The sequence below is a fragment of the Duganella sp. Dugasp56 genome, from assembly GCF_047304105.1.
Taxonomy (GTDB): Bacteria; Pseudomonadota; Gammaproteobacteria; order Burkholderiales; family Burkholderiaceae_D; genus Rugamonas; species Rugamonas hordei.
Genome location: NZ_JBGLYQ010000013.1, coordinates 56830 through 114500 on the forward strand (window position 1 = coordinate 56830; position 57671 = coordinate 114500).

39 protein-coding genes and 1 riboswitch (2 of these 40 only partly in view) are annotated in these 57671 nt (G+C 63.8%); of the genes, 28 read left to right on the forward strand and 11 right to left on the reverse strand.

The annotated features are described in order from the left end of the window. The 7 genes from rplJ to ACCD07_RS11280 form a co-directional block, all read left to right on the forward strand. Nucleotides 1-335, forward strand: partial view of a 50S ribosomal protein L10 gene (gene rplJ / locus ACCD07_RS11250; RefSeq protein WP_176655974.1) — the 3' portion only. It extends 199 nt beyond the left edge of the window; the window shows 335 of its 534 coding nt (coding positions 200-534); its start codon lies beyond the left edge, outside the window; the stop codon is at nt 333-335. A gap of 72 nt (nt 336-407) precedes the next feature. Then, nucleotides 408-779 (forward strand): 50S ribosomal protein L7/L12, encoded by a 372-nt coding sequence (gene rplL / locus ACCD07_RS11255; RefSeq protein ID WP_176655973.1) that lies wholly within the window; start codon nt 408-410, stop codon nt 777-779. A gap of 276 nt (nt 780-1055) precedes the next feature. Then, nucleotides 1056-5162 (forward strand): DNA-directed RNA polymerase subunit beta, encoded by a 4107-nt coding sequence (gene rpoB, locus ACCD07_RS11260; RefSeq protein ID WP_176655972.1) that lies wholly within the window; start codon nt 1056-1058, stop codon nt 5160-5162. A 72-nt stretch (nt 5163-5234) separates the two neighbouring features. Beyond that, entirely contained in the window at nt 5235-9467 is a 4233-nt protein-coding gene (gene rpoC, locus ACCD07_RS11265) for a DNA-directed RNA polymerase subunit beta' (RefSeq protein WP_353404757.1), read from the forward strand. Between the two features lie 174 nt (nt 9468-9641). Beyond that, nucleotides 9642-11255 carry an anti-phage dCTP deaminase gene (locus ACCD07_RS11270; protein ID WP_413447391.1) on the forward strand — a complete coding sequence of 538 codons (1614 nt, stop codon included), beginning with the start codon at nt 9642-9644 and terminating at the stop codon, nt 11253-11255. Next, nucleotides 11248-11775 carry a hypothetical protein gene (locus tag ACCD07_RS11275; RefSeq protein WP_413447392.1) on the forward strand — a complete coding sequence of 176 codons (528 nt, stop codon included), beginning with the start codon at nt 11248-11250 and terminating at the stop codon, nt 11773-11775. The genes ACCD07_RS11270 and ACCD07_RS11275 overlap by 8 nt, the downstream gene beginning before the upstream one ends. 254 nt (nt 11776-12029) lie before the next feature. Then, the gene (locus tag ACCD07_RS11280; protein WP_176655970.1) at nt 12030-12638 is read left to right on the forward strand and encodes an ArsR family transcriptional regulator; all 609 of its coding nucleotides are present in this window, start codon (nt 12030-12032) and stop codon (nt 12636-12638) included. On the opposite strand, the gene ACCD07_RS11285 is transcribed toward ACCD07_RS11280, so the two are convergent. Beyond that, nucleotides 12635-14050 (reverse strand): ATP-binding protein, encoded by a 1416-nt coding sequence (locus ACCD07_RS11285; protein ID WP_413447393.1) that lies wholly within the window; start codon nt 14048-14050, stop codon nt 12635-12637. The genes ACCD07_RS11280 and ACCD07_RS11285 overlap by 4 nt on opposite strands. Before the next feature lie 175 nt (nt 14051-14225). Between ACCD07_RS11285 and ACCD07_RS11290 the strand changes: the two genes are divergently transcribed. Further along, the gene (locus ACCD07_RS11290; protein ID WP_176655968.1) at nt 14226-14684 is read left to right on the forward strand and encodes an acyl-CoA thioesterase; all 459 of its coding nucleotides are present in this window, start codon (nt 14226-14228) and stop codon (nt 14682-14684) included. Between the two features lie 53 nt (nt 14685-14737). On the opposite strand, the gene ACCD07_RS11295 is transcribed toward ACCD07_RS11290, so the two are convergent. The 3 genes from ACCD07_RS11295 to ACCD07_RS11305 form a co-directional block, all read right to left on the reverse strand. Next, on the reverse strand, nt 14738-16543 hold the full coding sequence (locus ACCD07_RS11295; protein ID WP_413447394.1) for a DUF885 domain-containing protein: 1806 nt from the start codon (nt 16541-16543) through the stop codon (nt 14738-14740). Between the two features lie 78 nt (nt 16544-16621). Next, entirely contained in the window at nt 16622-17788 is a 1167-nt protein-coding gene (locus ACCD07_RS11300; protein WP_413447395.1) for an HPP family protein, read from the reverse strand. A gap of 51 nt (nt 17789-17839) precedes the next feature. Further along, on the reverse strand, nt 17840-18316 hold the full coding sequence (locus ACCD07_RS11305; RefSeq protein ID WP_176655965.1) for an Lrp/AsnC family transcriptional regulator: 477 nt from the start codon (nt 18314-18316) through the stop codon (nt 17840-17842). Nucleotides 18317-18456: 140 nt separating this feature from the next. Between ACCD07_RS11305 and ACCD07_RS11310 the strand changes: the two genes are divergently transcribed. The 3 genes from ACCD07_RS11310 (at nt 18457) to ACCD07_RS11320 (ending at nt 31964) form a co-directional block, all read left to right on the forward strand. Further along, a complete protein-coding gene (locus tag ACCD07_RS11310) occupies nt 18457-20547 on the forward strand; it encodes an aminotransferase class V-fold PLP-dependent enzyme (protein WP_413447396.1) in 2091 nt (696 codons plus the stop codon). Nucleotides 20548-20743: 196 nt separating this feature from the next. Next, a complete protein-coding gene (locus tag ACCD07_RS11315) occupies nt 20744-29506 on the forward strand; it encodes a GH36-type glycosyl hydrolase domain-containing protein (RefSeq protein WP_413447426.1) in 8763 nt (2920 codons plus the stop codon). Between the two features lie 208 nt (nt 29507-29714). Then, nucleotides 29715-31964 (forward strand): CehA/McbA family metallohydrolase, encoded by a 2250-nt coding sequence (locus tag ACCD07_RS11320; RefSeq protein WP_413447397.1) that lies wholly within the window; start codon nt 29715-29717, stop codon nt 31962-31964. Nucleotides 31965-31985: 21 nt separating this feature from the next. Here the strand turns inward: ACCD07_RS11320 and ACCD07_RS11325 are convergent, their stop codons facing one another. Then, nucleotides 31986-32300, reverse strand: a complete 315-nt coding sequence (locus ACCD07_RS11325) for a PEP-CTERM sorting domain-containing protein (RefSeq protein WP_413447398.1) — start codon at nt 32298-32300, stop codon at nt 31986-31988. Nucleotides 32301-32401: 101 nt separating this feature from the next. Beyond that, nucleotides 32402-32977 (reverse strand): TMEM165/GDT1 family protein, encoded by a 576-nt coding sequence (locus ACCD07_RS11330; protein WP_176655962.1) that lies wholly within the window; start codon nt 32975-32977, stop codon nt 32402-32404. A 10-nt stretch (nt 32978-32987) separates the two neighbouring features. Continuing rightward, a riboswitch (yybP-ykoY riboswitch) is annotated at nt 32988-33171 on the reverse strand. 91 nt (nt 33172-33262) lie between these two features. On the opposite strand from ACCD07_RS11330, the gene ACCD07_RS11335 reads away from it, so the two are divergent. Both ACCD07_RS11335 and ACCD07_RS11340 read left to right on the forward strand, forming a co-directional pair. After that, complete coding sequence (locus ACCD07_RS11335) at nt 33263-35113, forward strand: M1 family metallopeptidase (RefSeq protein ID WP_413447399.1); 1851 nt, start codon at nt 33263-33265, stop codon at nt 35111-35113. Next, on the forward strand, nt 35110-36729 hold the full coding sequence (locus ACCD07_RS11340; protein ID WP_353404767.1) for a serine hydrolase: 1620 nt from the start codon (nt 35110-35112) through the stop codon (nt 36727-36729). The genes ACCD07_RS11335 and ACCD07_RS11340 overlap by 4 nt, the downstream gene beginning before the upstream one ends. 6 nt (nt 36730-36735) lie before the next feature. Here ACCD07_RS11340 and ACCD07_RS11345 read toward each other — a convergent pair whose 3' ends face one another. Further along, entirely contained in the window at nt 36736-38457 is a 1722-nt protein-coding gene (locus ACCD07_RS11345) for a diguanylate cyclase (protein ID WP_413447400.1), read from the reverse strand. Between the two features lie 166 nt (nt 38458-38623). On the opposite strand from ACCD07_RS11345, the gene panD reads away from it, so the two are divergent. Continuing rightward, a complete protein-coding gene (gene panD / locus ACCD07_RS11350; protein ID WP_176655980.1) occupies nt 38624-38983 on the forward strand; it encodes an aspartate 1-decarboxylase in 360 nt (119 codons plus the stop codon). A gap of 39 nt (nt 38984-39022) precedes the next feature. On the opposite strand, the gene ACCD07_RS11355 is transcribed toward panD, so the two are convergent. Next, nucleotides 39023-39649, reverse strand: coding sequence for a Crp/Fnr family transcriptional regulator (locus ACCD07_RS11355; RefSeq protein WP_353404769.1), 627 nt, complete (start codon nt 39647-39649; stop codon nt 39023-39025). 236 nt (nt 39650-39885) lie between these two features. On the opposite strand from ACCD07_RS11355, the gene ACCD07_RS11360 reads away from it, so the two are divergent. After that, on the forward strand, nt 39886-41499 hold the full coding sequence (locus tag ACCD07_RS11360) for a methyl-accepting chemotaxis protein (RefSeq protein ID WP_176655958.1): 1614 nt from the start codon (nt 39886-39888) through the stop codon (nt 41497-41499). A gap of 44 nt (nt 41500-41543) precedes the next feature. On the opposite strand, the gene aqpZ is transcribed toward ACCD07_RS11360, so the two are convergent. The 3 genes from aqpZ to ACCD07_RS11375 all read right to left on the reverse strand — a co-directional run bounded on the left by aqpZ (nt 41544) and on the right by ACCD07_RS11375 (nt 43801). After that, a complete protein-coding gene (gene aqpZ, locus ACCD07_RS11365; RefSeq protein WP_413447401.1) occupies nt 41544-42236 on the reverse strand; it encodes an aquaporin Z in 693 nt (230 codons plus the stop codon). Nucleotides 42237-42329: 93 nt separating this feature from the next. After that, nucleotides 42330-43472: a response regulator gene (locus ACCD07_RS11370; protein WP_413447402.1), complete on the reverse strand. Its 1143-nt coding sequence runs from the start codon at nt 43470-43472 to the stop codon at nt 42330-42332. Continuing rightward, nucleotides 43424-43801 carry a response regulator gene (locus ACCD07_RS11375; protein WP_413447403.1) on the reverse strand — a complete coding sequence of 126 codons (378 nt, stop codon included), beginning with the start codon at nt 43799-43801 and terminating at the stop codon, nt 43424-43426. The genes ACCD07_RS11370 and ACCD07_RS11375 overlap by 49 nt, the downstream gene beginning before the upstream one ends. 303 nt (nt 43802-44104) lie before the next feature. Here ACCD07_RS11375 and ACCD07_RS11380 point away from each other — a divergent pair, with 303 nt between their 5' ends. The 13 genes from ACCD07_RS11380 to ACCD07_RS11440 form a co-directional block, all read left to right on the forward strand. Further along, nucleotides 44105-45250, forward strand: coding sequence for a methyl-accepting chemotaxis protein (locus ACCD07_RS11380; RefSeq protein ID WP_413447404.1), 1146 nt, complete (start codon nt 44105-44107; stop codon nt 45248-45250). A gap of 13 nt (nt 45251-45263) precedes the next feature. Then, nucleotides 45264-45632: a response regulator gene (locus ACCD07_RS11385; protein ID WP_176655955.1), complete on the forward strand. Its 369-nt coding sequence runs from the start codon at nt 45264-45266 to the stop codon at nt 45630-45632. Between the two features lie 33 nt (nt 45633-45665). Beyond that, complete coding sequence (locus tag ACCD07_RS11390) at nt 45666-45974, forward strand: lipid asymmetry maintenance protein MlaB (RefSeq protein WP_413447405.1); 309 nt, start codon at nt 45666-45668, stop codon at nt 45972-45974. Nucleotides 45975-45990: 16 nt separating this feature from the next. Further along, a complete protein-coding gene (locus ACCD07_RS11395; protein WP_413447406.1) occupies nt 45991-48177 on the forward strand; it encodes a chemotaxis protein CheA in 2187 nt (728 codons plus the stop codon). 16 nt (nt 48178-48193) lie between these two features. After that, nucleotides 48194-48751: a chemotaxis protein CheW gene (locus ACCD07_RS11400; protein ID WP_353404776.1), complete on the forward strand. Its 558-nt coding sequence runs from the start codon at nt 48194-48196 to the stop codon at nt 48749-48751. Nucleotides 48752-48771: 20 nt separating this feature from the next. After that, entirely contained in the window at nt 48772-49578 is an 807-nt protein-coding gene (locus ACCD07_RS11405; RefSeq protein ID WP_353404777.1) for a CheR family methyltransferase, read from the forward strand. Further along, the gene (locus ACCD07_RS11410) at nt 49575-50102 is read left to right on the forward strand and encodes a chemotaxis protein CheD (RefSeq protein WP_413447407.1); all 528 of its coding nucleotides are present in this window, start codon (nt 49575-49577) and stop codon (nt 50100-50102) included. Before ACCD07_RS11405 ends, ACCD07_RS11410 begins: the two co-directional genes overlap by 4 nt. Beyond that, nucleotides 50099-51169, forward strand: coding sequence for a protein-glutamate methylesterase/protein-glutamine glutaminase (locus tag ACCD07_RS11415; protein WP_176655949.1), 1071 nt, complete (start codon nt 50099-50101; stop codon nt 51167-51169). The genes ACCD07_RS11410 and ACCD07_RS11415 overlap by 4 nt, the downstream gene beginning before the upstream one ends. Nucleotides 51170-51198: 29 nt before the next feature. Beyond that, nucleotides 51199-52497 (forward strand): EAL domain-containing protein, encoded by a 1299-nt coding sequence (locus tag ACCD07_RS11420; RefSeq protein ID WP_353404781.1) that lies wholly within the window; start codon nt 51199-51201, stop codon nt 52495-52497. A gap of 36 nt (nt 52498-52533) precedes the next feature. Next, nucleotides 52534-54222, forward strand: a complete 1689-nt coding sequence (locus tag ACCD07_RS11425) for a methyl-accepting chemotaxis protein (RefSeq protein WP_413447408.1) — start codon at nt 52534-52536, stop codon at nt 54220-54222. An 11-nt stretch (nt 54223-54233) separates the two neighbouring features. After that, complete coding sequence (locus ACCD07_RS11430; protein ID WP_176655946.1) at nt 54234-54755, forward strand: chemotaxis protein CheW; 522 nt, start codon at nt 54234-54236, stop codon at nt 54753-54755. A gap of 22 nt (nt 54756-54777) precedes the next feature. Beyond that, complete coding sequence (locus ACCD07_RS11435) at nt 54778-56460, forward strand: methyl-accepting chemotaxis protein (RefSeq protein ID WP_413447409.1); 1683 nt, start codon at nt 54778-54780, stop codon at nt 56458-56460. 114 nt (nt 56461-56574) lie between these two features. Next, nucleotides 56575-57671 carry the 5' portion of a methyl-accepting chemotaxis protein gene (locus ACCD07_RS11440; RefSeq protein ID WP_176655944.1) on the forward strand. The gene runs 391 nt beyond the window's last position, so only the first 1097 of its 1488 coding nucleotides appear in the window; the start codon lies at nt 56575-56577; its stop codon lies beyond the right edge, outside the window.

Below are 57671 nucleotides of genomic sequence, written 5' to 3' on the forward strand. Positions count from 1 at the left end.
CGCAGTTCGCCAGCCTGGCAGACAGCATGACCGGTCCGTTGATCTACTCGATCTCGGACGATGCCGTTGCAGCAGCTAAAGTCATCGCTGACTTCGCTAAAACCAACGACAAACTGGTCATCACCGCAGGCAACTACGCAGGCAAGCAGCTGGATAAAGCAGCTGTTGCAGCGTTGGCGAGCATTCCTAGCCGTGAAGTCCTCATTTCGCAGTTGTTGGGCGTTATGCTGGCTCCGGTGTCGGGCTTTGCACGTGGTCTGGCTGCTCTGGCAGCGAAAAAATCCGAAGGCGCTCCTGCTGCAGCTGCAGCGGAAGAAGCCCCAGCCGCGGCTTAATTGCCGCAGCCGGTTTTTTTCTCAAGTACCAATCTGATGTATTAACGAATCAAAAAATTATTGGAGTTTCAAATGGCAATTAGCAAAGACGACATCCTGAACGCAGTTAGCGAAATGTCCGTAATGGACCTGAACGAACTGGTCAAAGCATTCGAAGAAAAATTCGGCGTTTCGGCCGCTGCAATGGCTGCTCCAGCAGCTGGCGGCGCTGCTGCAGCGGTTGCTGAAGAGCAAACCGAGTTCAACGTTGTTCTGACCGAAGTCGGCGCAAACAAAGTTGGCGTTATTAAAGCAGTTCGCGAAATCACCGGTCTGGGCCTGAAAGAAGCCAAAGACGTGGTTGATGGCGCTCCTAAGACCGTTAAAGAAGCCCTGTCGAAAGCTGACGCTGAAGCCGCTAAGAAAAAGCTGGAAGAAGCTGGCGCCAAGGCCGACCTGAAGTAATCAAGTTGTACGGCGGCTAGCTAGCGCCACGAGCCAAAGCTGCGGATTTCCTTTCGAAAGGGAGGAAATCCGGCTTTGGCTCCTTTGTCGTCCTCGTCGTATTTGTAGCGTTTGTCCAACGCCGCAGTTTGAAGCAGTTTTTATATCATCAGCTGGAAATGGTAGAAGTTTCAGGTTTCGTCTGTGTGACATGCAGCCGATCTTGTTGCTGAAGTGGCTAATAGTGCACTGGCAAAACCTGAATTTTTTATCCTTTCTGTCACTCACGGAGTGTCCATGCACTACTCATTTACTGAGAAGAAACGCATTCGCAAATCATTCGCGAAGCGCGCCAACGTTCACCACGTTCCGTTCCTGCTGGCTACCCAGCTCGAGTCCTACCATAGTTTCTTGCAAGAAGACGTAGCACCGTCGACACGCAAGAACGACGGCCTGCAGTCGGCCTTTACCTCGATTTTCCCTATCGTTTCGCACAATGGTTTTGCGCGTCTCGAATTCCTGTCGTACGTTCTGGGCGATCCCGCCTTCGACGTCAAGGAATGCCAACTGCGTGGCCTGACGTTCGCGTCGCCGCTGCGCGCCAAGGTGCGCCTGGTGATCCTGGACAAGGAATCGCCGACCAAGCCGGTCGTCAAGGAGATGAAGGAACAGGAAGTCTACATGGGCGAACTGCCCCTGATGACCACCACCGGTTCGTTCGTCATCAACGGTACCGAGCGCGTTATCGTTTCGCAGCTGCATCGCTCCCCTGGCGTGTTCTTTGAGCACGACCGCGGCAAGACCCACTCGTCGGGCAAACTGCTGTTCTCCGCGCGTATCATTCCTTACCGCGGTTCGTGGCTGGACTTCGAGTTCGACCCGAAAGACATCCTGTTCTTCCGCGTCGACCGCCGCCGCAAGATGCCGGTGACGATACTGCTGAAGGCGATCGGCATGTCGCACGAGCAGATCCTGGCGAACTTCTTCGTGTTCGACAATTTCAACCTGCGCTCCGAAGGCGCGGAAATGGAATTCGTCGCCGAGCGCCTGCGTGGCGAAGTCGCGCGTTTCGACATCGTCAACAAGGAAGGCAAGACGCTGGTCCTGAAGGACAAGCGCATCAACGCCAAGCACGTGCGCGACATCGAATCGAACGGCATCAAGCATATCTCCGTGCCGGAAGACTACCTGCTGGGCCGCGTGCTGGCCAAGAACATCGTCGATCCTGAGACCGGCGAAGTCGTCGCGTCCGCCAACGACGAGCTGACCGAAGACGTGTTGGGCCGCCTGCGCGAAGCCAACATCTCCGAAATCCAGACGCTGTACACCAACGACCTGGACCAGGGCGCCTATATTTCGCAAACCCTGCGCATCGACGACACCGCCGACCAGATGGCCGCCCGCGTCGCGATCTACCGCATGATGCGTCCTGGCGAACCGCCAACGGAAGACTCCGTCGAAGCGCTGTTCAACGGCCTGTTCTACAGCGCCGACCGCTACGACCTGTCCGCCGTCGGCCGCATGAAGTTCAACCGCCGCATCGGCCGCGACGAACTGACCGGCGCCATGACCCTGTCGAACGAAGACGTGCTGGCCGTGATCAAGATCCTGGTGGAACTGCGCAATGGCCGCGGCGAAGTCGACGATATCGATCACCTGGGTAACCGCCGTGTGCGTTGCGTCGGCGAACTGGCCGAGAACCAGTTCCGCGCCGGCCTGGTGCGCGTTGAGCGCGCCGTGAAAGAGCGTCTGGGTCAGGCCGAAGCCGACAACCTGATGCCGCACGACCTGATCAACTCGAAGCCGATCTCGGCCGCAATCCGCGAGTTCTTCGGTTCGTCGCAGCTGTCGCAGTTTATGGACCAGACCAACCCGCTGTCGGAAATCACGCACAAACGCCGTGTATCGGCCCTGGGACCTGGCGGTCTGACCCGCGAACGCGCCGGCTTCGAGGTGCGCGACGTGCACCCGACCCACTACGGCCGCGTGTGCCCGATCGAAACGCCTGAAGGCCCGAACATCGGCCTGATCAACTCGCTGGCGCTGTACGCCCGCCTGAACGAATACGGCTTCCTGGAAACCCCATACCGCAAGGTCGAGGGTTCCAAGATCACCGACCAGATCGACTACCTGTCCGCCATCGAAGAAGGCCGCTACATCATCGCCCAGGCGAATGCGACCATCAGCGATGAAGGCACGCTGAGCGATGAGCTGGTATCGGCCCGTGAAGCCGGCGAAACCATCCTGGTATCCCCGGAGCGCATCCAGTACATGGACGTGGCGCCTGGCCAGATCGTTTCCGTGGCGGCATCGCTGATTCCGTTCCTCGAACACGATGATGCGAACCGCGCATTGATGGGTGCCAACATGCAGCGCCAGGCGGTTCCTTGCCTGCGCCCTGAAAAAGCACTGGTCGGTACCGGCATCGAACGCACCGTGGCAGTCGACTCGGGCACCACCGTGCAGGCATTGCGCGGCGGTATCGTCGACTACATCGACGCGGGCCGTGTCGTGATCCGCGTCAACGATGACGAAGCCACCGCCGGCGAAGTCGGTGTCGACATCTACAACCTGATCAAGTACACCCGTTCGAACCAGAACACCAACATCAACCAGCGTCCTATCGTCAAGGTGGGCGACCGCGTGGCCAAGCGCGACGTGATCGCCGACGGCGCATCGACCGACCTGGGCGAGCTGGCTCTGGGCCAGAACATGACCGTGGCCTTCATGCCATGGAATGGTCTGAACTTCGAAGATTCGATCCTGATCTCGGAAAACGTCGTCAAGGACGACCGCTACACCTCGATTCACATCGAAGAGCTGAGCGTTGTTGCACGCGATACCAAGCTGGGCGCGGAAGAAATCACCCGCGACATCTCGAACCTGGCTGAGAACCAGCTGGCTCGTCTGGATGAGTCCGGTATCGTCTACATCGGCGCGGAAGTGCAAGCGGGCGACACCCTGGTCGGCAAGGTCACGCCTAAAGGCGAAACCCAGCTGACCCCGGAAGAGAAGCTGCTGCGCGCGATCTTCGGCGAGAAGGCATCGGACGTCAAGGACACCTCGCTGCGCGTGCCATCGGGCATGATCGGCACCGTCATCGACGTGCAGGTCTTCACCCGTGAAGGCATCGTTCGCGACAAGCGCGCGCAACAGATCATCGACGATGAACTGAAGCGTTTCCGCCTGGACCTGAACGACCAGATGCGTATTGTGGAGGGCGATGCCTTCCAGCGTCTGGAAAAAATGCTGATCGGCCAAGTGGTCAACGGCGGTCCGAAGAAGCTGGCCAAGGGCGCCAAGATCACCAAGGAATACCTGGCCGATCTGGACAAGTACCACTGGTTCGACATCCGCCCTGCGGACGACGCCGCTGCTACCGCGCTGGAAGCGATCAAGGAATCGATCAACGAGAAGCGCCACCAGTTCGACCTGGCCTTCGAAGAGAAGCGCAAGAAACTGACCCAGGGCGACGAGCTGCAACCTGGCGTGCAGAAGATGGTCAAAGTGTATCTGGCCGTCAAGCGCCGCCTGCAGTCGGGCGACAAGATGGCGGGTCGCCACGGTAACAAGGGTGTGGTTTCCCGTATCGTGCCGGTGGAAGACATGCCATACATGGCCGACGGTACGCCGGCCGACGTGGTGCTGAACCCGCTGGGTGTGCCTTCCCGTATGAACGTGGGTCAGATTCTCGAGACCCACCTGGGTTGGGCCGCCAAGGGCCTGGGTATCCGTATCGGCGAGATGCTGCAGCAGCAGATCAAGGTCGAAGAGATGCGCAAGTTCCTGACCACCGTCTACAACGAGAACGGCCGTCCGGAAGACCTGGACCAGTTCGACGACGAAGAGATCATGAAGCTGGCGAACAACCTGAAGAAGGGTGTTCCGTTCGCTACTCCGGTGTTCGACGGCGCGCACGAATCGGAAATCCGCCGCATGCTGGACCTGGCGTATCCGGACGACATCGCCGCCAAGCTGGGCATGACCCCGTCGAAGAATCAGGTCACGATGTATGACGGCCGCACCGGCGAAGCGTTCGAGCGCAAGGTTACCGTCGGCGTGATGCACATGCTGAAACTGCACCACTTGGTCGACGACAAGATGCACGCGCGTTCGACCGGTCCATACTCGCTGGTAACGCAGCAGCCACTGGGCGGTAAAGCCCAGTTCGGCGGCCAGCGCTTCGGTGAGATGGAGGTGTGGGCACTGGAAGCATACGGCGCATCGTATGTACTGCAAGAAATGTTGACCGTTAAGTCGGATGACGTGAACGGCCGTACCAAAGTGTATGAAAACCTGGTCAAAGGCGACCACGTGATCGACGCCGGTATGCCTGAATCGTTCAACGTGCTGGTGAAAGAGATCCGTTCCCTGGGTATCGATATCGACCTGGAACGCAACTAAAACATCGCACGGGCCCCGCCGGCCTTCGCCGGCGGGGCAGTTTAAAGAATTCATCACTACCTGGAGTGATACATGAAAGCACTGCTCGATCTATTCAAGCAAGTACAGACGAACGAGACTTTTGACGCGATCAAAATCGGTCTCGCTTCGCCTGAAAAAATCCGTTCGTGGTCCTACGGCGAAGTTAAAAAGCCGGAAACCATCAACTATCGTACCTTCAAGCCTGAGCGCGACGGTCTGTTCTGCGCCAAGATCTTTGGCCCGATCAAGGACTACGAATGCCTGTGCGGCAAGTACAAGCGCCTGAAGCACCGCGGCGTCATCTGCGAAAAGTGCGGCGTTGAAGTCACGCTGGCCAAGGTGCGCCGCGAGCGCATGGGCCACATCGAGCTGGCGTCGCCGACCGCGCACATCTGGTTCCTGAAGTCGCTGCCATCCCGTCTGGGCATGGTGCTGGACATGACGCTGCGGGACATCGAACGCGTGCTGTACTTCGAAGCATACGTCGTGACCGATCCAGGCATGACCCCGCTGAAGAAGTGCCAGATCATGTCGGAAGACGACTACGCCGCCAAGTACGAAGAGTACGGCGACGACTTCACCGCCTTCATGGGCGCTGAAGGTATCCGCGAACTGCTGCGCTCGATCGACATCCACCGCGATGCCGAGACCCTGCGCGTGGAACTGAAGGAATCGAAGTCCGAAGCCAAGATCAAGAAATACGCCAAGCGCCTGAAAGTGCTGGAAGCGTTCCAGCGCTCGGGCATCAAGCCTGAGTGGATGATCATGGAAGTGCTGCCGGTGCTGCCGCCGGAACTGCGTCCGCTGGTACCGCTGGACGGTGGCCGCTTCGCGACCTCGGATCTGAACGATCTGTATCGCCGCGTGATCAACCGTAACAACCGCCTGAAACGCCTGATGGAGCTGCGCGCTCCAGAGATCATCACGCGCAACGAAAAGCGCATGCTGCAAGAAGCGGTCGATTCGCTGCTGGACAACGGCCGTCGCGGCAAAGCGATGACCGGCGCCAACAAGCGTCCGCTGAAATCGCTGGCTGAGATGATCAAGGGTAAGGGCGGCCGCTTCCGTCAGAACTTGCTGGGCAAGCGCGTCGACTACTCGGGCCGTTCGGTCATCGTGGTGGGTCCGCAGCTGAAACTGCACCAGTGCGGCCTGCCGAAGCTGATGGCGCTGGAACTGTTCAAGCCGTTCATCTTCAACAAGCTGGAACTGATGGGCCTGGCTACCACGATCAAGGCCGCCAAGAAGCTGGTCGAGATCCAGGAACCGGTCGTCTGGGACATCCTGGAAGACGTGATCCGCGAACACCCGATCATGCTGAACCGTGCGCCTACGCTGCACCGTCTGGGTATCCAGGCTTTCGAGCCGGTCCTGATCGAAGGCAAGGCCATCCAGCTGCACCCACTCGTCTGCGCGGCATTCAACGCCGACTTCGACGGTGACCAGATGGCTGTCCACGTTCCGCTGTCGATCGAAGCACAGATGGAAGCCCGCACCTTGATGCTGGCTTCGAACAACATCCTGTTCCCGTCGAACGGCGAGCCGTCGATCGTTCCTTCGCAGGATATCGTGCTGGGTCTGTACTACGCGACCCGCGAAGCGATCAATGCGAAAAACGAAGGCATGCTGTTCCCTGACGTGTCGGAAGTCATTCGTGCCTACGACAACAAGGAAGTGGAACTGACCACCCGCATCACCGTGCGTATCGTCGAGAATCCCAAGGATCCAGTGACGGGCGAATTCGTCCGCACCGTGACCCGCTACGAGACCACGGTCGGCCGCGCCATCCTGTCGGAAATCCTGCCGAAAGGCCTGCCATTCTCCGTGCTGAACCGCGCGCTGAAGAAGAAAGAGATTTCCAAGCTGATCAACACGTCCTTCCGTAAGTGCGGCTTGCGCGCGACGGTGGTGTTTGCCGACCAGCTGATGCAGTCGGGCTTCCGCCTGGCGACCCGCGCCGGTATTTCGATCTGCGTGGACGACATGCTGGTACCGCCTCAAAAAGTCACCCTGATTTCGGCCGCGGAGTCCGAAGTCAAACAGATCGAGCAGCAGTACGCTTCGGGTCTGGTGACCGCCGGCGAGCGTTACAACAAAGTGGTCGACATCTGGGGCAAGACCTCCGATGAAGTCGGCAAGGCCATGATGGACCAGCTGAAAGTGGAAGACGTCATCAAGCGTGACGGCACCAAGTCCACCCAGGAATCCTTCAACGCGATTTACATGATGGCCGACTCGGGCGCCCGCGGTTCCGCGGCGCAGATTCGCCAGCTGGCAGGTATGCGTGGTCTGATGGCGAAACCGGACGGTTCGATTATCGAAACGCCGATTACCGCGAACTTCCGCGAAGGCCTGAACGTGTTGCAGTACTTCATCTCGACCCACGGCGCTCGTAAAGGTCTGGCCGATACGGCACTGAAAACCGCGAACTCGGGTTACCTGACCCGTCGTCTGGTCGACGTGACCCAGGATCTGGTCGTCATCGAAGATGATTGCGGCACGACCAACGGCACGCTGATGAAGGCGATGGTCGAGGGTGGTGAGGTTATCGAAGCGCTGCGCGACCGTATCCTCGGCCGCGTGGTGGTCAACGACGTCGTCAATCCGGAAACCCAGGCTACGCTGTACGAAGCCGGCACGCTGATGGACGAAGACATGGTCGAAGAGATCGAGCGTCTGTCGATCGACGAAGTCAAGGTTCGCACTCCGCTGACTTGCGACACGCGCTTCGGCCTGTGCGCCAAGTGCTACGGTCGCGATCTGGGCCGCGGCATGCTGGTCAACGCCGGCGAAGCCGTCGGTGTGGTCGCTGCGCAGTCGATCGGCGAACCTGGTACCCAGCTGACCATGCGTACCTTCCACATCGGTGGTGCGGCGTCGCGTGCGGCAGTGGCATCGTCGGTGGAGGCGAAGTCGAACGGTACCATCCGTTTCACCTCGACCATGCGTTACGTTACCAACGGCAAGGGCGCGCAAATCGTCATTTCCCGTTCGGGCGAAGTGCTGATCACCGACGACCACGGCCGTGAGCGTGAGCGTCACAAGGTGCCGTACGGCGCGACCCTGATCGTCAAGGACGGTCTGGTGATCAAGGCCGGTACCGCGCTGGCAACCTGGGATCCGCTGACCCGTCCGATCATTACCGAATACGCCGGTACCGTGCGTTTCGAGAATGTGGAAGAAGGCGTGACCGTTGCCCGTCAGGTCGACGAAGTCACCGGTCTGTCGACCCTGGTGGTCATCGATGCGAAACGCCGCGGTTCGCTGACCAAGACCATGCGTCCGCAGGTCAAGCTGCTGAACGAAGAAGGCCAAGAAGTGAAGATCGCCGGCACCGAACACGCCGTGGCGATCGGCTTCCAGGTCGGCGCGCTGATCATGGTGAAAGATGGCCAGTCGGTGTCGGTTGGTGAAGTGCTGGCACGTATCCCGACCGAATCGCAGAAAACCCGCGATATTACCGGTGGTCTGCCGCGCGTTGCCGAGCTGTTCGAAGCACGTTCGCCGAAAGACGCGGGCATGCTGGCGGAAGTTACCGGTACTGTTGCATTCGGTAAAGAAACCAAGGGCAAGCAGCGTCTGGAAATCACCGACATGGACGGCAACAAGCACGAGTTCCTGATTACCAAGGACAAGCAAGTGCTGGTGCACGACGGCCAGGTGGTGAACAAGGGCGAGATGATCGTGGACGGTCCTGCCGATCCACAAGACATCCTGCGCCTGCTGGGTATCGAAGCGCTGGCTCGCTACATCGTTGACGAAGTGCAGGACGTGTACCGTCTGCAGGGCGTGAAGATTAACGACAAGCACATCGAAGTGATTGTGCGTCAGATGCTGCGTCGTGTTCAGATCGTTAATGCCGGCGACACCAACTATATCGTTGGCGAGCAGATTGAGCGTTCGGAACTGCTGGACGAAAACGATCGCGTTACCGCGGAAGGCAAACTGCCTGCCACCTACGAAAACGTATTGCTGGGTATTACCAAGGCATCGCTGTCGACCGATTCGTTTATCTCGGCCGCATCGTTCCAGGAAACTACCCGCGTTCTGACCGAAGCCGCAATCATGGGCAAGCGCGATGGTCTGCGCGGTCTGAAAGAAAACGTCATCGTTGGTCGCCTGATTCCAGGCGGTACGGGTCTGGCATTCCACCGCGCACGCAAAGAAAAAGAAGCGTGGGAAGTGGAAGAGCGTCAAGCCCTGCTGCTGGCGGAAAAAGCCTCGATGTCCGGCGGCGATGTGGAAGCAACCGAAACGGTTACTCCGCACGACGGCGAAGCGTAATTCAGCTTTTAGTCCGCAAACAAAAACGGCACCTTCGGGTGCCGTTTTTTTGATGCTTTTTGGATACCCCAAAAATAAACTTTGCACAGCATGGCCACTTAGATCTATATTTAAGTATTGCGTGTAGTCAATGCATTTTTCCTAATAATTTGCGACCACTTATTGCCATTACCTATGCTGCCAGACACCACTCAAAAAACAGTTGCTGAAGTATTCGTCCCCGCAGATCAGAGACTTCGGCAACTGAATGCGAACGAGTTGGTTTTTGCTGTTGTTGGACCGATCGGCTCAGGAACCAGTCAAATTGCCTCAGCATTGAAGGGGCTGTTGAGTGACCCAACATATGAGATGGATGCTCATATCATCAAGGCGAGGGATGCAATTCAAAAATGGTGCGACGCTCGTGGACAGAACATTGTTATGCCCGATAATGATCTGGCTAATGTCACAGCGCTTCAAGATGCGGGCGATCAAATGAGGAAAATGGATCCAGCCGCTGTTGCAGTTGAACTCATCTCTGAGATCAAGGCAAAGCGAGACGAGCTATCTGTTGTTGTCGAAAATGTTGCAACTCTTAATGTAATCCCAAGCAGAAAAATTCGTGTTTATATACTCGACTCACTAAAAAACCCAGCCGAAGTAGAGGTGCTTCGCTCCGTTTATAAAGATGCATTTTGCTTGATAGGGGTGGTATGCGAGCAACGAGTGCGAGAGAAAAGACTTCAGGACGATAAGTATCAAAATTCAAGCAAGAACCAAATAAAAAAACTGATGGATAGGGATGCGGATGCCGACATTACCTATGGGCAGAAAGTTGTAGATACATTTCATTTGGCCGACTATTTTGTGGATAACTCTCCATCAAGATATGTTGATGAGGAGAAGCACGAATCAAATCCCGATTGGGCTATTCCAGATCAACTTGGTCGTTTGGTAGACTTGATAACATACGCTCGAATCATTCGTCCAGATCCGAGCGAAACAGGCATGTTCTACGCCTACGGGGCGAAAATGCGCAGTGCCTGTCTTTCTCGCCAAGTAGGAGCAGCCTTATTGGATGGGAGCGGGAACGTAATTTCCACTGGCGCCAATGAGGTCCCGAAAGCAGGTGGTGGGGTATATGGCGGTGGGTTCCATGATGATGACCCGGAGGAAGGGGACAATGATCATCGATGTGCAAAGGTGAATGGCTACTGCAGTAGTAATAGAGCACAGGATGACATAGTAAAGAAGATCATTGAACAAATTCCTGCCCTTCATGCAGTTATTGATCAGGAAGCATTAATTAAGCAATTAAAAAAGACGCCGATTGGAAGATTGCTTGAATTCAGTAGGGCTGTCCATGCGGAAATGGATGCATTGCTTTCTGCAGCTCGTGAGGGCAAGAGCACGATTGGATCGCGCTTGTTCGTAACTACCTTTCCATGCCATTATTGTGCACGACATATAGTTTCAGCTGGTGTTGACGAAGTTCAATATATTGAGCCGTATCCTAAAAGTAAGGCTATTAGCTTGCATGGGGATGCCATAACTCAGTCGACAAAAATATGGATATCCCCGAGCAAAAAAGAACGAATAAAGGGGCGGGAAGCAAAAGTTTTATTTAGGCCATTTACAGGGGTTGCTCCGCGACTTTATAAACAGGTATTTTTCAAAGATCGTCCGTTGAAAGATAGTAGCGGAAATATGAAAATAGGGGAGGCCTACTCGGCTTCTGGCCTGTTTAAATTAAGTTATCAGGATATAGAAAAATCTGTTTTGGCGGCACGAGGAGGTGGTGATGTATAACTTATTTGGACGTGAACGTTTGAAACTCGTTACTCAAGGGAAAGCTGAACCGTTAATAAAGAAAGGAGATAGTGAGCAACTTACTTTCGATTTTAAAGAATCTCCTGAAGTGATATTGCTTATGGAGGAGAATTTCAAAGAAGTAGGTTTTTTTGGAGCTCTTGTAGAGAGACTTCACCCTTGTTTTATATTCGACACAAGAACTACTCCTCGACTGGATTTTATTGCAGCCACACGTGTTCAAGCATTTGCTCAATTGCAACATGTAAACCTGAAGTACATGGATTTACATGAATCCATGGAAGCAAATTACGCTAGTGAAAGTGATAGTGCAGATGCTTGGATCGCTTTAGCTATTGATGCGCTTGAAAAATCTAGTTGTCGGCGAGGGCCATGTTTGTTTATATTTGATGATGATTTTGTTTTCAAGAAATCAAAAAAAACAATATCTGAGAAATTTATAAAAGCTGGAAAGTTATCAAAAAATGATGCGCTGCTGGCAGGGGAGCTGCATTTCTAGAGTCTTGGATATATTTTCTCAGAAAATGGCGCGTAAGCGCCATTTTTTATGGCTGATGAAAAGACCACATATATTGTTAATGTCGTCTGAAGCATGATTATCTATAAGTCGTCTACTGCTGCGGTCAGCCCTTGAAGAGCAGACTGAGACGATGGCAATCGATATATGCAATCTGACAGCGCACGCGAGCCTAATTCACAAAAATGGCACATAGTCGTGCTGATTTTCAGTTCGTTCATGCTAAGATTTGGCTCATGATCGCTCAAGCACTCTTTACCCCTGCCCAGCAAAAGCTGCTGGGCTTGCTCTTTGTACGTGTCAATCAAGGCTTCCACTTGAACGAGATCATGCGCCTGACCGGTTTGGGCAGCGCATCGGCTCAGCGGGAGCTCAAACGGCTGCATGAGTCGGGCGTCATCGTGTCCGAGCGGATCGGCAATGTGCGCCGGTTCAAGCCCAACAAGGAATGCATCGTGTTCGGGGAATTAAGCAACCTGGTCAAGAAAACCTTCGGACTGGTCAGCGTGTTGAATTCGGCGCTGGCGCCGTTGCAACACGTATTGAATGTGGCATTTGTTTATGGCGCCACCGCCAAGGAACACGAGGGCATGGATACGCCGGTGGAATTAATGCTGATCGGCGATAACACCAGCTACGGCGAATTATTATCCAGGTTGCCGGTCGCCGAGCGTTTATTACGCCGCAAGATTAATCCCAACCTGTACTCCATCCCCGATTTCAAGCGCCGCCTGCGCGAACAACAGCCATTTATTCTGCAAGTGCTGCGCGAGCAAAAGATTTATGTATTGGGCGATGAAAACGATCTTGAGAAAATCAGCGGTGAAGACGTGGCCGTGAATTAATCCATCAGCTCGGCGGCGGCCCACATCGGCGTCGTGTCTTTTTGCGGGAATAATAAAGAAAAGCGCGTATATCGACCCGCCTGGGATTCGCAATGAATCCTGCCGCCAAAAGCGGTAATGACACGCTGGCAGAATGCCAATCCCATGCCGGTGCCGCCGCCATTATGCCGGGTGCTATAAAACGGCTCGAATACATGCGGCAATACATCATCCGGAATACCCGCGCCGGTATCCGTCACCAGCAGTTGCTTGCTATTCCCGTTCGTAAAGAAAGCAATCTCGACTTCACCCCGTCCTGCGGATTTGATCGCGTGCAGCGAGTTTTTAAAGAGATTGTATAAAACATAGACCAGCAATACATCCGAGCCGAAAAAGGTAAAGTCCTCGGCCGCCTTCACCACCACTTTATCGCGCATCGAGCTCTCGAACGGATAAAAGGCCAGCGCCTCCTCCACGCATTTTTTGATCGAGTGATGGGCGAAATCGCTGCGGTTCAGCGTGCCGGCGCGCGCCGAGGCCAGCATCATGTCGACGATGAAATTGGAGCGGCTGATTTCGGCATCGATGTGCTGGGTCAGCTTGCCCAGGTATTGCAGCTGCGCCGGCTGCAGCCGCTGGTCGATGTGCTGGTGCTCGACCGCCATCTGGTAGCCGGCCAACAGCTCCGGCAGGCACTTGGCCAGCACCCGCGACTGGTTGCGTATGGTCGCCAGCGGCGTGCGCATTTCGTGGGCGATGGTGGCCGCCACCTCCATCGGGTCCGCCAGCAGGTTGTGCCGGACCATGGCCTGGGCGATCAGGCCGAGGCTGGCCGCCACGAACAGCACGCCCGGCGGATAGAACTGCATGCCGTAATTGCACAAATAATCGACCGAGGCGAAGAAATAGATCAGCATGCTGACCAGGCAATAGCGCAGCCGGGTCCTTTCGGTCGATACCGCCATCCGCTGGCGCCTGTAGAGCAGCCACAGGCCGCGGCTGACGACGATCCCGGTCTGTGCCAGGTGCAGCGGGTGCAGCGGGCCGGCCTTGGGGTAAAAACCGAAGAAATAGGGATAGAGGCCGGAAATCAGGTAGTTCGTGCTCAACAGGATCACGCCCAGCAGGCCGGCCAGCAGATAGGACAGCTCCACCCAGCGCCGCTCGCTGCGCTGCGCCGTCAATTCGGCGATGAAGTGGTACAGCGTGGTCGGCAGGAACAGGATCAGCAGATACCCCATCTTCGCCAGCGACATAGCCTCGTGTTCGTCGTGGATCTGGAACAGCACTGCCCAGGTGAACTGCCAGCAAAAGGTGGTTGTACACAACAGGAAAAAGGTCAGGCTGATGCGGCTTACCCCGCGCGAATGCAGCACGTAGGCGCCGTAGCAAAGGAACAGCAGGGAAACCACGGCGGGCAGGAGGGAATGCATGTGCTCTTTCCAACGGGCTTTGGATGGTAGCCCGAAGTATTGCGCGTGTTGATATAGTTCGCTTGTCTATTGAACAATAGTTTGCGCCAGATCAAACATGCATCACGCAAACCCGTTTTAAGTGATCGCATGCGGTCGGCCGGCCGCGGCGCTTCATTTTTAAAGGGGAATACTCATGTTGCTGCGCGCTACCGAAGTCGAAATGTCCGAAATCAACGCTGCTGTCGCCGCCAACGCCAGGCTGACCTTTATCCACACCCTGACGGTCTACCTGAAGGACTCGAATGCCTACGGCAATACCTACTTTGCGCGTTACTTCGAATGGCAGGGGATTTGCAGGGAAGAGTGGTTTTTCGAGTGTATTTCACGCGACATGCTGCAAAAGGAAGGGGTATTCATCACCAAACATGCGGAACAGGACTATTTGCAGGAAACCTTCCCGTTCCAGGATATCAGCTGCGAGATGAATACTTTTGACATAAAGAAGTGCTCATTTTGGCTGGAATTCCGTTTTTATGCGGATGGCAAGGCGGTCTCCGTCGGGCGTCAGCAGATCGTCTTCGCCAATCATGCCAAACAGATCACGGCCTTGCCTGAACGGGTGATTGCCCGTATCAAGCGTTACGCCAAGTAAATGGAAAAGCGCGTTGACGACGCCGCAAGCGGGCGTCGTCACTTTCCCGGCAATTACTTTTGCGTCGCGATCCAGCGATCGACTTTTTCCTCCAGCAGCGCCAGCGGCAGCGTGCCGTCGCCCAGCACCACCGCGTGGAACTTCGGCAGGCTGAACTTGTCGCCCAGCGCCGCGGCGGCGCGCTGACGCAGCTCGACGATCTTCAGCGAACCGATCTTGTAGCCCAGCGCCTGGCCCGGCCACGCCATGTAGCGTTCGGTTTCGCTCTTGGCCACCGCGTCGTAGCCCAGCGTGTCGTGCATGTACTGGATGCTTTGCTCGCGGGTCCAGCCCTGGGCGTGCATGCCGGTGTCCACCACCAGGCGGGTGGCGCGCAGCAGCTCGTCGTTCAGGTGGCCGAAATACTGTGCCGGATCTTCAAACAAGCCCATTTCCTTGCCCAGCGTTTCCGCATACAGCGCCCAGCCCTCGGTGTAGGCATTGTTGCCGCCGTATTTACGGAAGTTAGGCAGATTCAGTTCCTGCATCAGCGCGATGTGGAAGTGGTGGCCCGGCTTGCCTTCGTGCAGGAACAGCGTGGTCATGCCGGGGCTGCCGTACTTGGTCGGATCGTTGACCACCGACCAGAACACGCCCGGACGCGAACCGTCGCCGGCCGGCGCGGTGTAGTGGTCCGAAGCCGTCGCGCGGCTCAGCTCGGGCTCGAGGCGCAGGTCCAGCCTGGCTTTCGGCTGCAGCGTGAACATTAGCGGCAGCTTGGTGTCGAGCACGTCGTTGAGCTTGCGGTACACGGCCTGCACTTCATCTTCAGTCTTGAACGGGTAGAACTTCGGCTGCGCCGCCACCCACACCGGCAAGCCGGCGGCCGGGCCGTTGTAGCCCAGCTTGGGACCGAGCAGTTCGAACTGGCCCTGGATGCGCGCGACTTCCCTGAGGCCGATCGCGTGGATTTCATCCGGTTTCAGCGAGGTTGTCGTCGCGTTGGCGACACGGGCCTGGTACCAGGCGGCGCCGTCCGGCAGCGCGCCGAGGCCGGTCGTGGTGCGGCAGGCCGGCACGTATTCCGTTTCCAGGAAGTTCGCCAGGCGCGCCAGCGCCGGCATCACCTTGTCGGCGATGGTCTTGCGGTAGGCCGCGGTCAGGCGCTGCTTGTCGGCGTCGGAGAAGGCGGCCGGCAGCTTGGTGATCGGCGTGTAGAAGATATTGCTTTCCGGCGTGTCGCTGACCAGCTTCTTGAATTGCGGCAGGCCCGATTCCATGATGGCTTTCGGCTCGGTGATGCCTTTCTTCATGCCTTCGCGCATATTGGCGATGGCCTGGTCTATCCAGGCCGGCAGCTGCGCCACGCGGCTCAGGTAAGCCTGGTATTGCTTGACCGTGCCGATCGGCTGCGACGCCTCGCCGCCGGCGTAGTTGGCCAGGGTGACCGGCACACTGTCCATCTGGTTGATCGGCAGCAGGTGCTCGGGGAAGCGCTCCATCGCCAGCAGGCCGTGCAGCTCGTAGCTGAGGATGTCGTAATTGATGCGGTCCGCGCTGTCGAGCTGCTCGCGCTTGATCGTCTTCAGGCGGGCGGCGAACTGGCGGTACAGCTTGAATTGCTGCGCGCGCTTGGCCGGCGCGATGCTCATGCCGAGCTGGTCGTCGAAACGGTTGTCGCCGTTCTCGGTGGCGCCGATGGGCTCGAAGCGCGCGCTGGCGTCGTAGTACTGGTCGGCGATGGCCAGCAAGGCCTTGTGCACGGGCGCGGGGCTGGTATGCGGTGCGGTGGGCGCATCGGCGGCGTTGCTGTTGGCAACGGGGGCAAATGCCAGCGCGACGGCGGTAGCCAGCGCGGCGAGACGAAGTTGATGCTTCATAACTGTTTCCTGGTCGATAGTGAATCAAGCGGCGCTAAGCATAAGGGATAGCGCCGCCGGACCGGGAAAAAATTTGTATCAGGCCGCCGCCTCGGCGAAGCGGCTTTCGTACAGCGCCGCCACCAGGTCCGATTGCGTGATGAGCCCGGCGAACCGCTGCTCCTCGTCGACGATGGGGATGTGGTGGAAACCCGAGTCCGCCATCAGCGGCACCAGGTCGACGATGGGCGTGTCCAGCCGCGCGGTGGTCGGATGCTGGGTCATGATCTGGCCGACCACTTCGGCTTTTTCCGTGTGGGTGACGCCGGTCTTGCGCAGGAAGCGCTGCAGTTGCTGGCGGATGCCGCGATAGTCGTCCAGTCCGCCATGCTCGAGGAAATCGGTTTGCGTGACGATGCCGATCACGCGCCGCGCCCGGTTCAGCACCGGCAGCGCGGCCACGCGGTGTAGGCGCATCAGCTGCCAGGCTTCTTCCAGCGGTGTGCCGAACTCGGCGTTGACGATATCGCGCGACATGATGTCGGCGCAGGCGATGATGCCGAAGCGGCGCTGGTAGGCGCGCTGCTCGGTCTGCATGAACAGCGACTCCAGGTCGTCGCGGCTGATGTCCAGCACCTGGTTGTACTGCTGCAGCACCGCGTCCAGGTCCTCGGGCTTGAAGCCCAGCCGCACCGTCGGCACGGCGTCCCGGGTCGCGTGCGGATTCGGATGCGCGCCTTGCTGCGCATGGGGATAGCGGCGCCCGGTCAGGTTGTTGTAGAGGATGGCCATGACGGCCAGCAGCGTGGTGTCGGCCAGCACGGTCACCAGCGGGAAGGCGAAGCCGGCCGCGTGGATGGCCGGGCCGCCGATCACGGCGGTCAGCGCCACCGCGCCGCCGGGCGGATGCAGGCAGCGCAGCGCGAACATCGCGGCGATCGCCGTGCTGGCGGCCAGCGCGCACAGCAGCGGCACGGGCAGCACGTCGCCGAGGCAGCGCATGCAGATCACGCCCATCAGCCCGCTGACGACGTTGCCGCTGATGGCAGACCACGGCTGCGCCAGCGGACTGGCCGGCAGCGCGAACAGCAGTACCGAGGACGCGCCTATCGGCGCCACCAGGAAGATGGAACCGCCGGGGAACAGGTATAGCCCGATCAGGGCGGTCAGCAGCAGGCCGAACAGGGCGCCGCCGGCGGCGCGCAACTGTTCGCGGCGGCTGGCGGTGCTGGGGCTGGGCAGCCAGGGGGCTAGCAATGCGCGCATGGGTTAAATCAGGTATTTGAAATGGGACAAATATTACCCCATGTCTGCCCCTTATTGGTGCGAAACAAGCTCAAGCGGAAGGGCGGTGGTGATCTTGATCTGCTCCATCGAGAACGCCGACGACACGCCGGTGAGCTGCGCGGCCTTGATCAGTTTCTTGTAAAAGCGGTCATATCCTTCGATATCGCTCGTAACCACCTTCAAAAGATAGTCGATGTCGCCGCTCATGCGGTGAAATTCCTGCACTTCCGGCAACGCGATGACGGCGGCGGCAAAGCGCGCCAGCCACTTTTCATCGTGCTGGCTGGTGCGCACGCTGACGAACACCGTCACCGGCAAGCCCACTTTGCGGCGGTTGACGATGGCCACGCGGCTCTCGATATAGCCTTCCTCCTCCAGCCGGCGCACGCGTTTCCAGCAGGGCGTGCTGGACAGGCCGACCTTCTCGCTGAGCTGGGCGATCGAGAGCGTGCCGTCCCCTTGCAGGGCGGAGAGGATGGCGTAATCGTAGCGGTCAAGTTGATTCATTCTATTAATTCGTGAAATTGGGTATGAATATGCTACATGGCGTGCGCATGAAGAGTATTTTAGTACATATATTTTCGTTCGAATGGGTAAGCTATGTATACCGATTATTTAGCAGCCTGTTCCAACAGCTCAGCACCGACATGACTACCGAAATCTACCTTGATGGCAACGCCACCACCTCCGTCCTGCCGGCCGCCATCGCCGCCGCGGCCGATGCCATGGGGCAGCGCTTCGGCAACCCCAGCAGCAGCCACGCCACCGGCCTCAAGGCCAAGGCCCTGCTCGACCAGGCGCGCGCCTGCGCGGTGCGCCTGCTGGGCGTCGGCGACGGCCGCCTGATGTTCAACAGCGGCGCCACCGAAGGCATCCAGACCTCGGTGCTGTCGGCGCTGGTCGCGTTGCGCGAGCGCCAGGCGGGCGGCGAGGCCATCGGCAGCCTGCTGGTCTACGGCGCCACCGAGCACAAGGCCGTGCCGGAAAGCCTGGCGCACTGGAACCGCCTGCTGGGCCTGAACCTGGAGCTGTACAAACTGCCGGTCGACCAGCACGGCGCGCACGACCTGGCGCTGCTGCGCGACGTGGCGCCGCGGGCGGCGCTGGTGTGCACCATGGCCGCCAACAATGAAACCGGCGTCGTCACCGACCTGGCCGGCATCGAGGTCGTGCTGGCCGAGACCGGCACCGCCGCCTACTGGCTGGTCGATTGCGTGCAGGCGCTGGGCAAGCTGGACCTGGACCTGCAGTCGACCCGCATCGATTACGCGCCGTTCTCCGGCCACAAGCTGTACGCGCCGAAAGGCATCGGCATGCTGTACGTGCGCGCCGGCGCGCCGTTCACGCCGCTGATCATGGGCGGCGGCCAGGAGGGCGGACAGCGCTCCGGCACCGAGAACATGGCCGGCATCGCCGCGCTGGGCGTGGTGCTGGCCGCGCTGGAACGCGGCGACACCTTCCGCGGCCACGAGCAACTGGAAGGCTTCCGCGCCCGCCTGGCCGACAGCCTGCGCGCGGCCTTGCCCGGCGTGGTGTTCAACAATCCCTTCGACAAATCGCTGCCGACCACGCTGAACTTTTCCGTGCCCGGCCTGGCCAGCCGCGAACTGATGGATGTGTTCGACGCGGCCCAGGTGCGCGTCAGCTCCGGCAGCGCCTGCTCGGCCGCCAAGGCCGCGCCCAGCTACGTGCTCGACGCGATGCACGCGCCGCTGTGGCGCAGCGCCGGCGCGATCCGCATGTCCTTCGGCCCGCTGGTCGACGAGGCCACCATCACCGACGCCTGCGCCCGCATCGAGCGCTGCGGCGCCGCGCTGCGCGCCAGCTGCCTGATCCCGTCCGAGCGCACCGCCGTGCCGCACGACGGCCTGCTGCAGCTGGGCGTGGAGGGCGCCTGCAGCTGGATGGTGCTGGACGCCGCCAGCCGCAGCTGCATCGTCATCGACCCGCTGCCCGAAATGAGCGCCCGCATCGAATCGTATGTGCGCTGCCAGAACTACCAGGTGCAGGCCATCGTCAGCACCTTGCCCAACGCCGGCCGCGCCATGCTGATCGACGTGCTGGGCCGCCACTTCGACAGCCATGCCGAAACGGACGTGTATGGCTGGCCGGCGCACGCCGCCACTGTCGCGCTGGACGACGGCGCGCTGGTCGGCGCGATCAAACTCGGCGCGCAAGTGCTGGCCAGCGTGTCCGGCGGAGCCGGCGGCGAATTGCGCAACTACCTGCTGGGCGCCGCCGATGGCGCGCGCCTGCCGGCCGGCGCGGTGCGCTTCGCCTTCAGCGCGCGGCCGGCGCAGGATGCGCTGCGCGCGGTCAGCGCCGCGCAGACCCTGCTGTGCCCGACGCGCGACGAACACAATCAATTCTGCATCAGCATGGCCGCCGAGCCCCAAGCCGGCCTGGCCGCCGATGCGCAGCTCGACAGCGCCGCGCTGGATGCTTTCCTGCACGCCCATCCCGACGCCATGCTGATCGACGTGCGCGAACCGTATGAGTTTGCCGCCGGCGCCATCGCACCGGGCGCGGCGGGGAGCGTGGTCCGCAGCGTGCCGCTGAGCCGTCTGGCCGAGCACGCCAGCGAGTGGCTGCGCGGCGAGCCGGCGCCGCTGGTGTTCTTTTGCCGCAGCGGCAATCGCAGCTTGAAAGCCGCCCAGTTCCTGCGCCGTCTCGGCCATCCCCATGCCTACAGCCTGGTCGGAGGACTGGCGCTGGCGCCGCTGCCGCTGGCCGCATAGGCCGCTCATTCAAGTTTTCGTTTTTCTTCCTTTACAGGGCCGCGCAAGCGGCCCTTTTTTTTGTGCGGCGCACTATGTTCGCCACCGTACAGTCGCCTGCCGTGCGCCCCCGTACGATGCCTTGACAGATAATTTCCCATTCGCAGATTTAAGCGAGGTACCAGCTTTGAACCAACCCACCCCCCTCCTGCCCGAGATGACACTCGGGTTCCGCGAATCCCCCTCCGGCTCGCTGCTATCGGACGAAGACGACGAAGACTTGCCGTTGCGTGCCGAGTTGTTCAGCGCGGCGCAGATGGCTGCGCACGGCAAGACGCTGGCCATGCACCACGAGCTGAGCAAGCGTGGCGGGCGCGATCGCCTGTTGTCGCGGCTGGCGGAAAACGCCGCCGTCATCGACGCCACCTGCGACGAGCTGACCGGCGCCGTCAAGGCCGGCCGCCAGATCACGCCGGCATCGGAATGGCTGCTGGACAATTTCTACCTGATCGAAGACCAGATCCGCATCGCCCGCCGCCACCTGCCTAAGGACTACAGCAAGGAGCTGCCGCGCCTGGGCCGCGGCGCGCCGGAGGGCACGCCGCGCGTCTACAAGATCGCGCTGGAAATCATTTCCCACGGCGACGGCCGCGTCGATCCCGAATCGCTGTGCCGCTTCGTCGACGCCTACCAGGAGGTGGCCAGCCTGAAGCTGGGCGAGCTGTGGGCGATCCCCATCATGCTGCGGCTGGCATTGATCGAGAACCTGCGCCGCGTGGCCGCCCGCGTGGCCGACAACCGCATCCACCGCGACCTGGCCAACAGCTGGGCCGACCAGATGACCGACGTCGCCGACCGCAATCCCAGCGGCCTGATCCTGATGGTGGCCGACATGGCCCGCTCCAATCCACCGATCACCAGCGCCTTCGTGGCCGAACTGGCGCGCCGGCTGCAGGGACAGAGCCCGGCGCTGACCCTGGCGCTGTCGTGGATCACGCACCGCCTGGCCGAGTCGGGCCAGACCATCGAACAGCAGATCCAGCTGGAGATCCAGCAGCAGGCGGCCGAACAGGTGTCGATCGCCAACAGCATCGGCAGCCTGCGCTTCCTCGGCACCATGGACTGGCAGGAGTTCGTCGAGACCATGAGCGTGGTCGAGCAGACCCTGCGCGAGGATCCGGCCGGCGTCTACGGCGGCATGGAGTTCGCCACGCGCGACCAGTACCGCCACGCGATCGAGAAAATCGCCAAGCGTTCGAAATATTCGGAAGCCGAGGTGGCGCAGCAAGCCTTGCAGCTGGCGCAGGCCAATTACCAGGGCGGCAACGTGCGCCATGGCCACGTCGGCTTCTACCTGATCGGCGGCGGCCTGGCCGCGCTGGAAAAACAGGCCGGCATGCGCCGTCCCTGGCTGGAGGCCCTGCAGCAAACCTCGCGCGCCTCGCCGCTGACTTCCTACCTGGGCGCGATCTCCGCCATCGCGCTGGTATCGACCTCGCTGCTGCTGGAACGGGCCGTGCACGACGGCGTCCACGGCGCGGTGATCGCGATCCTGGCCGTGCTGGTGTTGCTGGGCAGCAGCCAGCTGGCGCTGAACCTGGTGAACTGGGTGGCCACGCTGGTCACCCGGCCCCACCCCTTGCCGCGCATGGACTTCAAGGACGGCGTGCCGACCGACGCCCGCGCCATGGTGGTGGTGCCGACGCTGGCCTTCAGCAAGGAGAATATCCAGGACCTGTGCGAACAGATGGAAGTGCGCTTCCTCGCCAACCGCGATCCGAACCTGATGTTCTGCCTGCTGACCGACTTCGCCGACGCGCCGTCCGAGACGCTGCCCACCGACGCCGCGCTGGTGGAACAGATGCATCGCTGCATCGGCAACCTGAACCGCAAGTATGCCACCCATCCTAACGGCGAGCCGGCCTCGCCGTTCCTGTTGCTGCACCGCCCGCGCCTGTGGAATCCGCAGGAGGGCGTGTGGATGGGCTATGAACGCAAGCGCGGCAAGCTGCAGGACCTGAACCGCTTCCTGCGCGGCGGCGCGCGCGACAAGTTCAGCGTCGTCGTCGGCGACACCAGCGAGCTGGAGAGCATCAAGTACGTCATCACCCTCGACACCGACACCCAGCTGCCGCGCGACGCGGCGGCGCAGTTCATCGCCACCATGCGCCATCCGCTGAACCAGCCGCGCATCGACGCCGCGCGCGGGCGCGTGGTCGAAGGCTACGGCATCCTGCAACCGCGCGTGACGGTGGCGCTGCCGAGCGAGAACGCCTCGCGCTACGAAAAACTGTGCGGCGGCGAACCCGGCATCGATCCCTACACCCGCACCGTGTCCGACGTCTACCAGGACGTGTTCTACGAAGGCTCCTTCATCGGCAAGGGCATCTACGACGTCGACGTGTTCGAGCAGGTGCTGGGACAGCGCCTGCCGGAGAACCAGATCCTCAGCCACGACCTGCTGGAGGGCTGCTACCTGCGCGCCGGCCTGCTGAGCGACGCCCAGTTGTACGAGGAATACCCGGCCCGCTACAGCGACGACGTCAGCCGCCGCCAGCGCTGGATCCGCGGCGACTGGCAGCTGGTGTCATGGCTGCTGGGGCGCGTGCCGGGAGCGAACCGCAAGCGCGAGCGCAATCCGCTGTCGCTGCTGTCGCGCTGGAAGCTGTTCGACAACCTGCGCCGCAGCCTGACCGCGCCGGCGCTGGTGCTGTCGCTGATCACCGCGTGGCGCTGGCTGCCCGACCCGTGGCTGTGGACCGGCGCCGTGCTGGCCGTGATCTTCGTGCCGCCGCTGGTGAGCGCGCTGCACGACCTGTTCCGCCGCCCGCGCGACACGCTGTGGAGCCAGCACGTGCGCGCCTCGATGCGCCGCAGCGGCCTGCAGTTCTCGCACGCCATCCTGATGCTGGTGTTCCTGCCGTACGAGGCCTACTTCAGCCTCGACGCGATCCTGCGCAGCACCTGGCGCATGCTGGTGTCGCGCAAGCGCCTGCTCGAATGGCGCGCCTCCAACCTGGCCCACGCCGACGCCGGCACCTGGCGCACCATGTGGGCCTCGCCGGTGCTGGCGCTGTTCGTCGGCGGCGCCCTGCTGGGATGGCGGCCGACCAGCCTGCCGCCGGCCGCGCTGTTCCTGCTGGCGTGGCTCGTCGCGCCGGCGGTGGCGGACTGGATCAGCCGCCCGATCGTGCGCAAGACGGCGCAGCTGACGCCGGAACAGCACCAGTTCCTGAACAAGCTGGCGCGTCGCACCTGGGCTTATTTCGACCGCTTCGTCGGGCCGGAGGACAACTGGCTGCCGCCGGATAACATGCAGGAGCATCCGGCGCTGGTGATTGCGCACCGCACCTCGCCGACCAATATCGGCATGGCGCTGCTGGCCAACCTGAGCGCCAGCGACTTCGGCTACATCACCGTCGGCCAGATGATGGAGCGCACCGCCGCCACGCTGGAGACCATGGACAAGCTGGAGCGCCACCAGGGCCACTTCTACAACTGGTACGACACCCAGACGCTGAAACCGCTGCACCCCGTGTACATCTCCACGGTCGACAGCGGCAACCTGGCCGGCCATCTGCTGACCTTGCAGGCCGGCCTGACCGGCCTGTACGACCAGCCGGTGCTGGGACCGCAGATCGTCGACGGCATCGTCGCCACCTGCCGCGTGCTGGAAGAAACGCTGGCCGGCACCACGCCGGCGCAGGCACCCGCCGCGCACCCGGCAACCAGCGTGGGCGCCACCGCCGCTGGCACCTCGCCGTCGAATCCGGTCTACGCCGAGCAGGACGCAGAGAGCGGCGCCGATCCGCGCGACATCAAGGCGCTGCTGGCGGCGTTGACGCCGGCGCCGGACACCGCCAACCTGCAGCAGCTGCACGGCTGGCTGAACCGCGTCGCCGATGCCGCCGACCACTACCAGCCGCAGGCCGAAGGGCAGGGCGAGGCCGCCGCCATGTGGGCCGCCGCGCTGGTCCGCCAATGCCGCGCCGCGCTGGCCGAACTGGCCGTGCTGACACCGTGGGCCGGCCTGCCGCCGGATACCGTGTTCGACACCAGCATGACGCGCATGCCGACGCTGCGCGAGCTGGCCGCCATGGCCGCCAGCTCGGCCGCCGTGCCGGTCACCGACCTGGCTCCGGCCGAACTCGAACGCCGGCTGCAGCTGGCCGGACTGTGCGAGCAGGGCGCCGTCGCCGCGCACGAACGCATGCGCGCGCTGGCCGAGCTGGGGCAGCGCAGCGGCGCCTACGCCCTGATGGAATATGGCTTCCTGTACAACGCCACCACCAACCTGCTGGCCATCGGCTACAACGTCAGCGAGCGCCGGCTCGATGCCAGCTACTACGACCTGCTGGCGTCCGAAGTGCGGCTGGCCAGTTTCGTCGCCATCGCCCAGGGACAGCTGCCGCAGGAGCACTGGTTCGCGCTGGGCCGCCAGCTGTGCATCGTCGCCGGCAAGCCGGTGCTGCTGTCCTGGAGCGGCTCGATGTTCGAGTACCTGATGCCGCTGCTGGTGATGCCGAACTATCCGAGCACGCTGCTCGACCAGACCTACAACGCGGTGATCGACGCGCAGATCGACTACGGCAAGCGCCGCAGCGTGCCGTGGGGGATCTCGGAGTCGGGCTACAACACGGTCGACGCCAGCCTCAATTACCAGTACCGCGCCTTCGGCGTGCCGGGCCTGGGCCTCAAGCGCGGCCTGGCCGACGACCTGGTCATCGCGCCCTACGCCACCATGCTGGGCCTGATGGTGCAGCCGGAAGCGGCCTGCCTCAACCTGCAGAAGATGGCGGGGCTGGGCTACATGGGCCGCTACGGCTTCTTCGAGGCGGTCGACTACACGGCCTCGCGCCTGCCGCGCGGCCAGAGCGCGGCCATCATCCGCTCGTTCATGGTCCACCACCAGGGCATGGGCCTGCTGGCGCTGAGCTACCTGCTGCACGACCGGCCGATGCAGCGCCGCTTCGAGTCCGACCCGCTGCTGCAATCGACCCTGCTGGTGCTGCAGGAGCGCAGCCCGCAGGTGGGCGCCTTCTATTCCAACACCACCGAGATGGCGGCCATCCGCGCCACCGCGCCGGAACAGGCCATGCCGATGCGCATCCTGACCCAGCAAAGCACGCCGGTGCCGGAAACCCAACTGCTGTCGAACGGCCGTTATCACGTCATGGTCACCAACGCCGGCGGCAGCTACAGCCGCTGGAAGGACCTGGCGGTCACCCGCTGGCGCGAAGACAGCACCCGCGACAACTGGGGCAACTTCTGCTACGTGCGCGACATGGACGACGGCCGCTTCTGGTCCACCACCTACCAGCCCACGCTGGCCGAGCCGCGCAAATACGAAGTGATCTTCTCCGAAGGCCGCGCCGAGTTCCGCCGCTCCGACCGCAACATCGACCTGTACACGGAAATCGTGGTCTCGCCGGAAGACGACATCGAGCTGCGCCGCACCCGCATCACCAACAAGTCCGACCGCGTGCGCACCATCGAGGTGACCAGTTTCGCCGAAGTGGTGATGGCGCCCGCCGCCGCCGATGCCGCGCACCCGGCCTTCAGCAAGCTGTTCGTGCAGACCGAGATCCTGCGCGACGAAAACGCCATCCTGTGCACGCGCCGGCCGCGCGGCGACTCCGACGCCATGCCGTGGCTGATGCATTCGATGATGGTGCACGACGCGCCGGTGACGGACGTCTCGTTCGAAACCGACCGTTCGCGCTTCATCGGCCGCGGCAACACCCAGGCCGCGCCCAGCGCCATGCTGAGCGAGGGCGAATTGAGCGGCGGCGAAGGCTCGGTGCTCGATCCGGTGGTGGCGATCCGCTACACCATCACGCTCAAGCCCGACCAGACGGCCATCGTCGACATCGTCACCGGCATGACCGAGCAGCGCGAGGCCGCGCTGCACCTGATCGACAAATACCAGGACCGCCACCTGGCCGACCGCGTGTTCGAACTGGCGTGGACCCACAGCCAGGTTGTGCTGCGGCAGCTCAACGCCAGCGAGGCGGACGCCCAGCTGTACGGCCGCCTGGCCAATTCGGTCATCTATCCGAACGCCGCTCTGCGCGCCGATGCCGCCACCCTGATCAAGAACCAGCGCGGCCAGTCCGGCCTGTGGGCGTATGCGATTTCCGGCGACCTGCCGATCGTGCTGCTGCAGATCAAGGACCCGGCCAACATCGAGCTGGCGCGCCAGATGGTGCAGGCGCACGCCTACTGGCGCCTGAAGGGGCTGGTGGTCGACCTGGTGATCTGGTACGAAGACCAGTCGGGCTACCGCCAGCTGCTGCATGAACAGATCATGGGCCTGATCGCCTCCGGCATCGACGCCCAGGCGATCGACCGCCCGGGCGGCATCTTCGTGCGCCTGGCCGACCAGATCGCCAACGAGGACCGCGTGCTGCTGCAATCGGTGGCGCGCGCCATCCTCAGCGACAGCCGCGGCACGCTGGCCGAGCAGATCAAGCGTCCCGGCCCGCCGGCGCTGCGCATGCCGCCGCTGCTGACGGACAACCGCGGCGAGTACGCGGACGCCGGCCCGGTCACCCATCCGGCGCGCGGGCTGATGCTGGAAAACGGCATCGGCGGCTTCTCTTCGGACGGCCGCGAATACGTCATCACCACCAGCGAGGAGCAGCGCACGCCGGCGCCGTGGTCCAACGTGCTGGCCAACCCGCAATTCGGCAGCGTCATCTCGGAAAGCGGCCAGGCCTACACCTGGCACGAGAACGCCCACGAGTTCCGCCTGACGCCGTGGCACAACGATCCGGTCAGCGACGCCAGCGGCGAGGCGTTCTACCTGCGCGATGAGCAGAGCGGCCAGTACTGGTCGCCGACGGCGCTGCCGGCGCGCGGCAACGGCATCTATGTCACGCGCCACGGCTTCGGCTACAGCGTGTTCGAGCACGCCGAGGCCGGCATCACCAGCGAGATGACGACCTTCGTCGCCATCGACGCGCCAATCAAGTACACGGTGCTCAAGGTGCGCAACGATTCGCTGGTGGCGCGCCGCCTGTCGGCCACCGGCTATGTCGAGTGGGTACTGGGCGACATGCGCTCCAAGTCGGGCATGCACATCGTCACCGAGGCCGATCCGGTCAGCGGCGCGCTGTTCGCCAAGAACGCCTACAACACCGAGTTCACCGGCCGTGTCGCCTTCTTCAACTGCGACGCCACGCTGCGCAGCTACACCGGCGACCGCGGCGAATTCCTCGGCCGCAACGGCACGCTGGCCGCGCCGGTGGCGCTGCGGCGCCAGCGCCTGTCCGGCAAGGTCGGCGCCGGCCTGGACGCCTGCGCCGCGATCCAGGTGCCGTTCGACCTGCTGCCGGGCCAGGAGCGCGAGATCGTGTTCGTGCTGGGCGTGGGCGGCCGCCGCAACGCCGACGCCAGCAGCCTGGTACAGAAACACCGCGGCGCCGACGCCGCGCACGAGGCGCTGGCCGCCGTGCACGCGCACTGGGAGCAGACGCTGGGCGCGGTGCGCATTGAAACGCCGGAGCCCGAGCTGGACGTCCTCGCCAACGGCTGGCTGATGTATCAAACCATCGCCTGCCGCATCTGGGCTCGCAGCGGCTACTACCAGTCCGGCGGCGCGTTCGGCTTCCGCGACCAGTTGCAGGACGCCATGGCCACCATCCATACGCAACCGAAGCTGCTGCGCGACCAGCTGCTGCTGTGCGCCGCGCACCAGTTCATCGAGGGCGACGTGCAGCACTGGTGGCATCCGCCGTCGGACCGGGGCGTGCGCACGCATTGTTCCGACGACTACCTGTGGCTGCCGCTGGGTGCCTGGCGCTACGTCATCGGCACCGGCGACGCCAGTGTGCTGGACGAATCGCTGCCTTACCTGGAAGGGCGCGCCGTCAAGCCGGAAGAGGATTCCTACTACGACCTGCCGAGCCGATCGAGCCAGAGCGGCACGCTGTACGACCACTGCGTGCGCGCCATCCGCAACGGCTTGCGCTTCGGCCAGCACGGCCTGCCGCTGATCGGCTCCTGCGACTGGAACGACGGCATGGACAAGGTCGGCGAGCATGGCCGGGGCGAGAGCGTGTGGCTGGCGTTCTTCATGTGCGAGGTGCTGCAGCGTTTTGCCGAAGTGGCCGACCTGGTAAGCGACGTCGATTTCGCCACCGAGTGCCGCAGCGAAGCGAAGAAGCTGGCCGCCAACGTCGAGCTCAATGCATGGGACGGCCAGTGGTATCGCCGCGCCTACTTCGACGACGGCACGCCGCTCGGTTCCCACACCAACGAGGAATGCCAGATCGACTCGATTTCGCAGAGCTGGGGCGTGTTGTCCGGCGCCGCCGATCCGGTGCGCGTGCGCGGCGCGATGGAGCAGGTCAACCAGCGGCTGGTGCGGCGCGATTCAGGCATCATCCAGCTGCTCGATCCGCCATTCGACAAGGCCGGGCCGAACCCGGGCTATATCAGGGGCTACGTGCCGGGCGTGCGCGAAAACGGCGGCCAGTACACGCACGCCGCGATCTGGACCGCGATGGCGTTCGCCCGCATGGGCGACACGGAACGCGCGTGGGAACTGGCGCGCATGATCAATCCGGTCATGCACGGCGCGACGGCCGAGGGGACGGCGAAATACAAGGTCGAGCCTTACGTGGTGACGGCGGACGTGTATGCGGTGGCGCCGCACGTGGGACGGGGCGGCTGGAGCTGGTACACCGGCTCGTCCGGCTGGATGTACCGGCTGATACTGGAGTCGCTGCTGGGCGTCACGCGCACCGCCAACCATCTGGCGCTGGCGCCGCGCATGCCGGCGGAGTGGGACCGCTTCTCGCTGACCTATCGCCACGGCGCCGCGTCGTACGTGATCAACGTCGTCAAGTCGGCACAGGCCATCGTGCCGGAGATGACGGTGGACGGCATACGGCAGCCAGGCATGATGGTCGAGCTGTACGACACTCCCAGCGTCCATCAGGTCGAACTGCTGATGCCGGCGAAGTCCGATTCTTAACAAAGTGTCCCATTCTGGACATTTTCAACATTGTCGCAACAGCACGGAAGATAATCTTTCGTGCGGTTGCAGCGCGCTTCCCGGGCGTCAGCGCATTTATTTGAAAGACATCTGAATAGCCAAGAAAATTCGAATTGGTTCGTCATCCTCTTGTCATGCATAGTTGCCAGAATTTTGGATCCCCAACCGCATAGAGAGAGAAAAAAGAATGAACAAATCTAAGATGCTGTCCCGGCTCGCGATGACGTTGCTCTTGTCTTCCGGCGTCATTGGCGCGGTCCAGGCGTCCAAGGCCGACCACCATGAATTCGAGGCCACGCTGTACGCGCCGTTCACCGCCGACGGCGCCGACCAGGACCGGCCGGAAGCCCGCACCTTCAAGCTGGTCTTCGATTTCCCGCTGCTCGAGCGCGAGCAGGACGTCAACTGGCATCTTGAGCTGGTCAGCCCGGACGGCGTCGTGGTGCAGCGGTGGCAGGGCGTGCAGGGCATCAGCGGCAAGCCGGTCGATGTCAGCATCGCCTGGGACGGCCGCGCCGAAGGCCTGATCCTGACCGACGGCGTCTACCAGGCGCGCATGCGCGCCGTCACCGGCGACGAGGCCATCGAACAAAGCTGGGACATCTCGGTGGGCCAGGCGCCCGCGCAGGCCATGCCCGCCTTCAAGGCCTTGCCGACTTCCGCCACGCGCGCGCGCGCCGCGCGCACCGACGGCCGCGTGGTGCAGGGCGCCGTCGCCGCCACCGCGTCGCTGCCATACACCGTCTACCTGGGCAATCTGCACAGCCAGACCAACCACAGCGACGGCGGTGGCGCGCTGTCCAGCTGCACCGGCGCGCAGAATCCGCAAAGCGCGGCGCTCGGCCCGGCCGACGCCTATGCCTACGCCAAGGGCAAGGGCCTCGATTTCCTGATGGCCTCCGAGCATAACCACATGTACGACGGCTCCGACAGCACCAACGCCTCCGCCGATCCGGCCGTGGCCAAGGCGTTGTTCCAGTCCGGCCTGAGCGCCGCCGCCAGCTACAACAGCGCGAACCCCGGCTTCCTCGGGATGTATGGCCTGGAGTGGGGCGTCATCAACAACGGCGGCCATATGAACATCTTCAACACCACCGAGTTGCTGGGCTGGGAGAGCAACAGCAGCGGCCAGCTGATCGCCGACACGCTCACCGCCAAGAACGACTACGCCGGCCTGTACACGCTGATGCGCCAGCGCGGCTGGGTGGGCCAGTTCAACCATCCGGAATCGTCGGGCCAGTTCATCGTCAACGGCACGGCGCTGGGCTACACGGCCGACGGCGACCAGGCGATGGCGCTGTGCGAAGTGCTCAACACCTCCGCCTTCTCGACCAACACCAGCGAGACCGAAACCAGCCGCAGCACCTACGAAGGCGCCTGCAACAAGGCGCTGGAGGCGGGCTATCACGTGGCCTTCTCGACCGACCAGGACAACCATTGCGCCAACTGGGGCGCGTCGTACACCAACCGCACCGGCGTGTTGATCCCGACCGGCACCACGCTGTCGTCGGCCAGCATGATCGCAGCCATCAAGGCGCGCCGCGTGTACGCCACGATGGACAAGACCTCGCAGCTGATCCTGACCGCCAACGGCCACGTGATGGGCGAACGCTTCACCAACAGCGGCAGCCTGGCGCTGGTGGCCAACTTCGCCAGCAGCAGCGGCAAGACGGTATCGACGGTGAAGATGTACGAGGGCGTACCGGGCCGCAACGGCACGGTGACGCAGCTGTCGGCAACCGCCAGCACCACCGTCACGCCGGCTGTCGGCGAGCATTTCTACTACGCCAAGGTGACTCAGAACGACGGCAATATCCTGTGGTCGGCGCCGATCTGGGTGACGCAGACGACGGGCGGCACGCCGACGCCTACCCCAACGCCAACACCTACCCCGACTCCAACACCAACGCCGACCCCGACGCCAACGCCGACGCCGACGCCGACGCCAACACCGACGCCAACACCGACTCCAACGCAGCTGATCGCCAACGGCGGCTTTGAATCGGGCGCTGCATCTTGGACGGCGACGTCCGGCGTGATCACGTCGGATTCAGGACAAGCGGCGCATGCTGGCAGCTACAAGGCCTGGCTGGACGGTTACGGCAGCGCCCACACCGACACGCTGTACCAGACCGTGACGATTCCGTCGTCGGCAACCAGCGCCACGCTGTCGTTCTGGCTGAAAGTGGATTCCAGTGAAACCACGACCACCACCGCCTACGATACGCTGAAGGTGCAGGTGCGCAGCAGCGCCAACGCCGTGCTGGCGACGCTGGCGACCTACTCGAATCTGAACAAGGGCAGCACGTACGTGCAGAAGAGTTTCGACCTGTCGGCCTACAAGGGCCAGACAGTGCGCATCTACTTTGAAGGCGTGGAAGGATCGACGGTATCGACGGCCTTCATTGTCGACGACGTCAGCCTGCTTGCGCAGTAACGTCTGGTAATCAGCTGAAACTCACTTGGTCCATGGCTCGTCGCGCGGGGCGTCGCGCCGCGCGAACAGCAGCAGGATGGCTATGCCGAGCAGTATCAGCTTGTAATGCGCCGGCTCCGGTACCGGAGCCGGTTCCACCTTGGCCGCCGCGGGATTTTGCGGTTTGACGCCGCCCCGGTCCCCAACTTGCGTCGGATCCGTGGCCGGCGGCCGGGCCGCCTTGGTGAAGGTTTCGGCCTGCGTCGCCTCCTGCGTCTCGACCTCGATCGGCTGGGCCTCAACGGTGAAGACGGTGGCGCACAGCAGCAGCGCTGCCGACTTGCTCATCAATGACATGTACCGCCTCAAGAAAATAATTGATTGGCAAGTATAATACAATGACAATTTTGATAAATCGGTGCGCAAGCTAACAGAGTGGCGTAAAAAGGTCTTGACGATCAGGCGCCCAGGCCGGCGCCCGCGCCCAGAAGCGTGGCCACGCCCAGCACCGCAAACACGGCAGCGGCGATGCCGTGCACCAGTTTGAGCGACACGCGGCCGGCGATCCTGTCGCCCAGGTAGACCGCCGGCACGTTGGCCAGCATCATGCCCAAGGTGGTGCCGCAGACCACGGCCACCAGGCTGTGATAGCGGGCCGCCAGCGCCACCGTGGCGACCTGCGTCTTGTCCCCCATCTCGGCCGCGAAGAACGCGATCAGCGTGGTCAGGAACACGCCGTACTTCGCCAGCGGCACGTCGTCATCGTCGATCTTGTCCGGCACCAGCGTCCACGCGGCCATCGCCAGGAAGGATACGCCCAGCACCCAGCGCAGGATGTCGGGGCCGAGCAGGCCGGTGATCCAGCTGCCGACGGCGGCGGCAAACGCATGGTTGGCGATGGTGGCGACAAAAATCGCGGCGATGATGGGCAGCGGACGGCGGAACTTTGCAGCCAGGACGAAGGCGAGCAGCTGGGTTTTATCGCCGATTTCAGCGAGGGCGACGATGCCGGTAGAGACGAAGAAAGCTTCCATGGGAGTGTGTGTAGTACGCGGGCCGGAAACGATTAACCAATGATCCAGGCGCGACTCCGGCCCATCATGGCCGCACCTCGATCATGGTCTCGTCAAGTTTTTCAACCACCTGCACCACGGTCTGCGGACCGATTATGTTGACACAGGTTCTTGCACCGGGCGGCGCAAGCCGACTACTCCCCACTTACGGCCGCCATCATACCATAGCCGACAGGCTGTACACATGCCCGATACATGGCTATGCTATTCTGCTTCGCGCTTGTGCAACTCATTGAAAAGAACACCATGCCCATCAAGAAGACCATGTCCGCGCTCGTGCTATCCGCACTGGCGGCGCTGGCGGCCCAATCTGCCCGCGCCGATCCGCTGAGCTACGCCCGCTACGACCAGGTGCGCACCAGCGACCTGTATCTGGACCTGAAGGCCGATTTCGGCCACAAGACGCTGGGCGGCTACGCCGAGCTGACGCTGGACTGGATCGACAAGGCGGCCCGCACGCTGGTGCTGGACACCAATGAACTGAACATCTCCAAGGTGCAGGTGCAGAACCCGAACGGCCGCTGGAGTCCCGCCTCCTTCATGCTCGACAAGCTGGATGCGGAAAAGGGCCGCGCGCTGCGCATCTCGGTGCCGTTCCAGCCGAAGAAGGTGCGCGTCTACTACCGCACCGCGCCGTCGGCCGCCGCGCTGCAGTGGATGTCGCCGCAGCAGACCATGTCCGGCAAGCTGCCGTTCATGTTCAGCCAGTCCGAGGAAATCAACGCCCGCTCGTGGGCGCCGGTGCAGGACACGCCGGCGGTGCGTTTCACCTACAGCGCCCGCATCGAGGCGCCGGCCGGCATGCGCGTGGTGATGAGCGCCGAGAACGACCAGAAGGCCACCGGCAACGGCGGCTGGAAATTCAAGATGGCGCAGCCGATTCCATCGTACCTGCTGGCGATCGCCATCGGCGAGCTGGAAGTGCGCAACCTCGGCCCGCGTTCCGCCGTGTACGCGGAAGCGCCGCGCATCGAGGCCGCCGCCTGGGAGCTGGCCGACACCGAAAAAATGATCAGCGCCGCCGAAGGCCTGTACGGCCCGTACCGGTGGGAGCGCTACGACATGATCGTGCTGCCGCCGTCGTTCCCGATCGGCGGCATGGAAAACCCGCGCCTGACCTTCCTCACGCCGACCATGATCGCGGGCGACCGCAGCCTGGTCGACCTGATCGCGCATGAACTGGCGCACTCGTGGTCCGGCAACCTGGTCACCAACGCGTCGTGGAAGCACTTCTGGCTCAACGAAGGCTTCACCACCTACGTCACCACCCGCATCGTCGAGAAGCTGTACGGCGAGGAAGTGGCGGAGATGAACCTACAGGTCGAGCAGGAAGAGGCGATGGCTTCGCTGCCGTCCATCCCGCCGGCCAAGCAGGCGCTGGTCACGCGCGATCCGGACACCAGCTCGGCCACCTACACCGACGGCGGCCTGGTCTATCCGAAAGGCGCCTGGCTGCTGCGCACGCTGGAACAGCGCGCCGGCCGCGACGTCTTCGATCCGTTCCTGCGCGGCTGGTTCGACCAGCACGCGTTCCAGTCCGCCACCACCGACGAATTCGTCGTCTACCTGAAGAAGAACCTGCTGGACGCGCATCCGGAAGTGATGTCGCCGGCGGAGCTGGACGAGTGGCTGTACGGTCCCGGCATCCCGGCCAGCGCCAAGCACGCCGCCTCGCCGCGCCTAGCCGCGCTGGACGCGCAGCGCAGCGCATGGCTGAAGGGCGAACTGCCGACCGCCGAATTGAACGGCAAGCACTGGATCGCGCTGGAGTGGATGCACTTCCTGAACGATATCGACGGCAAGGCCAACGCCACCCAGCTGAAAGAGCTGGACCAGGCTTACTCGCTGGGCAAGAGCGGCAACAATGAAATCGCCTACCGTTTCTACCTGGCCTCGATCAAGGCCGGCTACGATGTGCGCGAACCGCTGAGCGCCTTCCTGATGAGCGTGGGCCGCCAGAAGTTCGTCGTGCCGCTGTACACCGCGCTGCTGAAAAACCCGTCCGACAAGGAGTGGGCCAAATCCATCTACGCCAAGGCGCGTGAACACTACCACCCTGTGACGCAGGGCTCCGTCGATAAACAATTCAAAAAATGATGACCAAGTTTTCCCATACCTTCGTTTCCGCCGCGCTGCTGCTGGCTTTCTCCAACGTGGCGCTGGCGGCCGATGCGCCGGCGGTACCGGCAGCGCCGGCGACCGCCGCGGCGCCAGTCTTCAACCTCGACGCCGACGTCGAGCGCGCGCTGAAGACCTTCGACATTCCCGGCGTGGCCATCGCCATCGTCAAGGACGGCAAGGTGGTTGCCGCCAAGGGCTACGGCGTGCGTCAGCGCGGCGCGACCGCGCCGGTCGACGGCAAGACGCAGTTCGAGATCGCCTCCAACTCCAAGGCCTTCACCTCCGCCGCGTTGGCGATGCTGGTCGACGAGGGCAAGATCGGCTGGGACGATCCGGTCACCAAGCACCTGCCGGGCTTCCAGATGTTTGACTCCTACGTCACCGGCCAGATGACGGTGCGCGACCTGCTGACGCACCGCAGCGGCCTTGGCCTGGGCGCGGGCGACCTGCTGTGGTGGCCGACCACCAATTTCAGCACCGACGAAATCATCGCCCGGTTGCGCTACGTGAAGCCGGCCACCAGCTTCCGCAACAGCTACGCCTACGACAACCTGCTCTACATCGTCGCCGGCAAGATCGTCGCGGAAAAATCCGGCAAGAGCTGGGGCGAAACCATCCACGACCGCATCCTGGCGCCGCTGGGCATGAACGGCACCACCACCAGCGTGGCGCAGATGCTGGCCTCGTCCAACTACTCGGCGCCGCACAGCAAGATCAACGACAGGAACGCCGTGGTCAAGCCGATGCCGGTGGAGAACGCGGTCGGCGCGGTGGGCATCAACACCAGCGCCGAAGACATCGCGCGCTGGATGAACATGCTGCTGGGCGGCGGCAAGCTGGAAGACGGCAAGCAGCTGCTCAGCACAAAACAGCTGAACGAAATGTGGTCGGAGCAGACGCCGATGCGCATCCGCGATCCGAAGCCGGCGCTGGCCGCCACCAAACCCAACTTCGCGGCCTATGGCCTGGGCTTCAGCCTGCGCGACTACAAGGGCCGCAAGATCGCCATGCACGGCGGCGCGCTGCAGGGCTTTTATTCGACGGTACTGATGGTGCCCGAGGAAAAACTCGGCATCGCCATCCTGACCAACGCCGAGAACAGCCCGGTGATGGCGTCGCTGTACTGGCGCATCCTGGACCAGTACCTGAACGTGCCGGCCAGCGACTGGATCTCGCTGTACGCCGAGCAGGAAGCGGCGATGCACAAGGAGGAGCTGGAACGGCAGGGCAAGGAAGTGTCGGCGCGCGCGGCGAAGTCGTCGCCGTCGCTGCCGCTGGCTTCCTACGATGGCGAGTATGAAGACGCCTGGTACGGCAAGATCAGCATCCGCGCCGAGGGCAAGAAGCACGTCATGAGCTTTGCCCGCACGCCGGACCTGGTCGGGGAACTGGAGCACTTCCAGCACGACACCTTCATCGTGCGCTGGAAGGAACGCAACTTCAACGCCGACGCCTACGTCAGCTTCGCGCTGAACCCGGACGGCAGCATCGAGCGCATGAAGATGGCGCCGGTGTCGACCGAGACCGATTTCAGCTACGACTTCCGCGACCTCACCTTCACGCCGGTCAAGGCCGAGGCCAAGAAGAAGTAATCCAGCTCAGGCCTGCACTTCCACGCGGTTGCGGCCACCGCTCTTGGCGCGGTACAGCGCCAGGTCGGCCGCGTGGAACAGGTCGTCCAGCGCCGCGTACGGACCGTGCGCCACCGCCACGCCGAAGCTGGCCGTCACGCGCAGAATGTGGCCGTCGGCCAGCGTCAGCGGCTCGCCGGCGATCGCCTCGCGCAGGCGCTCCGCCAGCGCCCGCGCCGAGTCCATGCCGCAGTGCGACGGCATCACCACGAACTCCTCGCCGCCGTAGCGCGCCACGATCTCGCCGTCGCGCAGGAGGGTGCGCACCACGCCGGCGATGCGTATCAGCACCTGGTCGCCGGCGTCGTGACCGTAGCTGTCGTTGACCGACTTGAAGTGATCGATATCGAACAGGATCACCGCCAGCGCTTCGTTGCGGCCGCAGGCGCCGCGCAAGCGCTGGTTGCCGGCCGCGGTGAAGGCGCGGCGGTTGAGGATGCCGGTCAGGTAGTCGGTGTCCGCGCTCAGCCTCAGCTCCTCGATCAGATGTCCCCGTTCCTGCTCCAGCCGCTGGCGCTCCATGCTGTTGGCGCGCAGCGTCGACAGCGCGCGCAGCATGTCGCCGATTTCGTCGGCGCGGTCCGCGCCGCGATGGGCCAGCGTGTCGAGCGTGTAGTCGCCGTTGCCCAGCCGGACCGCGGCGACGGTGGCGTGCAGCAGCGGCACCGCCACGCGCCGCCGTACGATCAGCAGCAGCAATGCCAGCGACAGCAGGATCGCCGCGCCGATCAGCAGGGCCAGCATCAGTTCCCGGCGGGCCGCGTCGTAGTCTTGCCGCGCCTGCTCCTGCGCCTGCTCCAGCAGCACGTCGCGCAGCGCCAGGATGGGCGCCATGCTGGGCACGTAGCGGCGCGCGAACTGCGCCGTGTCCATGTCGTAGCCCTGGCCCTCGCGGCTGGCCTGTTCGACGCCGGCCACCAGCTGCTGGCCGGGGCCGAAGTACACCATGTCCATGCGCGCCACCGCCGCCAGCACGCGCGGGTCGTGGTCGGCGTCGCTGCTCGGCATCTTGATCAGCTGGCGCAACTGCTCGATGCGGCCGCGCAGGAACTGCAGCTGCTGGCGGTCCGCCTCGGTCAGCGGCTGCCTGCGCGCCAGCGGCACCGTCAGCGCCGACCCCAGGCGCCCGGCGTATTCGCGCAGCTCGACGGCGAAGCGCACCTTCATCAGAATGCGGGCGATGCGCGGATAGATGTCCTCGGAGGCGCGCGTGTAGCCGGTCACCGTGTCCAGCGCCAGCGGCACCAGCCCGAACATGGCGTCGACGGCGGCCGTCAGGCGCTCCGGCGTGCGTTCGGCCGGCGGCAGCGCGGCCAGCCGGTCCACCGTCAGGCGGGCCGCGCGCAGCGCTTCGTACAGCGGCGCCAGCACGCTGGTGCGGGCGCCGCCGGCCAATGCCTGCTGCAGTTCGGCCAGTGCCTGGTCGGTGGCGGCGCGGGCGCGCAGCAAGCCTTCGCGCCGCGCCGGGTCGGCCGGTGCGCGGTCGCCCAGGACGCCGTTCACCGGGCCCCGTTCGGAGGAGAGTTTTTCGGCGGCGACCATCGAGTGCCGCATCAGTTGCAGCGTATGGCGGCCGCTGTCGGTGGCGCTGTAGTGTTGCCATTCGCCCCACAGCAGCCGGCCCAGCATGCCGCACACCAGCAGCGCGAGCACCGCACCGGCGACGCCGAATAACCGGGTTAGTCTCATGTTGCGGTCCACCTTCCGATTTGCTACTTAGCAATATGCCACAAAGCGGCGCCGGCGTGGTTGCGTATCAGCCCATGTGGTAGCATGTCGCCCGCGCGTCGGGGAGCCATGCTGGCCTGAATGCAAAGCTTGAATGTTTACTAATCGAAGGATGAAGAAGATGTCTATGCAAAGAGTGATGCTGCGGTCCAAGTTGCATCGGGTGACGGTCACCCAGGCGGACTTGCACTACGAAGGTTCCTGCGGTATCGACGTGGATCTGCTGGAAGCGGCGGATATCTGGGTCAACGAAAAAATCGAGCTCTACAACGTGAACAACGGCGAGCGCTTCTCCACCTACGCCATTCCCGGCCTGCGCGGCACCGGCGAGATTTCGCTGAACGGCGCCGCCGCGCGCCGCGCGCAGCTGGGCGACCTGCTGATCATCTGCACCTACGCGCCGATGACCGAGGACCAGGCGAAGGACTACAAGCCGAAAGTCGTGTTCGTCGACGACAAGAACAAGATCACGGGCATGAAGAAATAAGTGAAAAAGTAAACCGAAAAGAGCCGCAAGGCTCTTTTTTTATTCCGGCTTCGATGCGTTGTCGTTGCGCAGCAGCTGCGACATGTACTGCGGCGTGATGCCGAGGAACGACGCCACCACTTTCTGCGAGATGCGCTGCTCCAGCCCCGGGTACTGGCGGCGGAAGGCGTTCAGCCGACCCTGCGCCGGCGAGGCGTTCAGGTACAGGCGCCGGCCCTGCTCGATGATGCCGCGCTCGGACACCTTCAGGTAGTAGTCGCGCAACACATGGCTGCTGTCGGCCAGCTTGCTGAGTTCCAGCCAGTCCAGGCGGTAGCCGTGCACGGCCGTCTCGGCGACGACGAAATTGAGCGCGGGCTTTTCCTCGCGCGCGCGCAACAGGTCGTCGTGGGCGGCGGCCGGCTGGCCGTCGGTGAGGAACTGCAGCGTGACTTCGTTGCCGGTCTCGGTGATGAAGCCGGTGCGGGCGACGCCGCTGTGCAGCCAGTGGACGTTCTGCGCCACCGTGCCGATGCGTTGTAAAAATTCACCCTTGCGCAAGCTCACCGGCACCGCCAGCGGCGCCAGCTGGCGCGTCACCTCATCGTACATTTCAGTCGTCACCTTGTAGCGTTCGGCGATGATTTCCCGGTATTTTGCTCTATGTTCTAAGAATGCCTGATTCATTTTTTTGGTTTGCTGTGAAATCCCGGCATGTAAATGGCCGTACATAATATCCGGAAGTGTAAACGTTTTCTCAGTGGAAGGGACAATTTTCGTTGCGGATTGGAACTAAAAACGCAAATATATTTCAAGCTTAAAGCAATTGAAAGAGGTTGAGCGGGGCTGGATTTTGGCGTTACCATAAGACAGCACCAGCGCAGCCGGCGGCGCGCGACCGGCCTACAATTCGGGAGACTCACATGAAAATCAGCGACCTCAGCATTGGACGCCGACTGTCCCTTGGCTTTGCTGTCATCCTTGCGATTCTGATATTGAACACCTGTGTCGGCATCTACCGCCTGCAAGGCGTCGCTGAATCCACCCGCGCCATGATGGAGGCGCCGCTGGCCAAGGAGCGCCTGATCGCCGACTGGTACCGTGTGGTGTTTGCCGGCATCCGCCGCACCACGGCGGTGGCCAAGAGCGCCGATCCGGCGCTGGCCACCTTCTTCGCCGAGGACGCCAAGGTCTCCACCGCCTACGCCCAGGGCCTGATCAAGAAAATCGAAGAGCTTGCCAACGACGGCGACAAGGCGCTGATGGCGGACCTGGTCAGCACCCGCAAGAACTATGTGGCTTCGCGCGACGGCGTGATGAAGGCCAAGGCCGGCGGCGACGCCGACGAGGCCAGCCGCCTGCTGGAAAGCGCTTACTTGCCGGCCTCCAAGGTCTACGAGACCATGCTGCAGAAAATGCTGGACCACCAGCGCAAGGAAATCGACAGCGCCGCCGCCCGCATCGACGAGGTGGCCAGGAACAGCCGCAACCTGCTGGTGCTGATGGCGGCGCTGGTGGTGGCCTTCAGCGTGGCGTTCGCGTGGTGGCTGACGGCCGGCATCACGCGGCCGATCAACGAGGCGGTGGCGCTGGCCGAGTGCGTGGCCTGCGGCGACCTGGTCGATCACAGCAACCATGCGACGACCGGCTACAACCAGGACGAGCCGGGCAAGCTGCTGCAGGCGCTGCACCGCATGTCCAGCGGCCTGGTGCAGATCGTCAGCGACGTGCGCAGCGGCACCGACACCATCGCCACCGCGTCGTCGCAGATCGCCGCCGGCAACCTGGACCTGTCGTCGCGCACCGAGCAGCAGGCCAGTTCGCTGGAAGAGACGGCGTCGTCGATGGAGCAGCTGACGTCCACCGTCAAGCAGAACGCCGAGAACGCGCGCCAGGCCAACCAGCTGGCGGCGTCGGCGTCGGAGGTGGCCGCGCGCGGCGGCGCCGAGGTGTCGGACGTGGTGCAGACCATGGCGTCGATCGACGCCTCGTCGAAGAAGATCGTCGACATCATCGGCGTCATCGACGGCATCGCGTTCCAGACCAACATCCTGGCGCTGAACGCGGCGGTCGAGGCGGCGCGCGCCGGCGAGCAGGGGCGCGGCTTTGCCGTGGTGGCGACCGAGGTGCGCAACCTGGCGCAGCGCTCGGCCAGCGCGGCCAAGGAGATCAAGGCACTGATCGACGATTCGGTGACCAAGGTGGCGACCGGCACGCGGCTGGTGGGCCGGGCCGGCAGCACGATGGAGGAGGTGGTGGCCAGCATAGCCCGCGTCACGCACATCATGGCCGAGATCAGCAACGCCAGCAGCGAGCAGACCAACGGCATCGAGCAGATCAACAACTCGATCACGCAGATGGATCACGTGACGCAGCAGAACGCGGCGCTGGTGGAGCAGGCCGCGGCGGCGGCCGATGCGATGCAGGAACAGGCCGCCAAGCTGGCCGACGCCGTCAGCATCTTCAAGCTGGGCGACGCCGCGCCGCGGCGGCCGGCGATGCCGGCGCGCGGCGGCGCGCGCGCCATGCTGGCCTGAGGGGCAGCTGTAACGCTCAGGCCGTAACGCTCAGGCGGTAATGTTTAGGCTTTTTCCGGCGTGCCGATGAAGCGGTAGATCGCCGCGCCCAGCAGCGCGCCGGCGATCGGCGCGACCCAGAACAGCCACAGCTGGCTGACCGCCCAGTCGCCCACGTACAGCGCCACGCCGGTGCTGCGCGCCGGGTTGACCGAGGTGTTGGTGACCGGAATGCTGATCAGGTGGATCAGGGTCAGGCCCAGGCCGATCGGCAGCGGCGCGAAGCCCTTGGGCGCGCGCTCGTCGGTGGCGCCGAGGATAATCAGCAGGAACATCATGGTCATCACCACCTCGGTCACCAGCGCCGCCAGCAGCGAGTAGCCGCCCGGCGAATGCGCGCCGTAGCCGTTGGAGGCGAAGCCGCCCATGACGTCGAAGCCGGCCTTGCCGCTGGCGATGACGAACAGCACGCCGCCGGCGGCGATGCCGCCCAGTACCTGCGCGACGATGTAGGGCAGCAGCTTATTGGCGGGGAAGCGGCCGCCGGCCCACAGGCCGATCGACACCGCCGGATTCAGGTGGCAGCCAGAGATGTGGCCGATGGCGTAGGCCATCGTCAACACCGTCAGGCCGAAGGCCAGCGATACGCCCAGCAGGCCGATGCCGACACCGGGAAAGGCCGCCGCCAGCACGGCACTGCCGCAACCGCCGAGCACCAGCCAAAACGTTCCAAAAAATTCCGCGCCATATTGTTTCATGTTTTTCCTTCGATAGAATGAGCCAGTTTGCATAATGTATTTGCAACGTTGTCAATCTACCCGGGACGGAGCAAAAAGTCGAGCGCGGAATTTTCACGCGGCCGGCAGGCGCAGCAGCAAACGGGTGCGGGCGCTGTCGTCCTGCGCGCTCAGCGCGCCGCCCTGCACCTGCGCCTGCAGGCGCGCCGCGTACATCGGCAGCGCGTTGTCGCCGGCCGGACGCTGGGCCTGGCCCTGCAGGCAGGCGCGCTGCGCGGCCGGCAGCACGCCGGCATATTCCAGCGACAGCGTCCAGCAACCGTCTTCCAGCGCGGCGCCCAGCACGATGGAGGTGCCCGCCGGCGTATGGGCCGCCGCGTTCAGCGCCAGGTGTTCGAACAGCGTCTGGCACAGCGTGCGGTCGGCCAGCACCGTCACCGGCGCCGGCGGCAGCATCACCGGATGGGTGCGGGCGGTGGCGGCGGTGGCGGTGGCGCGCGCCAGCATCGCGTTCAGCGCCAGCGGCTCGCTGCCCGGCTGGCACACGCCCTGTTCGATGCGGCACAGTTCGAGCGACAGGCTGGCCAGCCGCAGCGCGCGGTGCGCCGCCTCGTCCAGCCGCTGCAGCGTGTCGCGCCGGGCCGGCGCCGCGGTCAGCGCGGGATCGGCCAGCAGCTGTTCGCCGGCGGCGATCACCTCGGCCAGCGGCGCGCTCAGGTCGTAGCGGCTCAGGCGCTCGACTTCCTCGCGCAGCTGGGCGTTGTCGGCCACGGCCGAGTTCTGCCGCTTCAGGTCGGCCATCATGCCGGCCAGCCGCAGGTGCGTGCGCAGGCGCGCCTTTAGGATGGCCGGATCGACCGGCTTGGTGACGTAGTCGACCGCGCCCAGCTCGAGGCCGCCGACGATGTCCCCGGTCTGGTCCTTGGCCGTCAGGAAGATCACCGGGATGTCGGCGGTGGCGGGATCGGCCTTGAGGCGGCGGCACACTTCGAAGCCGTCCATTTCCGGCATCATGATGTCGAGCAGGATCAGGTCCGGCCGGTGCACGGGAGTGATCTCCAGCGCCTTCTTGCCGGAGATCGCCACCTTGACGCCGTAGCCGTCCTCGGCCAGCATGCCGGCGATGACCTTGATGTTGGTGGCGATGTCGTCGACCACCAGCACGGTCGCTTCGCGCAGGCGTTCCTCCAGCGGGCGTTCCATGCCGATCAGCGGCGCCGGCGCCGGCGTGGCGGCGGACGCGGCGGCGCGGCGCATGGCCGCGCGTTTGGCGGCGGCGTCGCCGCCAGCAAGCCTTCGCGGTTGGCTTCGCCGGGCAGCAGCATGAACGGCAGCTCCTTGTCGGCCAGCGTGCTGCGCACCCAGCGCAGCAATTGCAGGCCGTTCATGCCCGGCATGTCGAGGTCCGAAATGACGGCGGCGATCGGCCGCTCGTTGAGGATGCGGCAAGCTTCTTCGCCGCTGCCGACCAGGAACACGTTGGCGAAGCCGAGATCGGCGAGGATGCCTTTGACCACGGAGCGCATTTGTTGATTGTCGTCCACCACCAGCAACGGCAGCGAGAGATCGATATTCGGCAGAGGCATGGAAGGTTCCAGCGTGATAGTGAGTAAGGTCGAAAGCAAGGCAATGCCGCGCTGGCTTGCTGCGGTGGTGCTGCTACAACAGTAGCAAGCAACGTCCATCATGCAAGCATCTATCTTAACTTTACTTTATTTTTCTTTTGAAGCAATTTGAGGTGCTGTGGCTTAAAACTCCACAATACAATTGATTGTCGGCCACATTGTGGCGCAGGCTTTATTTCTGGGATACAGTTGGACTTCCACAAGGCCGCACATGCGCCTTGCGAGATGATAGTGGGGTGGCGTCCAGTGAAGAATAATGCGGGTATGGATAGCAGGATATTGATGCCCTTCGGCCTGGCCGGCGCGGGCGCGCTGGGGACCGTGGTTGCCGGCTGGAGCACCTGGGGCTGGTACACGCTGTTGTGGTCGGCGTTGCTGCTGGCCGCCGCCGCATGGTGCGCGCGCGCGTCGGGCGCGGCCGGCATGGGCGGCGGCGAGCAGCAGATGATAGACAGCTACCTGGCCGGACGCGAGCAGTTCGGCGACGCCGTGCTGCCGATCTGGTGCCGCCACATCGAAAACTCGCGCACCCAGATGGAGGAAGCGGTGGCCGACCTGGCCGGGCGTTTCTCCAGCATCGTCGACAAGCTCGACAACGCGGTCCATGTGTCCAGCCACGGCGGCGGCCAGGGCGGCCCGGCGATGACCGAGGTGTTTGCGCGCAGCGAAACCCAGCTCGGCTCGGTGGTGGTGTCGATGAAATCGGCGATGGCTTCCAAGCAGGCCATGCTGGCCAAGATCAAGGACCTCGAAAGCTTCACGCGCGAATTGCGCGACATGGCCGAAGGCGTGGCCAGCATCGCCGCGCAAACCAATCTGCTGGCGCTGAACGCGGCCATCGAGGCGGCGCGCGCCGGCCCCGCCGGCCGCGGCTTCGCGGTGGTGGCGCAGGAAGTGCGCAACCTGTCGAGCCGCTCGGCCGAGACCGGCCGCAACATCTCCAACCGCGTCGGCCTGATCAGCAGCGCCATCCTGGCCGCCAGCCAGGCGGCCGAACAGTCCAGCGAGCAGGAAGACAAGTCGATGCAGTCGGCCGAAGGCATGATCGATACGGTGCTGCAGGACTTCCGCCGTATGACCGACGAGCTGGTGCAGTCGTCCGACCTGCTCAAGCAGCAGAGCGTCGGCATCCAGGGCGAGGTCGGCGAGGCGCTGGTGCAGCTGCAGTTCCAGGACCGCGTCAGCCAGGTGATGGCGCACGTGCGCGAAAACATGGAGCTGCTGCCGGCGCTGTTGCGCGACAACCGCGACCGCTACCACGCCGACCAGGTGCTGGAGCCGCTCGACCCGCAGCCGCTGCTGCACGAACTGCAAAAAACCTATGCGATGGCGGAGGAGCACGCGATCCACACCGGCTCGCGCCACGCCACCCCGGTCGCCGCCGCGGCCGATGAAATCACTTTCTTCTGAGGATAGCTAAACCATGGCAAAAACCATTATGGTGGTCGACGATTCCGCATCCCTGCGCCAGGTGGTCGGCATCGCGCTCAAGGGCGCCGGCTACGACGTGATCGAGGGCCGCGACGGCGTCGACGCGCTGTCCAAATGCACCGGCCAGAAAATCCATCTGGTGGTGTGCGACGTCAACATGCCGAATATGGACGGCATCACCTTCGTCAAGGAATTCAAGGCCCTGCCCAACTACCGCTTCACGCCGGTCATCATGCTGACCACGGAATCGCAGGAGAGCAAGAAGGAAGAGGGCAAGGCTGCCGGCGCCAAGGCATGGGTGGTCAAGCCGTTCAAGCCCGAGGTGCTGCTCGGCGCCGTCGCCAAGCTGGTGCTGCCCTAAACCGAACGACCGAACGACTGAACGGAGGCCGCGATGCCGGACCAATCACCGCAGGACGTTACCCGCATTGCCATCGACGGCGAGATGACGATCTACCGCGCCGCCGACCTCAGAGTCGTGGTGCTGGAAGCGCTGCGCAAGTCGCGCGTGCTGGAGATCGACCTGGCCGGCATCACCGAACTCGATACCGCCGGCCTGCAGGTGCTGATGCTGGCCAAGCAGACCGCCAACGCCGACAAGCGCGAACTGCGCCTGCTGCACCACAGCCCGGCCGTGGTCGAGATATTCGAAATGCTGGACCTGGGCGCGTTCTTCGGCGACGCCCTGCTGATACACGACTGACCTGCGAGGCCACGCCATGAACCTGGACGAAGCGCTACAGACATTTATCACGGAAAGCCGCGAACTGCTCGAGGAAATGGAAAACGCGCTGCTCAACGTCGACCTTGCGGGCGACCAGAGCGAGGCGATCAACGCCATCTTCCGCGCCGCCCACACCATCAAGGGTTCGGCCGGCTTGTTCAGCCTCGATCACATCGTCGCCTTCACCCACGTGGTCGAGAGCCTGCTCGACGAAGTGCGCGACGGCCGCGTGGTGCTCAACGATGAAATGATCGTGCTGCTGCTGTCGTGCTGCGACTACCTGTCCGGCATGACGGACGCGCTGGCCGCCGGCCGGCTGGAGGCCGATCCGGACACCGCGCCCGAAGGCGAGATGCTGCTGCAGCAGCTGCGCCGCCACATGGAAGGCGGCGCGGACGCCGCCGGCACAGCCGCAGGTGCAGCGTCGGCGCCGCTGGCGGTGCAGGCCGAGCCGGGCGTCGAGCGCATCGCCCAGCACGGCGGCGACAGCGACTACTGGCACATCTCGCTGCGCTTCGGCCGCGGCGTGCTGCAGAACGGCATGGACCCGATCGCCTTCCTGCGCTACCTGGCCAAGCTGGGCCGCGTGGTGGGCATCGCCACCGTGCCCGATGCGCTGCCGCCCGCCGACGAGATGGACGCGGAGCTGTGCTACCTCGGCTTTGAAATCGCCTTCGACAGCACGGCCGACCGCGACGCCATCGCCGGCGTGTTCGAGTTCGTGCAGGACGATTGCGAGATCCGCATCATCCCGCCGCACAGCAAGGTGTCGCACTACGTCGACCTGATCCGCGCCTTGCCGGAGCAGGCCGCGCGCCTGGGCGAGATACTGGTGCGCTGCGGCAGCGTGACCGCGTTCGAGCTGGAGGGGGCGCTGCACCAGCAGTCGACCGAGGAGCGCCCGGCCGACGAGCCGCAGCAGCAGCTGGGCAGCATCCTGGTCGGCGCCGGCAACGTGCCGCCGGTGGTGGTGGAGGCGGCGCTGGCCAAGCAGAAGCAGGTCAGCGAACAGAAGGCGCAGGAGAGCCGTTCGATCCGCGTCGATTCCGACAAGCTGGACCGGCTGATCGACCTGGTCGGCGAGTTGATCATCGCCGGCGCGCGCGCCAGCATGATAGGCCAGCATATCCAGAACGCCGAGCTGCTCGAATGCACCTCGACCCTGACCGGGCTGGTGGAGGACGTGCGCGACGCCGCGCTCGAGCTGCGCATGGTGAAGATAGGCGCCACCTTCAACCGCTTCCAGCGGGTGGTGCACGACGTCGCGCGCGAGCTGGGCAAGGACATCGGCCTGATCGTCGACGGCGAGGATTCGGAACTGGACAAGACCGTGGTGGAGAAGATCGGCGATCCGCTGATGCACCTGGTGCGCAACGCCATGGACCACGGCATCGAGCCGGCCGACGTGCGCGTGGCCAACGGCAAGTCTGCCAAGGGCATGATCAAGCTCAACGCCTTCCATGAATCGGGCAGCATCGTCATCGAAGTCAGCGACGACGGCGGCGGCCTGCGCAAGGAAAAGATCCTGGCCAAGGCCGTCGAGCGCGGGCTGGTGGACGCCGACCGCAAGCTGACCGACAGCGAGATCTACAACCTGATCTTCGAGGCCGGGTTTTCCACCGCCGAGAAGATCACCAACCTGTCCGGACGCGGCGTCGGCATGGACGTGGTCAAGCGCAACATCACCGCGCTGCGCGGCAGCGTCGACGTCAGCAGCAAGGAAGGCGCCGGCACCACCGTCACCGTGCGCCTGCCGCTGACGCTGGCCATCATCGACGGCTTCCTGGTGCAGGTGGGATCGTCGGTGTTCGTGATCCCGCTCGACATGATCGAGGAGTGCATCGAGTACGCCACCGAGCCGGGCCAGGACTATTGCAACCTGCGCGGGCAGGTGCTGCCGTTCGTGCGTCTGCGCGAGCTGTTCCGCATCGACGGCGCCGCCACGCGGCGCGAGAGCATCGTCGTGCTCAAGCTGGGCAACCAGCGCGCCGGGCTGGTGGTCGATACGCTGCTGGGCGAATTCCAGACCGTCATCAAGCCGCTCAGCCCGATGTTCAGCGAAGTCAAATGCATCAGCGGCTCGACCATCCTGGGTAGCGGCGAAGTGGCGCTGATCCTGGACGTGTCGGCGCTGATGCAGGCCGTCAGCGGCAAGGGCGCCGCCGTGGCGCTGGCCGCCTAGCCTGAAAGAGGAAACCATGAATACCGCCGTCAACAATGTCGTGACTTACGGGAGCAGCGCCATTGTCGCGCTGCAGAGCGGCGCCGCGCTGCCCAGCCAGTTCCTGACCTTCATGCTGGGCGAGGACCAGTACGCGGTCGGTATCCTGCACATCAAGGAGATCATCGAGTACGGCAGCCTGGCGACCGTGCCGATGATGCCGGACTGCGTGCGCGGCGTGATCAACCTGCGCGGCGCCGTGGTGCCGGTGATGGACCTGTCGGCGCGCTTCGGCCGCAGTCCCAGCGTCATCGGCAAGCGCAGCTGCATCGTCATCGTCGAAGTCGACAGCGGCGACGGCGAGTGCAAGCAGGTGCTGGGCATGCTGGTCGACGCGGTCAACGCGGTGGTGGAGATCGCCGCCGGCGACATCGAACCGGCGCCGTCGTTCGGCACCCGCATCCGGCCCGACTTCATCGCCGGCATCGGCAAATTCAACGGCAAGTTCGTGATCCTGCTCGACATCGAACACGTGCTGTCGAACGAGGAAATCGTGGAAATGGCGCGCGACACCGTCGCCGCCCGCAGCAACTGACCATCGAAGCAAAGCAGCCCATGCCCGTCACCGCCATCACCGACCGCGAGTTCATGCAGTTCCAGCGCTTCATCTACGATGCGGCGGGTATCTTCATGGCCAACGGCAAGCAGGCGCTGGTCAGCGGCCGTCTGGCCAAGCGGCTGGCCCACTATCAGCTCAACAGCTATGGCGACTATCTGCGGCTGCTGGAAAGCCGCACGCAGCCGGCCGAGCTGCAGGTGGCGGTCGACCTGCTGACCACCAACGAAACCTATTTTTTCCGCGAGCCCAAGCACTTCGCGCTGCTGCGCGACCTGGCCACCGAGGCGCGCGACAAGAAGCAGACCCTGCGCGTGTGGAGCGCCGCCAGTTCCAGCGGCGAGGAACCGTACAGCATCGCCATGGTGATGGCCGACGTGCTGGGCGACGCCGCCTGGGAGGTGCTGGGCACCGACATCAGCACCCGGGTTCTGGAGCGCGCCCGCAGCGGCCACTATCCGATGGAGCGCGCCAGCCAGATGCCGCCGGCCTACCTGAAGCGCTTCTGCCTCAAGGGCCAGGGCTGCGAGGCCGGCACCATGCTGATCGAGCGCCCGCTGCGCCAGCGCGTGCAGTTCCGCCACCTGAACCTGAACGAGCCGCTGCCCAAGATCGGCAGCTTCGACGTGATCTTCCTGCGCAACGTGATGATCTACTTTAACCTGGAGACCAAGCGCCAGGTGGTGGCGCGGCTGCTGGCGCAGCTGCGGCCCGGCGGCTACTTCCTGATCGGCCATTCCGAGACGCTCAACGACATCAACGATACCCTGCTTGCGGTGGCGCCCTCCATCTATCGCAAACCATGACGGCGACGCTGACCATGGCCGATTCCAAGCTGATCGATATCTTCCTGATGCCCGGCGATTTCTTCGTCGGCGACCAGCGCTACCGCGTGCGCACGCTGCTTGGCTCCTGCGTGTCGATCACCTTGTGGCATCCGGCCCTGCGCATCGGCGCGATGTCGCATTTCCTGCTGCCCGGCACCGGCCGCAGGAAGGCCCACGACAAGCCCGGCATCTACGGCGCCGACGCCATGGCGCTGATGCTCGAAGGGATGGCGCAGCACGGCGCGCCGCCGATCCAGTGCCAGGGCAAGATCTTCGGCGGCGCCGCCATGTTCCCGCGCAACGCCAAGGTGCGCGACATCGGCATGCAGAACGGCGACTACGCGCGCAGCCTGTTGCAGCAGCACGGCATCCAGGCGGTGTCCGAAAGCCTGTTCGGCGAAGGACACCGTCAGTTGATTTTCACCATCCGCAGCGGCGAAGTATTGAGCCGCCAGGTGGCGCCCGATGCGGCGGCGCCCCGCAAGACCAAGGAAAAGGCATGAGTGGAATCAAGGTCATGATCGTCGACGACTCGGCCGTGGTGCGCCAGGTGCTGAGCGGCCTGCTCAACGCGGCGGCCGGCATCACCGTCACCCACGCGGTGGCCAATCCGCTGCTGGCGATCGAGCGCATGAAGGTGCAATGGCCGGACGTGATCGTGCTCGACGTCGAGATGCCGAAGATGGACGGCATCACCTTCCTGCGCAAGATCATGGCCGAGCGCCCGACGCCGGTGGTGATCTGCTCGACGCTGACCGAGAAGGGCGCGCAAACCTCGGTCGAGGCGCTCAGCGCCGGCGCGGTGGCCATCATCACCAAGCCTCGGCTGGACCTGAAGCAGTTCCTGCACGACAGCGCCGACGAATTGGTGTCGGCGGTGCGCGCCGCCGCCGGCGCCCACGTCGGCAAGCTGGTCAACCGTCCGCCGCCGGTGCCGGCGCCCAAGCTCAATGCCGACGCCGTGCTGCCGCCGTCCGACCACAAGCCGATGACCGCCACCACCGAGCGCGTGGTGGCGATCGGCACCTCCACCGGCGGCACCCAGGCGCTGGAAGAGGTGCTGACGTCGCTGCCGCGCGTGTCGCCCGGTATCGTGGTGGTGCAGCACATGCCGGAAAAATTCACCGCCGCCTTTGCCGCCCGCCTCGACAGCGTGTGCGAGGTGCGCGTCAAGGAAGCCGCCAACAACGACCGCGTGCTGCAAGGCCAGGTGCTGATCGCGCCGGGCGGCAAGCATATGCTGCTGCGCCGCACCGGCGCCCAGTATTTCGTCGAGGTGGTCGACGGCCCGCTGGTCAACCGCCACCGGCCGTCGGTCGACGTGCTGTTCCGCTCGGCGGCGCGCGCGGCCGGCGCCAACGCGCTGGGCGTGATCATGACCGGCATGGGCGACGACGGCGCGGCCGGCATGCTGGAGATGTTCAAGGCCGGCGCGCGCACCGTGGCGCAGGACGAAGCCAGCTGCGTGGTGTACGGCATGCCGAAGGAAGCGGTCAAGCGCGGCGGCGTGGAGAAGTCGGTGCCGCTGAACGCGATCTACCGTGAAATCCTGCAGCAGCTCGGCTACTGACCTTACCGCATATGGAACCAGCGCGCACCATGCCGACACAAACCGCCACCGTCAACGAGACCGCCGTCGCCCGGGCCTGGGCCGGCCAGCGCGTGCTGGTGGTGGAGGACAGCGCGGTGCAGCGCGGCTACCTGGTCGGCCTGCTGCGCCAGCTCGGCTTCGGCGACATCCTGGAGGCGGGCGACGGCAACGAAGCCTTGCAGATGCTGGAGCGGCAGGACGGCGAGCCGATGTTCCTGGTGCTGACCGACCTCGAAATGCCGGGCATGGACGGCATCGAGCTGACCTGCCAGCTGCGCGACCGGCGGCTGGCGCAAAACCTGATCGTGGTCAGCGCGCGCGATCCGCGGCTGCTGGAGATCATCGAGAACATGAGCTTTGACGATGCCTGCCTGGACCTGCTGGGCACCTTGCTCAAGCCGGTGCAGCTGGACGCGCTGACGCAGTTGCTGGAGCGCGCCGGGCGTGCGGTGGCCGCCAAGCCGGCCTGCGCGCAGCCGGACCAGCCGCTGCTCGACGAACTGGCGCAGGCGCTGGCGCGCGGCGAATTCCTGCCTTACTACCAGCCCAAGATCGCCATGCAGAGCGGCCAGCTGAAGGGCATGGAAGCGCTGGCGCGCTGGCGCCATCCGGTGCGCGGCCTGCTGGCGCCGGCGCATTTCATCGATGCGCTGGAAGGCACGCCGCTGATGGAGGACTTCACGCTGGCGATGGTCGGCCAGGTGCTGGCGCAGCTGGAGGAATGGCAGCGGCACGGCCTGCCGCCGCTGACGGTGTCGATCAACCTGTCGGCCGACAACCTGGCCGAGCGCAGCTTCATCGACCGGCTGACGGCGCTGGTGATGGCCTCCTCGGTGAAGCCGGCCACGCTGGTGTGGGAAGTCACCGAGACCAGCGTGATGCGCCAGCTGTCGCAGGCGCTGACCAATATGGGCCGCTTGCGGCTGATGGGCTTCGGCCTGGCGATGGACGATTTCGGCATCGGCTATTCGTCGATGCAGCAGTTCGCGCGTTGCCCGTTCACCGAACTGAAGATCGACCGCGCCTTCGTCAACGGCGCGTCGCAGCGGGCCAACCGCCACGTGGTGCTGAAAAGCGCGCTGGACCTGGGCCAGAGCCTGGGTGTGGCCACCGTGGCGGAGGGGGTGGAGACGATCGAGGACTGGAAGCTGCTGCGCGAGCTGGGCTGCGACATGGCGCAGGGCTATCTGCTGGCCAGGCCGATGCCGGCGGAGGATCTGGTCGGGTGGATGAGGCAGGACCGGCGCCGCTTGCGGGCGCTGGCGGTGGACGAGCAGGGCCAGGGCGCGGCATCGCGTCCTGATTAAATATATCTAAAAAAACGGCCTAACTGGAGAGCTATTATGTTTGCAACGATTACAGTCAGGACCAAGATTTTGACGCTGCTGGGCGTCGCAGTGCTGGCACTGCTGGTGGTGGTGATCATTTCCTTCATGGGTTTGAAAAAGGAAGGCGAGATGCTGCGCGAGATAGGCGTGGTACGCCTGCCGTCGGTGCAGGCGCTGATGGCGATGAACGAGGCCAAGACGGCGCTGCGCTCGTCGGCGCGCGCCGTCGATGCGCTGGCCAACTATCCCGACCAGGCCGACGAGCTGCCGCATGAGCTGAAGCGGCAGGGCGATATCATGGCGCAGTTCGAGAAAGCCTGGAAAATCTACGAGCCGCTGCCGCAGACGGTCGAGGAAGAAAAGGTGTGGAAGCAGTTCATCAAGGAGTGGGACGACTGGAAGCAGAAGAACACCATGTTCACCGATCAGCTGTCGAAACTGATACGTACCGACAAGGACAAGCGCAAGGAGGAATTCGTCGAGCTGCACAAGGTGCTGCTGGCCAACCGCGACGCCTTCCACGCGATTGAGAACAGTCTGGGCAAGCTGGTGCAGATCAACGTCGACGTCGGCAACGACTCGGTCAAGGAGGCCGAGATCGCGTCGTCGCGCGCCCAGACCCAGATGTACACGGCGTCCGCCATTTCGCTGGCGTTGCTGGTTTCGCTGGGCCTGTTGATATTGACGGGCATCCTGCGCCAGCTGGGCGGCGACCCGAGCTACGCCGCCGAGATCGTGCGCCAGGTGGCCGACGGCGACCTGAGCGCCGACGTCGAGCTGAAGTCCGGCGACAGCACCAGCCTGCTGGCGGCGATGAAGGGCATGATCGAGAAGCTGTCGCACGTGGTGCAGGAAGTGAACAACGGCGCCGAGTCGCTGGCCAGCGCTTCGGAAGAGGTCAGCGCCACCGCGCAGTCGCTGTCGCAGGCGGCCAGCGAGCAGGCCGCCGGCACCGAGCAGACCAGCGCCTCGGTCGAGCAGATGACGGCGTCGATCTCGCAGAACACGGAAAATGCCAAGGTCACCGACGGCATCGCCAGCAAGGCGGCGCTGGAGGCGGCCGAGGGCGGCGAGGCGGTGCGCTCGACGGTGGCGGCGATGCAGCAGATCGCCAAGAAGATCAGCATCATCGACGACATCGCCTACCAGACCAACCTGCTGGCGCTGAACGCGGCGATCGAGGCGGCGCGCGCGGGCGAGCACGGCAAGGGCTTCGCGGTGGTGGCGGCCGAGGTGCGCAAGCTGGCCGAGCGCAGCCAGGTGGCGGCGCAGGAAATCGAGCAGGTGGCGTCGAGCAGCGTGGAGCTGGCCGAGAAGGCCGGGCGGCTGCTGGACGAGATGGTGCCCAACATCCGCCGCACCTCCAACCTGGTGCAGGAGATCACGGCGGCGTCGGAAGAGCAGTCGGCCGGCGTCGGCCAGATCAATTCGGCGGTCACGCAGCTGAGCCAGACCACGCAGCAGAACGCGTCGAGCTCGGAGGAGCTGGCCGCCACGGCCGAGGAGATGAGCGGCCAGGCCGAGCAGCTGCAGCAGACCATGTCCTTCTTCAAGCTGGCCGGCTATGGCGCCAGCACGCGCAGCGTGCGCGCGGTGGCGCCGGTGCGCGTGGCACGGGCCAAGCCGAAAGCTGGCGCCACGGCCGGCAGCCGCCGTATGGCGGAAATGAGCGATCCAGACGAAAGCAATTTCACTAAATTCTAAGCGAGGCCGGCATGAATACCTTGAGCGTAGCGGAGCCGCGGCAACTGGCGGCGGGTCCAGCGCAATATCTCAGCTTCATGCTGGGACCGGACATGTTCGCCATCGGCATCCTGGCGGTGCGCGAGATACTCGAGTACGCCGGTGTCACGCCGGTGCCGCAGATGCCGGCCTGTATCAGCGGCGTGATCAACCTGCGCGGCACGGCGGTGCCGGTGCTGGACCTGGCGCGGCGGCTGGAACGGGCGCCGTCGCCGATCGGCAAGCGCACCTGCATCATCGTGGTCGAAGTGGACAGCGACGACGGCCCCTTCGTGATCGGCATCCTGGTCGACGCCGTCAACGCGGTGCTGGATATTCCGGCCGCCGATGTCGAGCCGGCGCCCAGCTTCGGCGCCCAGGTGCGCGCCGAGCTGCTGCAGGGCATAGGCAAGGTCAACGGCCGCTTCGTGCTGCTGCTGAACGTGCAGCATGTGGTATCGGCCAGCGAGATCGCCGCGCTGTCGGCCGGCGGGGCCTTGCCACAGAATTCATAGCGCCACTATTCAGGAGACTGATATGTTTGCACAGATAACCGTCAGGACCAAGATCCTGACGCTGATCGCGATCGCCGTGCTGGCGTTGTTGATGGTGATGGCGATCGCTTTCCAGGGGCTGAAAAAAGAAAGCGAGATGCTGGCCGAAATCGGCAAGAACCGCATGCCTTCGGTGAAGGCGCTGATGGCGATCAACGAGGGCAAGACCGGCATCCGCTCGGCCAACCGCGCGGCCGAGGTGGTCGCCGCCTATCCCGAAGATACGGCGGAAATCGCGCAGCAGATCAAGCGCCGCGCCGAGATCTTCGCCGAGATCGACAGCGCCTGGAAAGTCTACGAGCCGCTGCCGCAGAGCGCCGATGAAGCCGCGCTGTGGAAGACCTTTGTCAAGCAGTGGGACGCCTGGCGCCTGAAGGACGCGGAGTTCGGCGGCCTGCTGACCCAGATCAGCGGCGCCGACCTGGCCCGGCGCAAGGAGCTGTTCCTTGAGCTGCACCGCAACCAGGCCGACAACCGCCCCGTCTTCCGCGAGGTCGAGGCCAGTCTCGACAAGCTGGTCGAGTTGAACGTCAAATACGGCGACGACTCCGTGCAGGAGGCGGACGCGGCGTCGTCCAGCGCGCTGACCAGCATGTATGTGGCGTCCGGCGTGGCGCTGGCGCTGCTGGTGGCGATTGGCCTGCTGATCCTGAGCGGCATCATGCGCCAGCTGGGCGGCGACCCGGGCTATGCGGCCCGGATCGTGCGCCAGGTGGCCGACGGCGACCTGAGCGCCGACGTCGAGCTGAAGTCCGGCGACAGCACCAGCCTGCTGGCGGCGATGAAGGGCATGATCGAGAAGCTGTCGCACGTGGTGCAGGAGGTGAACAACGGCGCCGAGGCGCTGGCCAGCGCTTCGGAAGAGGTCAGCGCGACGGCGCAGTCGCTGTCGCAGGCGGCCAGCGAGCAGGCCGCCGGCACCGAGCAGACCAGCGCCTCGGTCGAGCAGATGACGGCGTCGATTTCGCAGAACACCGAGAACGCCAAGGTCACCGACGGCATCGCCAGCAAGGCGGCGCTGGAGGCGGCCGAGGGCGGCGAGGCGGTGCGTTCGACGGTGGCGGCGATGCAGCAGATCGCCAAGAAGATCAGCATCATCGACGACATCGCCTACCAGACCAACCTGCTGGCGCTGAACGCGGCGATCGAGGCGGCGCGCGCGGGCGAGCACGGCAAGGGCTTCGCGGTGGTGGCGGCCGAGGTGCGCAAGCTGGCCGAGCGCAGCCAGGTGGCGGCGCAGGAAATCGAGCAGGTGGCGTCGAGCAGCGTGGAGCTGGCCGAGAAGGCCGGGCGGCTGCTGGACGAGATGGTGCCCAACATCCGCCGCACCTCCAACCTGGTGCAGGAGATCACGGCGGCGTCGGAAGAGCAGTCGGCCGGCGTCGGCCAGATCAATTCGGCGGTCACGCAGCTGAGCCAGACCACGCAGCAGAACGCGTCGAGTTCGGAGGAGCTGGCCGCCACGGCCGAGGAGATGAGCGGCCAGGCCGAGCAGCTGCAGCAGACCATGTCCTTCTTCAAGCTTGCCGGTGTGTCACGCAGCGTGCGCGCGGTGGCGCCGGTGCGCATGGCGCCGCGGGCCAAGCCGAAAGCCGGCGCCATGGCCGGCAGCCGCCGCATGGCCGAAATGAGCGATCCGGACGAGATGAACTTCATCAAGTTCTGAGTCCCGGCGCGTGTGGCGTGGATCGTACGCCACAGCGTGAGTATTGGTTAGATTTGATGCTGCGGATTGGTTCACAATGGCTAGTGGCTACACGTTACCTCGGAGAAACCCCTCATGTTCAAGCAGATGAAAATGGAAACCCGGCTGCATGCCGGTTTTGGCGGCATCGTATTGCTGGTGATATTGCTGGGCGTAATAGCCTTCGCCAAGCTGACTTCTCTGCATGATCACTGGAACGAGTTCGAGACCGTGACCCTGGCGCGCAAGAACGCGGTGCTGGAAGGCGTGACGGCGCAAGGCCTGGCGGTGCACCACTTCAAGAATTACATCCTGCGCGGCGGCGACTACAACAGCAAGTTCCGCGCCGACCTGGCCACCATCGAGCAGCATATGGCCGGTTACAAGAGCGCCGGCAGCGTCACCGCCGAGGAGCAGGCGCTGTTGAACGAGGTGGCGGTGAGCACCAAGGCCTATGGCGACAGCATGACCCAGCTGGAGGCCATGCACGAGAAGGGGATGACCCCGGTGGAGATGGACAAGTCGATCAAGGGCGCCGACGAAGCCATCGCCAGCGCCTTCCGCAAACTGCTCAAGGTCAACGCCAGCGAAACCCAGGCTGAATCGACGGCGATGACCGAGGTGACCAACTCCGCCAAGCAGATGATATTGGCGGTCGACGTCTGCATCGCCATCCTCGGCTGCGTGCTGGCGGTGTGGCTGGCGCGCAGCCTGTCGGGCATCGTGCGCGAGGTGCAGTCGGTGGTCGCCAGCCTGGCCGGCGCCTCGCAGGAAGTCAGCGCCACCGCGCAGTCGCTGTCGCAGGCGTCCAGCGAGCAGGCCGCCGGCGTCGAGGAAACCAGCGCCTCGATCGAGCAGATGACGGCGTCGATCGCGCAGAATACGGAAAACGCCAAGGTCACCGACGGCATCGCCACCCAGGCGGCGGTGGACGCGACGCGCGGCGGCGAGGTGGTGAAGGCGACGGCGGCGGCGATGAAGCAGATCGCCAGCAAGATCAGCATCATCGACGACATCGCCTATCAAACCAATTTGCTGGCGCTGAACGCGGCGATCGAGGCGGCGCGCGCGCATGAACACGGCAAGGGCTTCGCGGTGGTGGCGGCCGAGGTGCGCAAGCTGGCCGAACGCAGCCAGGTGGCGGCGCAGGAAATCAGCAAGGTGGCGTCGGACAGCGTGGAGCTGGCCGAGCA

Coding starts and splice junctions, on each gene's coding strand:
- ACCD07_RS11285 (WP_413447393.1), bottom strand. CDS start 14,050: ATGCATTCCCTCCTGCCCGCCGTGGTTTCCCTGCTGTTCCTTTGCTAC.
- ACCD07_RS11340 (WP_353404767.1), top strand. CDS start 35,110: ATGATGACCAAGTTTTCCCATACCTTCGTTTCCGCCGCGCTGCTGCTG.
- ACCD07_RS11305 (WP_176655965.1), bottom strand. CDS start 18,316: ATGAATCAACTTGACCGCTACGATTACGCCATCCTCTCCGCCCTGCAA.
- ACCD07_RS11280 (WP_176655970.1), top strand. CDS start 12,030: ATGATCGCTCAAGCACTCTTTACCCCTGCCCAGCAAAAGCTGCTGGGC.
- ACCD07_RS11405 (WP_353404777.1), top strand. CDS start 48,772: ATGCCCGTCACCGCCATCACCGACCGCGAGTTCATGCAGTTCCAGCGC.
- ACCD07_RS11360 (WP_176655958.1), top strand. CDS start 39,886: ATGAAAATCAGCGACCTCAGCATTGGACGCCGACTGTCCCTTGGCTTT.
- ACCD07_RS11390 (WP_413447405.1), top strand. CDS start 45,666: ATGCCGGACCAATCACCGCAGGACGTTACCCGCATTGCCATCGACGGC.
- ACCD07_RS11315 (WP_413447426.1), top strand. CDS start 20,744: ATGACACTCGGGTTCCGCGAATCCCCCTCCGGCTCGCTGCTATCGGAC.
- ACCD07_RS11290 (WP_176655968.1), top strand. CDS start 14,226: ATGTTGCTGCGCGCTACCGAAGTCGAAATGTCCGAAATCAACGCTGCT.
- ACCD07_RS11425 (WP_413447408.1), top strand. CDS start 52,534: ATGTTTGCAACGATTACAGTCAGGACCAAGATTTTGACGCTGCTGGGC.
- ACCD07_RS11410 (WP_413447407.1), top strand. CDS start 49,575: ATGACGGCGACGCTGACCATGGCCGATTCCAAGCTGATCGATATCTTC.
- rplL (WP_176655973.1), top strand. CDS start 408: ATGGCAATTAGCAAAGACGACATCCTGAACGCAGTTAGCGAAATGTCC.
- ACCD07_RS11435 (WP_413447409.1), top strand. CDS start 54,778: ATGTTTGCACAGATAACCGTCAGGACCAAGATCCTGACGCTGATCGCG.
- ACCD07_RS11320 (WP_413447397.1), top strand. CDS start 29,715: ATGAACAAATCTAAGATGCTGTCCCGGCTCGCGATGACGTTGCTCTTG.
- ACCD07_RS11345 (WP_413447400.1), bottom strand. CDS start 38,457: ATGAGACTAACCCGGTTATTCGGCGTCGCCGGTGCGGTGCTCGCGCTG.
- rpoB (WP_176655972.1), top strand. CDS start 1,056: ATGCACTACTCATTTACTGAGAAGAAACGCATTCGCAAATCATTCGCG.
- ACCD07_RS11330 (WP_176655962.1), bottom strand. CDS start 32,977: ATGGAAGCTTTCTTCGTCTCTACCGGCATCGTCGCCCTCGCTGAAATC.
- ACCD07_RS11325 (WP_413447398.1), bottom strand. CDS start 32,300: ATGTCATTGATGAGCAAGTCGGCAGCGCTGCTGCTGTGCGCCACCGTC.
- ACCD07_RS11270 (WP_413447391.1), top strand. CDS start 9,642: ATGCTGCCAGACACCACTCAAAAAACAGTTGCTGAAGTATTCGTCCCC.
- ACCD07_RS11300 (WP_413447395.1), bottom strand. CDS start 17,788: ATGCGCGCATTGCTAGCCCCCTGGCTGCCCAGCCCCAGCACCGCCAGC.
- ACCD07_RS11430 (WP_176655946.1), top strand. CDS start 54,234: ATGAATACCTTGAGCGTAGCGGAGCCGCGGCAACTGGCGGCGGGTCCA.
- ACCD07_RS11275 (WP_413447392.1), top strand. CDS start 11,248: ATGTATAACTTATTTGGACGTGAACGTTTGAAACTCGTTACTCAAGGG.
- ACCD07_RS11400 (WP_353404776.1), top strand. CDS start 48,194: ATGAATACCGCCGTCAACAATGTCGTGACTTACGGGAGCAGCGCCATT.
- aqpZ (WP_413447401.1), bottom strand. CDS start 42,236: ATGAAACAATATGGCGCGGAATTTTTTGGAACGTTTTGGCTGGTGCTC.
- ACCD07_RS11420 (WP_353404781.1), top strand. CDS start 51,199: ATGCCGACACAAACCGCCACCGTCAACGAGACCGCCGTCGCCCGGGCC.
- ACCD07_RS11380 (WP_413447404.1), top strand. CDS start 44,105: ATGGATAGCAGGATATTGATGCCCTTCGGCCTGGCCGGCGCGGGCGCG.
- ACCD07_RS11310 (WP_413447396.1), top strand. CDS start 18,457: ATGACTACCGAAATCTACCTTGATGGCAACGCCACCACCTCCGTCCTG.
- ACCD07_RS11335 (WP_413447399.1), top strand. CDS start 33,263: ATGCCCATCAAGAAGACCATGTCCGCGCTCGTGCTATCCGCACTGGCG.
- ACCD07_RS11370 (WP_413447402.1), bottom strand. CDS start 43,472: ATGCGCCGCGCCGCCGCGTCCGCCGCCACGCCGGCGCCGGCGCCGCTG.
- ACCD07_RS11355 (WP_353404769.1), bottom strand. CDS start 39,649: ATGAATCAGGCATTCTTAGAACATAGAGCAAAATACCGGGAAATCATC.
- ACCD07_RS11295 (WP_413447394.1), bottom strand. CDS start 16,543: ATGAAGCATCAACTTCGTCTCGCCGCGCTGGCTACCGCCGTCGCGCTG.
- rpoC (WP_353404757.1), top strand. CDS start 5,235: ATGAAAGCACTGCTCGATCTATTCAAGCAAGTACAGACGAACGAGACT.
- panD (WP_176655980.1), top strand. CDS start 38,624: ATGCAAAGAGTGATGCTGCGGTCCAAGTTGCATCGGGTGACGGTCACC.
- ACCD07_RS11375 (WP_413447403.1), bottom strand. CDS start 43,801: ATGCCTCTGCCGAATATCGATCTCTCGCTGCCGTTGCTGGTGGTGGAC.
- ACCD07_RS11385 (WP_176655955.1), top strand. CDS start 45,264: ATGGCAAAAACCATTATGGTGGTCGACGATTCCGCATCCCTGCGCCAG.
- ACCD07_RS11415 (WP_176655949.1), top strand. CDS start 50,099: ATGAGTGGAATCAAGGTCATGATCGTCGACGACTCGGCCGTGGTGCGC.
- ACCD07_RS11395 (WP_413447406.1), top strand. CDS start 45,991: ATGAACCTGGACGAAGCGCTACAGACATTTATCACGGAAAGCCGCGAA.